The organism is Streptomyces sp. NPDC079141 (assembly GCF_040686775.1).
In the GTDB taxonomy this organism is placed as follows: Bacteria; Actinomycetota; Actinomycetes; order Streptomycetales; family Streptomycetaceae; genus Streptomyces.
On sequence record NZ_JBFBLP010000012.1, the window covers coordinates 55757 to 110525 of the forward strand.

General features: G+C 71.8%; 53 protein-coding genes (1 of these 53 only partly in view). 35 read left to right on the forward strand and 18 right to left on the reverse strand.

The window, feature by feature from the left end; all coding sequences use genetic code 11:
* From AB0Q90_RS28240 to AB0Q90_RS28260, 5 genes are all read left to right on the forward strand, one after another.
* Window positions 1–727, forward strand: the 3' portion of a protein-coding gene (locus AB0Q90_RS28240) for a tryptophan 2,3-dioxygenase family protein (RefSeq protein WP_363161111.1). It extends 113 nt beyond the left edge of the window; the window shows 727 of its 840 coding nt (coding positions 114–840); its start codon lies beyond the left edge, outside the window; its stop codon occupies window positions 725–727.
* Window positions 720–1904, forward strand: a complete 1185-nt coding sequence (gene kynU, locus AB0Q90_RS28245) for a kynureninase (protein ID WP_363161110.1) — start codon at window positions 720–722, stop codon at window positions 1902–1904. The genes AB0Q90_RS28240 and kynU overlap by 8 nt, the downstream gene beginning before the upstream one ends.
* Window positions 1905–2217: 313 nt before the next feature.
* Window positions 2218–3081, forward strand: a complete 864-nt coding sequence (locus AB0Q90_RS28250) for an alpha/beta hydrolase (RefSeq protein ID WP_363161109.1) — start codon at window positions 2218–2220, stop codon at window positions 3079–3081.
* Window positions 3082–3156: 75 nt separating this feature from the next.
* Entirely contained in the window at window positions 3157–4476 is a 1320-nt protein-coding gene (locus AB0Q90_RS28255) for a histidine kinase (protein WP_363161175.1), read from the forward strand.
* Entirely contained in the window at window positions 4473–5138 is a 666-nt protein-coding gene (locus AB0Q90_RS28260; protein ID WP_363161108.1) for a response regulator transcription factor, read from the forward strand. The genes AB0Q90_RS28255 and AB0Q90_RS28260 overlap by 4 nt, the downstream gene beginning before the upstream one ends.
* Before the next feature lie 24 nt (window positions 5139–5162).
* Here AB0Q90_RS28260 and AB0Q90_RS28265 read toward each other — a convergent pair whose 3' ends face one another.
* A complete protein-coding gene (locus AB0Q90_RS28265) occupies window positions 5163–5978 on the reverse strand; it encodes a hypothetical protein (RefSeq protein ID WP_363161106.1) in 816 nt (271 codons plus the stop codon).
* Window positions 5979–6055: 77 nt separating this feature from the next.
* On the opposite strand from AB0Q90_RS28265, the gene AB0Q90_RS28270 reads away from it, so the two are divergent.
* The gene (locus tag AB0Q90_RS28270) at window positions 6056–7258 is read left to right on the forward strand and encodes a cytochrome P450 (RefSeq protein ID WP_363161105.1); all 1203 of its coding nucleotides are present in this window, start codon (window positions 6056–6058) and stop codon (window positions 7256–7258) included.
* A 55-nt stretch (window positions 7259–7313) separates the two neighbouring features.
* On the opposite strand, the gene AB0Q90_RS28275 is transcribed toward AB0Q90_RS28270, so the two are convergent.
* Window positions 7314–8972 carry an ABC transporter permease gene (locus tag AB0Q90_RS28275; protein WP_363161104.1) on the reverse strand — a complete coding sequence of 553 codons (1659 nt, stop codon included), beginning with the start codon at window positions 8970–8972 and terminating at the stop codon, window positions 7314–7316.
* Window positions 8969–9883: an ABC transporter ATP-binding protein gene (locus AB0Q90_RS28280; protein WP_363161103.1), complete on the reverse strand. Its 915-nt coding sequence runs from the start codon at window positions 9881–9883 to the stop codon at window positions 8969–8971. Before AB0Q90_RS28280 ends, AB0Q90_RS28275 begins: the two co-directional genes overlap by 4 nt.
* Window positions 9884–9956: 73 nt before the next feature.
* Between AB0Q90_RS28280 and AB0Q90_RS28285 the strand changes: the two genes are divergently transcribed.
* Window positions 9957–10457, forward strand: a complete 501-nt coding sequence (locus AB0Q90_RS28285; RefSeq protein WP_363161102.1) for a MarR family transcriptional regulator — start codon at window positions 9957–9959, stop codon at window positions 10455–10457.
* An 86-nt stretch (window positions 10458–10543) separates the two neighbouring features.
* Window positions 10544–10822: a hypothetical protein gene (locus AB0Q90_RS28290; RefSeq protein ID WP_363161101.1), complete on the forward strand. Its 279-nt coding sequence runs from the start codon at window positions 10544–10546 to the stop codon at window positions 10820–10822.
* 27 nt (window positions 10823–10849) lie between these two features.
* Here the strand turns inward: AB0Q90_RS28290 and AB0Q90_RS28295 are convergent, their stop codons facing one another.
* Window positions 10850–11701: a diacylglycerol kinase gene (locus AB0Q90_RS28295; protein ID WP_363161100.1), complete on the reverse strand. Its 852-nt coding sequence runs from the start codon at window positions 11699–11701 to the stop codon at window positions 10850–10852.
* Between the two features lie 188 nt (window positions 11702–11889).
* Here AB0Q90_RS28295 and AB0Q90_RS28300 point away from each other — a divergent pair, with 188 nt between their 5' ends.
* A complete protein-coding gene (locus tag AB0Q90_RS28300) occupies window positions 11890–13173 on the forward strand; it encodes an adenylosuccinate synthase (RefSeq protein ID WP_363161099.1) in 1284 nt (427 codons plus the stop codon).
* Window positions 13174–13263: 90 nt separating this feature from the next.
* Here the strand turns inward: AB0Q90_RS28300 and AB0Q90_RS28305 are convergent, their stop codons facing one another.
* Entirely contained in the window at window positions 13264–15759 is a 2496-nt protein-coding gene (locus AB0Q90_RS28305) for an FtsX-like permease family protein (protein WP_363161098.1), read from the reverse strand.
* Window positions 15756–16454 carry an ABC transporter ATP-binding protein gene (locus AB0Q90_RS28310; RefSeq protein WP_363161097.1) on the reverse strand — a complete coding sequence of 233 codons (699 nt, stop codon included), beginning with the start codon at window positions 16452–16454 and terminating at the stop codon, window positions 15756–15758. Before AB0Q90_RS28310 ends, AB0Q90_RS28305 begins: the two co-directional genes overlap by 4 nt.
* Before the next feature lie 206 nt (window positions 16455–16660).
* Between AB0Q90_RS28310 and AB0Q90_RS28315 the strand changes: the two genes are divergently transcribed.
* Together AB0Q90_RS28315 and AB0Q90_RS28320 are read left to right on the forward strand one after the other, a co-directional pair.
* The gene (locus tag AB0Q90_RS28315; protein ID WP_363161096.1) at window positions 16661–17929 is read left to right on the forward strand and encodes a sensor histidine kinase; all 1269 of its coding nucleotides are present in this window, start codon (window positions 16661–16663) and stop codon (window positions 17927–17929) included.
* Window positions 17926–18618 (forward strand): response regulator transcription factor, encoded by a 693-nt coding sequence (locus AB0Q90_RS28320; RefSeq protein WP_363161095.1) that lies wholly within the window; start codon window positions 17926–17928, stop codon window positions 18616–18618. Before AB0Q90_RS28315 ends, AB0Q90_RS28320 begins: the two co-directional genes overlap by 4 nt.
* Here AB0Q90_RS28320 and AB0Q90_RS28325 read toward each other — a convergent pair.
* Window positions 18593–19378, reverse strand: coding sequence for an NAD(P)H-binding protein (locus AB0Q90_RS28325; protein ID WP_363161094.1), 786 nt, complete (start codon window positions 19376–19378; stop codon window positions 18593–18595). The genes AB0Q90_RS28320 and AB0Q90_RS28325 overlap by 26 nt on opposite strands.
* Window positions 19379–19448: 70 nt before the next feature.
* Here AB0Q90_RS28325 and AB0Q90_RS28330 point away from each other — a divergent pair, with 70 nt between their 5' ends.
* From AB0Q90_RS28330 to AB0Q90_RS28340, 3 genes are all read left to right on the forward strand, one after another.
* Window positions 19449–20318 carry a sigma-70 family RNA polymerase sigma factor gene (locus AB0Q90_RS28330; protein WP_363161093.1) on the forward strand — a complete coding sequence of 290 codons (870 nt, stop codon included), beginning with the start codon at window positions 19449–19451 and terminating at the stop codon, window positions 20316–20318.
* Window positions 20319–20396: 78 nt separating this feature from the next.
* On the forward strand, window positions 20397–20768 hold the full coding sequence (locus AB0Q90_RS28335) for a hypothetical protein (protein ID WP_363161092.1): 372 nt from the start codon (window positions 20397–20399) through the stop codon (window positions 20766–20768).
* Between the two features lie 20 nt (window positions 20769–20788).
* Window positions 20789–24175 carry an NACHT domain-containing protein gene (locus AB0Q90_RS28340; RefSeq protein WP_363161091.1) on the forward strand — a complete coding sequence of 1129 codons (3387 nt, stop codon included), beginning with the start codon at window positions 20789–20791 and terminating at the stop codon, window positions 24173–24175.
* Here AB0Q90_RS28340 and AB0Q90_RS28345 read toward each other — a convergent pair.
* A complete protein-coding gene (locus AB0Q90_RS28345) occupies window positions 24151–24414 on the reverse strand; it encodes a DUF397 domain-containing protein (RefSeq protein ID WP_363161090.1) in 264 nt (87 codons plus the stop codon). The two genes, AB0Q90_RS28340 and AB0Q90_RS28345, sit on opposite strands and share 25 nt — an antisense overlap.
* On the reverse strand, window positions 24411–25247 hold the full coding sequence (locus AB0Q90_RS28350; RefSeq protein WP_363161089.1) for a helix-turn-helix transcriptional regulator: 837 nt from the start codon (window positions 25245–25247) through the stop codon (window positions 24411–24413). The genes AB0Q90_RS28345 and AB0Q90_RS28350 overlap by 4 nt, the downstream gene beginning before the upstream one ends.
* A gap of 124 nt (window positions 25248–25371) precedes the next feature.
* Between AB0Q90_RS28350 and AB0Q90_RS28355 the strand changes: the two genes are divergently transcribed.
* From AB0Q90_RS28355 to AB0Q90_RS28370, 4 genes are all read left to right on the forward strand, one after another.
* Window positions 25372–25767 (forward strand): hypothetical protein, encoded by a 396-nt coding sequence (locus AB0Q90_RS28355; RefSeq protein ID WP_363161088.1) that lies wholly within the window; start codon window positions 25372–25374, stop codon window positions 25765–25767.
* Between the two features lie 258 nt (window positions 25768–26025).
* Window positions 26026–26709 carry a hypothetical protein gene (locus tag AB0Q90_RS28360; RefSeq protein WP_363161087.1) on the forward strand — a complete coding sequence of 228 codons (684 nt, stop codon included), beginning with the start codon at window positions 26026–26028 and terminating at the stop codon, window positions 26707–26709.
* Between the two features lie 117 nt (window positions 26710–26826).
* Complete coding sequence (locus AB0Q90_RS28365; protein ID WP_301982825.1) at window positions 26827–27093, forward strand: hypothetical protein; 267 nt, start codon at window positions 26827–26829, stop codon at window positions 27091–27093.
* Complete coding sequence (locus tag AB0Q90_RS28370; RefSeq protein ID WP_363161086.1) at window positions 27090–27542, forward strand: hypothetical protein; 453 nt, start codon at window positions 27090–27092, stop codon at window positions 27540–27542. The genes AB0Q90_RS28365 and AB0Q90_RS28370 overlap by 4 nt, the downstream gene beginning before the upstream one ends.
* A 42-nt stretch (window positions 27543–27584) precedes the next feature.
* Here the strand turns inward: AB0Q90_RS28370 and AB0Q90_RS28375 are convergent, their stop codons facing one another.
* From AB0Q90_RS28375 to AB0Q90_RS28385, 3 genes are all read right to left on the reverse strand, one after another.
* Window positions 27585–28235 carry a hypothetical protein gene (locus AB0Q90_RS28375; RefSeq protein ID WP_363161174.1) on the reverse strand — a complete coding sequence of 217 codons (651 nt, stop codon included), beginning with the start codon at window positions 28233–28235 and terminating at the stop codon, window positions 27585–27587.
* A 124-nt stretch (window positions 28236–28359) separates the two neighbouring features.
* On the reverse strand, window positions 28360–29058 hold the full coding sequence (locus tag AB0Q90_RS28380) for a GntR family transcriptional regulator (protein ID WP_363161085.1): 699 nt from the start codon (window positions 29056–29058) through the stop codon (window positions 28360–28362).
* 196 nt (window positions 29059–29254) lie between these two features.
* A complete protein-coding gene (locus AB0Q90_RS28385) occupies window positions 29255–30610 on the reverse strand; it encodes an aspartate aminotransferase family protein (RefSeq protein WP_363161084.1) in 1356 nt (451 codons plus the stop codon).
* A gap of 164 nt (window positions 30611–30774) precedes the next feature.
* Between AB0Q90_RS28385 and AB0Q90_RS28390 the strand changes: the two genes are divergently transcribed.
* From AB0Q90_RS28390 to AB0Q90_RS28405, 4 genes are all read left to right on the forward strand, one after another.
* Entirely contained in the window at window positions 30775–31383 is a 609-nt protein-coding gene (locus AB0Q90_RS28390; protein WP_363161083.1) for a type 1 glutamine amidotransferase family protein, read from the forward strand.
* Window positions 31380–31838, forward strand: coding sequence for a MarR family transcriptional regulator (locus AB0Q90_RS28395; RefSeq protein ID WP_363161082.1), 459 nt, complete (start codon window positions 31380–31382; stop codon window positions 31836–31838). Before AB0Q90_RS28390 ends, AB0Q90_RS28395 begins: the two co-directional genes overlap by 4 nt.
* A gap of 78 nt (window positions 31839–31916) precedes the next feature.
* Window positions 31917–33692 carry a serine/threonine-protein kinase gene (locus AB0Q90_RS28400; protein ID WP_363161081.1) on the forward strand — a complete coding sequence of 592 codons (1776 nt, stop codon included), beginning with the start codon at window positions 31917–31919 and terminating at the stop codon, window positions 33690–33692.
* 142 nt (window positions 33693–33834) lie between these two features.
* Window positions 33835–35373 (forward strand): substrate-binding domain-containing protein, encoded by a 1539-nt coding sequence (locus AB0Q90_RS28405; protein ID WP_363161080.1) that lies wholly within the window; start codon window positions 33835–33837, stop codon window positions 35371–35373.
* A gap of 126 nt (window positions 35374–35499) precedes the next feature.
* Here the strand turns inward: AB0Q90_RS28405 and AB0Q90_RS28410 are convergent, their stop codons facing one another.
* Window positions 35500–36261: an SLATT domain-containing protein gene (locus AB0Q90_RS28410; protein WP_363161079.1), complete on the reverse strand. Its 762-nt coding sequence runs from the start codon at window positions 36259–36261 to the stop codon at window positions 35500–35502.
* A 298-nt stretch (window positions 36262–36559) separates the two neighbouring features.
* Here AB0Q90_RS28410 and AB0Q90_RS28415 point away from each other — a divergent pair, with 298 nt between their 5' ends.
* Genes AB0Q90_RS28415 through AB0Q90_RS28425 form a run of 3 tightly spaced genes read left to right on the forward strand, consistent with a single transcriptional unit; the run spans window position 36560 to window position 38209 of the window.
* Window positions 36560–36898 carry a YbaB/EbfC family nucleoid-associated protein gene (locus tag AB0Q90_RS28415; RefSeq protein ID WP_150951737.1) on the forward strand — a complete coding sequence of 113 codons (339 nt, stop codon included), beginning with the start codon at window positions 36560–36562 and terminating at the stop codon, window positions 36896–36898.
* Window positions 36899–36957: 59 nt separating this feature from the next.
* Window positions 36958–37557 (forward strand): recombination mediator RecR, encoded by a 600-nt coding sequence (gene recR, locus AB0Q90_RS28420; RefSeq protein WP_360826316.1) that lies wholly within the window; start codon window positions 36958–36960, stop codon window positions 37555–37557.
* Window positions 37550–38209 carry a DUF5063 domain-containing protein gene (locus AB0Q90_RS28425; RefSeq protein ID WP_363161078.1) on the forward strand — a complete coding sequence of 220 codons (660 nt, stop codon included), beginning with the start codon at window positions 37550–37552 and terminating at the stop codon, window positions 38207–38209. The genes recR and AB0Q90_RS28425 overlap by 8 nt, the downstream gene beginning before the upstream one ends.
* Window positions 38210–38228: 19 nt before the next feature.
* Here AB0Q90_RS28425 and AB0Q90_RS28430 read toward each other — a convergent pair whose 3' ends face one another.
* Window positions 38229–38963 (reverse strand): sulfite exporter TauE/SafE family protein, encoded by a 735-nt coding sequence (locus AB0Q90_RS28430; protein ID WP_363161077.1) that lies wholly within the window; start codon window positions 38961–38963, stop codon window positions 38229–38231.
* A gap of 60 nt (window positions 38964–39023) precedes the next feature.
* Here AB0Q90_RS28430 and AB0Q90_RS28435 point away from each other — a divergent pair, with 60 nt between their 5' ends.
* The 3 genes from AB0Q90_RS28435 (at window position 39024) to AB0Q90_RS28445 (ending at window position 42164) form a co-directional block, all read left to right on the forward strand.
* Window positions 39024–39449: a hypothetical protein gene (locus tag AB0Q90_RS28435; protein ID WP_363161076.1), complete on the forward strand. Its 426-nt coding sequence runs from the start codon at window positions 39024–39026 to the stop codon at window positions 39447–39449.
* Window positions 39449–41527: a tetratricopeptide repeat protein gene (locus AB0Q90_RS28440; RefSeq protein ID WP_363161075.1), complete on the forward strand. Its 2079-nt coding sequence runs from the start codon at window positions 39449–39451 to the stop codon at window positions 41525–41527. The genes AB0Q90_RS28435 and AB0Q90_RS28440 overlap by 1 nt, the downstream gene beginning before the upstream one ends.
* A 127-nt stretch (window positions 41528–41654) precedes the next feature.
* On the forward strand, window positions 41655–42164 hold the full coding sequence (locus tag AB0Q90_RS28445; RefSeq protein ID WP_363161074.1) for an SgcJ/EcaC family oxidoreductase: 510 nt from the start codon (window positions 41655–41657) through the stop codon (window positions 42162–42164).
* Here AB0Q90_RS28445 and AB0Q90_RS28450 read toward each other — a convergent pair.
* Both AB0Q90_RS28450 and AB0Q90_RS28455 read right to left on the reverse strand, forming a co-directional pair.
* Complete coding sequence (locus tag AB0Q90_RS28450; protein WP_363161073.1) at window positions 42130–43428, reverse strand: HAMP domain-containing sensor histidine kinase; 1299 nt, start codon at window positions 43426–43428, stop codon at window positions 42130–42132. The genes AB0Q90_RS28445 and AB0Q90_RS28450 overlap by 35 nt on opposite strands.
* Window positions 43428–44096, reverse strand: a complete 669-nt coding sequence (locus AB0Q90_RS28455) for a response regulator transcription factor (RefSeq protein ID WP_363161072.1) — start codon at window positions 44094–44096, stop codon at window positions 43428–43430. Before AB0Q90_RS28455 ends, AB0Q90_RS28450 begins: the two co-directional genes overlap by 1 nt.
* A 186-nt stretch (window positions 44097–44282) precedes the next feature.
* Here AB0Q90_RS28455 and AB0Q90_RS28460 point away from each other — a divergent pair, with 186 nt between their 5' ends.
* The 4 genes from AB0Q90_RS28460 (at window position 44283) to AB0Q90_RS28475 (ending at window position 48776) form a co-directional block, all read left to right on the forward strand.
* The gene (locus tag AB0Q90_RS28460; RefSeq protein ID WP_363161071.1) at window positions 44283–45560 is read left to right on the forward strand and encodes an aspartate kinase; all 1278 of its coding nucleotides are present in this window, start codon (window positions 44283–44285) and stop codon (window positions 45558–45560) included.
* A complete protein-coding gene (locus AB0Q90_RS28465; RefSeq protein ID WP_363161070.1) occupies window positions 45557–46609 on the forward strand; it encodes an aspartate-semialdehyde dehydrogenase in 1053 nt (350 codons plus the stop codon). Before AB0Q90_RS28460 ends, AB0Q90_RS28465 begins: the two co-directional genes overlap by 4 nt.
* Before the next feature lie 452 nt (window positions 46610–47061).
* The gene (locus tag AB0Q90_RS28470; protein ID WP_363161173.1) at window positions 47062–47664 is read left to right on the forward strand and encodes a SigE family RNA polymerase sigma factor; all 603 of its coding nucleotides are present in this window, start codon (window positions 47062–47064) and stop codon (window positions 47662–47664) included.
* Window positions 47665–47750: 86 nt separating this feature from the next.
* Window positions 47751–48776, forward strand: coding sequence for a hypothetical protein (locus AB0Q90_RS28475; RefSeq protein ID WP_363161069.1), 1026 nt, complete (start codon window positions 47751–47753; stop codon window positions 48774–48776).
* Window positions 48777–48834: 58 nt separating this feature from the next.
* On the opposite strand, the gene AB0Q90_RS28480 is transcribed toward AB0Q90_RS28475, so the two are convergent.
* Window positions 48835–50637: a prolyl oligopeptidase family serine peptidase gene (locus AB0Q90_RS28480; protein ID WP_363161068.1), complete on the reverse strand. Its 1803-nt coding sequence runs from the start codon at window positions 50635–50637 to the stop codon at window positions 48835–48837.
* Window positions 50638–50707: 70 nt separating this feature from the next.
* Here AB0Q90_RS28480 and AB0Q90_RS28485 point away from each other — a divergent pair, with 70 nt between their 5' ends.
* From AB0Q90_RS28485 to AB0Q90_RS28495, 3 genes are all read left to right on the forward strand, one after another.
* Complete coding sequence (locus AB0Q90_RS28485) at window positions 50708–51532, forward strand: class I SAM-dependent methyltransferase (RefSeq protein ID WP_363161067.1); 825 nt, start codon at window positions 50708–50710, stop codon at window positions 51530–51532.
* Window positions 51533–51598: 66 nt separating this feature from the next.
* Window positions 51599–51973, forward strand: a complete 375-nt coding sequence (locus tag AB0Q90_RS28490) for a nuclear transport factor 2 family protein (protein WP_363161066.1) — start codon at window positions 51599–51601, stop codon at window positions 51971–51973.
* Between the two features lie 35 nt (window positions 51974–52008).
* A complete protein-coding gene (locus AB0Q90_RS28495) occupies window positions 52009–52800 on the forward strand; it encodes an SURF1 family protein (protein ID WP_363161065.1) in 792 nt (263 codons plus the stop codon).
* A 23-nt stretch (window positions 52801–52823) separates the two neighbouring features.
* Here the strand turns inward: AB0Q90_RS28495 and AB0Q90_RS28500 are convergent, their stop codons facing one another.
* Window positions 52824–54698, reverse strand: coding sequence for an NAD-binding protein (locus AB0Q90_RS28500; RefSeq protein WP_363161172.1), 1875 nt, complete (start codon window positions 54696–54698; stop codon window positions 52824–52826).
* Window positions 54699–54769 lie beyond the last annotated feature (71 nt).

Consider the following 54769-nt stretch of genomic DNA (forward strand, 5'->3'; position numbering starts at 1 on the left):
CACCCTCTCCGACGATCCCGGAGAGATGGTCTTCCTGGTCACGACCCAGGTGATGGAGCTGTGGTTCACCGTCATCGTCCACGAGTGGGAGACCGCGGCGCGCGCCCTGCGCGAGGACCGGCCCGGCGTGGCGATCGACGCCCTGAAGCGTTCGGTACGGGAGCTGGAGGCGCTCAACGCCTCCTGGAAGCCGCTCGGCCAGCTGACGCCGGCGCAGTTCAACGCGTACCGCTCCGCGCTCGGTGAGGGCTCCGGCTTCCAGTCGGCGATGTACCGGCGGATGGAGTTCCTGCTCGCCGAGAAGTCCGCGTCGATGCTGGTCCCGCACCGTGGCGCGCCGCGCGTGCACGCGGAGCTGGAGAAGGCGCTGCACGAGCCGAGCCTGTACGACGAGGTGCTGCGGTTCCTCGCCCGGCGCGGGTGTGCGATCCCCGCGTCCGTGCTGACGCGTGACGTGTCGCGGCGGTACGAGCCGTCGCAGCCGGTCGAGGCGGCCTGGACCGCGATCTACGCGGGCGACCAGAACTCCGAACTCGCCCGGCTGGGCGAGGCGTTGACGGACGTCGCGGAGCTGGTGTGGCGCTGGCGCAACGACCACCTGGTCGCCACGCGGCGCGCCATGGGCGCCAAGGCCGGTACGGGCGGTTCGGCGGGGGTTGCCTGGCTGGAGAAGCGGGCGCAGAAGAACGTCTTCCCCGAGCTGTGGACGGCGAGGTCCCATGTCTGAGCTTGCCGTGAAGGCCGAGAAGCTGGACGCGGCGGACGAACTGGCCGTCAAGCGTGCGGAGTTCGTGCTCGACGACGTTGTGTACCTCGACGGGAACTCGCTGGGCGCGCTGCCGGCGAACGTGCCGGGGCGGGTCGCGGACGTCGTGCAACGCCAGTGGGGCGAGCTGCGGATCCGGTCCTGGGACGAGAGCGGCTGGTGGACCGCGCCGGAGCGGATCGGCGACCGGATCGCTCCGCTGGTGGGGGCGGCGCCGGGGCAGGTCGTCGTGGGCGACTCGACAAGTGTCAACGTCTTCAAGGCACTTGTGGCCGCGGTCCGGATGGCCGGGGACGGCCGGGACGAGATCGTCGTGGACGCGACCACGTTCCCCACGGACGGGTACATCGCCGAGTCGGCGGCACGGATGACGGGGTGTGCCCTGCGTCCGGTGGCGCCTGCCGAGGTGCCGGGCGTGCTGAGTGAACGTACCGCGGCCGTGCTGCTGAACCATGTCGACTACCGGACGGGCCGCCTGCACGACCTGCCGTCTCTCACGGCCGCGGTGCACGCGGTGGGGGCGTACGCGGTGTGGGACCTGTGCCACAGCGCGGGGGCGCTGCCGGTGGGGCTGGACGCGCACGGGGTGGATCTGGCGGTCGGCTGCACGTACAAGTACCTGAACGGGGGGCCGGGTTCGCCCGCGTACCTGTACGTACGCCGTGATCTCCAGGCCCGGTTCGACTCTCCGCTGCCCGGCTGGAACTCGCACGCCGAGCCGTTCGGCATGCGCGCCGACTTCGAGCCCGCGGAGGGTGCGCTGCGGGGGCGGGTCGGGACGCCGGACATCCTGTCCATGCTCGCCCTTGAGGCGGCGCTGGACGTCTGGGACGGGGTGTCGGTCGAGCAGGTCCGGTCGAAGTCGCTGGCGCTGACGGACTTCTTCCTGGAGTGCGTGAGCGCGTACGTCCCCGAGGGCGCGGTGGAGTCCCTGACCCCGTCGGTCCATGCGGAACGCGGCAGCCAGGTCGCTCTGCGGTGCGAGGGGGCGGGCGAGGTGATGCGGCGCCTCATCGCGCGTGGCGTCGTCGGCGACTTCCGCGCCCCGGACGTCCTCCGCTTTGGCTTCACGCCGCTGTACGTGGGATTTGCGGATGTGGAGAGGGCGGCGAGGGTGCTGGGGGATTTGCTGGCCTAGTCCGCGGGCGCGTGGGGGCTGGTCGCGCAGTTCCCCGCGCCCCTTTGGGGGTGCCAGCGTTCGTGTCTGGCCTGCGGGCCCGTCGTGGTTGCTCGCGCAGTTCCCCGCGCCCCTTTGGGGCGCGGTCGGCTGTGCCGCTGAGCCTGCGGGCATAAAAGCGTGGTCCGCCGAACCGTTTAATCCTCACCGAGCGTGACATCCGCGTGTCCGCGCACGTCACGGGCCTGATACCGTCCCCGCCAACGGCCGAATTCTCACCTGGTCCGCCACCCCTGTTTCGTCCAAGTTCGTTCTGTCGTTGAGAGGTTGGAGCATGCCGGACGACGTCGTCGCTGCCCGGGCCGCCGCCGAGGAGGAGTCGGCCTTCTCGCACCCGCCCGTCGCGCCCGACGCCACCGCCGCGTACGGCGACCACCCCGACCAGGTCATCGACTTCTACGCCCCGCGCACCGAGGCCGGCCCCGGCGGTCCCGCCCCGCTCGTCGCGGTCCTGCACGGCGGTGCCTGGCGTGCCCCGTACGACCGCGCGCACATCACCCCGTTCGCCGACTATCTGGCCCGCCGCGGTTTCGCCGTGGCCAACATCGAGTACCGCCGCGGCGGCGAGGGCACCACGGCGGGCCGCTGGCCGGACACCTTCGACGACGTGGCCGCCGCGCTGGACGCCCTGCCCGGCCTCGTCCGCGAGGCGCTCCCGCAGGCCGACCCGCGCCGCACGGTGGTCACCGGCCACTCGGCCGGCGGCCACCTCGCGCTGTGGGCGGCCGCCCGCCACGTGCTGCCCGCCGACGCCCCCTGGCGCACCACCGGCCCCGCCCACCTGCGGGGCGTCGTCGCCCTCGCCCCCATCGCCGACTTCGCCATGGCCGACAAGCTCGACGTCTGCGGCGGCGCCGCCCGCCAACTCCTCGGCGGGGACGAGGGGTTCGCCGAGCGGCGGGCGTACACGGACCCCGCCCTGCTGCTTCCCACCGGTATCGCCACCACCCTCGTCCAGGGCCGCACGGACATCGACGTCCCGCAGGCGGTCGTCGAGTCCTACGCGGACGCGGCGGCGAAGGCGGGCGAGGTGGTCGGCCTGACCCTGCTGGAGGACGTCGGCCACTTCCCGCTGATCGACCCGGCGGCGGACGCCTGCGCGGTCGTCGCGGAGGAGATCGCACAGCTGGCGTGGTGACGCGTAGTACCTGAGACGGATCCCCGAGGACCCTTCTCACAGGTGACGACGCCGGACCCGGGGCCGCCTACCTTTCTGTACGTGACCGAGACGACCAGCAAAGCCCACAGCCCGGAGTTCCGGCTGGCCGTGGACGCCCTGCGCGGGCTGCGGCAGGACCTGTTCCACGACGCCTTCGCCTACCGCCCGCTGCCCCGGATGGGCGTCGACGGCCCGCTCACGCGTCGGCTGCCCGGCCGGCTGCGGGAGTACGCGGCGTGGACGCCGCACGCCGTGATCACGGTGGCGGCGCTGATCACGCTGCTCGCCACGAGCGCCGACACCAACGGCCAGGCGCTGCCGCTCGGCCTGTTCAGTGCGGCGCCGGTGCTGCTGACCATGGCGCGGCCGGTCGGCGCGTTCTGGCTGTCCATGGCCGCCACCCCGGTCGTCAGCGTGTTGAGCAGCAGCTGGTCGGAGTGGCCGTGGACGGCCGGCGCGGTCGTCTGCCATCTGACGGTGCTGACGATCGTGGCCATACGCACCAGGCCGCGTACGGCGGCGTGGATGTGGCTGCTGACGGGCGCGTACGCGCTGGTCGCGGAGGCCGGTTTCGGCCCCGACTACTACTACAACGGCTCGAACACCGGGCCCGTGATGGTCGTCTCCGCGTTCCTGCTGCTGCTCGTCTCGCTCTGGCACATTCGCCGCGAGGCCGCGCAGGAGGTGACCGCGCAGGCGACGGAGACCGCGCAGGAGCGTTCCAAGCGCACCCTCTTGGAGGAGCGCACGACGATCGCCCGCGAGCTGCACGACGTGGTCGCCCATCACATGTCCGTCGTCGCGATTCAGGCCGAGGCCGCCCCCTATCGGGTGGAGAATCCGCCGGAGGAGCTGGAGCGGGCCTTCGCCACCATCCGGGAGAACGCCGTGGCCGCCCTGACCGAGCTGCGCCGCGTCCTGGGCGTCGTACGGGCCGAGGATTACGAGGCTCCGGACGCCCCGCAGCCCACCCTCGCCGATCTGGACGCCCTGCTGGCCAATGTGCGGGACGCGGGTCTGGACGTGGAGAAGGCGGTCACCGGGGCGGTGCGCGAACTGCCGCAGGGCGTGGAGCTGTCGGCGTACCGGATCGTGCAGGAGGCGCTGAGCAACACGCTGCGGCACGCACCCGGGGCGACCGCCCGCGTGGAGGTCTCCTACGTCCTCGGCGGCCTGGGTCTGCGCGTGGTCAACGGCCCGCTGCCGCACCCCTCCTTGGTGAAGCCCTCGCCCGGCGCCGGGCACGGCATCACGGGCATGCGTGAGCGGGTGTCGATGCTGAACGGCGAGATGACTGCGGGGGCGGCGGACGACGGGGGCTACGAGGTGACCGTGTTCCTGCCGGTCCCGGCCATGAGCGAGGGTGACGCATGACCATCCGCGTGCTGATCGCGGACGACCAGATGATGGTGCGCGAGGGCTTCTCGGTCCTGCTGAACGCGATGCCGGACATCGAGGTCGTCGGCGAGGCCGTCAACGGCCGCGAGGCGGTCGCGAAGGTCCGTGAACTCGCCCCGGACGTCGTGCTGATGGACATCCGCATGCCCGAGCTGAACGGCATCGAGGCGACCCGGGAGATCGTGACCGCGGACGGCGCGGCGAAGGTGCTGGTGCTGACCACGTTCGACCTGGACGAGTACGTGTACCAGGCGCTGCGGGCGGGGGCGTCGGGGTTCCTGCTCAAGGACGCCTCGGCCCGTCAACTCGCGGAGGGCGTACGGGTGGTGGCCTCCGGCGAGGCCCTGCTCGCCCCCTCGGTCACCCGCCGGCTGATCACCGAGTTCTCCAAGCTGTCCGACGCCCCGCGGCTGATGTCCGCCGCGCACTCGTCCTACGGCGATCTCACCGAGCGCGAGACGGAGGTCCTGGTGCTCATCGCGCAGGGTCTGTCGAACGCGGAGATCGCCGGACGGCTGGTGGTCGCCGAGTCGACGATCAAGACCCATGTCAGCCGCATCCTGGTGAAGTTGGGGCTGCGCGACCGCACGCAGGCGGCCGTGTTCGCGTACGAGGCGCGGCTGGTGACGCCGGGCTGACCGGGGCGGGCTCCTCGGCTCCGGTCAGGCGAACAGGGCCGCGGGGATCATCAGGAAGTTGATGAGGATCAGGAGGCCGCCGAGGCCGCCGAAGAAGATCAGCGGGAGCAGCATGATCCCGCGTCCGACGAGCTGGTCCCGCGCATTGCCGTTGAAGGGGTCGCGGGGGTCGTAGACGACCTCGACCTGGTCGCCGCGGTAACGCTGGGACGCGTATCCGTACTTCTTGCCGTTGAGGTCGGTGAACGCGTACACGTGCATTCCGTCGTGGTAGCCGTCGTACAGGCCCAGCACCGTGATGCCGTGCTTGGACAGCCGCCAGGCCGGTGTGCCGAACGGAGTGAGACGCGCCCCCACGTGAACGGACACCGCGCCGACGAGGCCTCCCACCCACACGAGGATGATCATCTCGGGGTCCCCGGTGTAGGAGAGAAGCACGCTCTCTCCGGCGAACGCGAGGATCAGCGCGAGCCAGCCGATCCTGATCGCCCGCCGCAGCCGGAGCTCCCGGCTCTCGTCGTCCAGGGCCCGGACGGTGACGAGGGCGGAGCCGTCGGCGGCGGGTTCGGACACGGCGGGCAGGGCGGCGTTGACGGCCCCGGCGAAGGCGCCGGCGGCGACCTCGTTGACGTCGTCGAGCCGGTGGACGGTCGACCGGCTGCCGTGGGGCGCGGTCAGGACGACCTCGACCGCCCGCCGCTCGCAGCGGACCTGCGCGACGGCCGCGAGGGGTATGTGGTGCTCCTCGTCCCGCCGCTGGAGGATCAGCGCCGATCCGTCGAACCGGAGCGAGGTGTTCTTGCGGCCCCGCAGGACAGGAACCGACGGCATGATCGACATGAGCGTGATCGTAAAGGGGGAATCAGGCATTCCGGACCCCCTGGTCAGGGGAGGGGTCGCCGGGCTAGCGTCCGTTCATGGCAGCCTTCGATCCGTGGGACCCGGCGTTCCTCGCCGACCCGTACCCCGCCTACGCCGAGCTGCGTGCCCGGGGCCGCGTGCAGTACTACGAGCCCACGAACCAGTGGCTGGTTCCGCACCACGCCGACGTCTCGGCGCTGCTGCGCGACCGTCGCCTCGGGCGGGCGTACCAGCACCGGTTCACGCACGAGGACTTCGGGCGGACGACGCCCCCGGCGGAGCACGAGCCGTTCCACACGCTCAACGACCACGGCATGCTCGACCTGGAGCCGCCGGACCACACCCGGATCCGGCGCCTGGTGTCGAAGGCGTTCACCCCGCGCACGGTCGAGCAGCTCAGGCCGTACGTGGACCGGCTGGCCGGGGAGCTGGTGGACCGCCTGGTCGAGGCGGGCGGCGGGGATCTGCTCGCGGACGTCGCCGAGCCGCTGCCGGTCGCGGTGATCGCCGAGATGCTGGGCATCCCGGAGCCGGACCGGGCGCCGCTGCGGCCCTGGTCGGCGGACATCTGCGGAATGTACGAGCTGAACCCGCCGCAGGACGTGGCGGACCGGGCGGTGCGCGCCTCGGTCGAGTTCTCCGACTATCTGCGCGAGCTGATCGCCGAGCGCCGCAAGGAGCCCGGCGAGGACCTGATCTCGGGCCTGATCGCCGCCCATGACGAGGGCGACCGGCTCACCGAGCAGGAGATGATCTCGACCTGTGTGCTGCTGCTGAACGCGGGCCACGAGGCGACCGTGAACGCCACCGTCAACGGCTGGTACGCCCTGTTCCGCAACCCCGGTCAGCTGGCCGCGCTGCGCGCCGACCACTCCCTGGTCCCGGCCGCGATCGAGGAGCTGATGCGCTACGACACCCCGCTCCAGCTCTTCGAGCGGTGGGTGCTGGACGAGATCGAGATCGACGGGACCGTCGTTCCGCGGGGTGCGGAACTCGCCCTGCTCTTCGGGTCCGCCAACCACGACCCGGCGGTCTTCCGGGCCCCGGAGACGCTCGACCTCACCCGTGCCGAGAACCCGCACATCTCCTTCAGCGCCGGCATCCACTACTGCATCGGCGCCCCGCTGGCCCGTATCGAACTGGCGGCCTCGATGACGGCACTGCTGGAGAAGGCCCCGACGCTGGCGCTCGCGGAGGAGCCGAAGCGGAAGCCGAACTTCGTGATCCGGGGCCTTGAGGGGCTCAGCGTCTCGACGTGACCGCACCTGGGGCTCCGCCCCCTGAACCCGGGGGTTCAGGGGGCGGAGCCGCAACCTACTTCGTCTCCAGGTCCCGCCGCCGGAACCCCGCCAGGCCCAGCCACACCAGCCCCGCGGCGACGAGCGTCAGGAGGAGCAGTGGGGTCCAGTTCATGTCCGCTGCGGGGAGCTGCGGCACATGGCCGAAGGGGGAGAGGTTGTTCATCCAGTCGGGGAACTGGAGGATCTGGCCCAGGTAGCCGACGACGAAGGCGTACACCGGGACGACCCAGGCCGCCGCGCTCGCCCGCGGGAACCAGCCGAAGAGGACCACGGTGACCCCGACCGTCACCCACAGGGCCGGTGCGTAGGCGACCGCCGCCCCCACCAGCTTCAGGAACATCCCGCCGTCCCCGGTCGAGGCCGCGCCCGAGACGCCGAAGCCGATCCCGGCCAGCAGCAGGACGAGCGTGCCGCCGCCCATGGCCACCGCCAGATGGCTGCCGGTCCAGCGGCCGCGTGAGAGGCCGGTGGCGAGCAGCGGCTCGGCGCGGCCGGCGGTCTCCTCGGAGCGGGGCCGCTGCGCCGCCATGACGACGTACACGGCCGCTACGACCGTGATGACGACCATCACCATCGAGGCGAACGACTCGGCGACGCTGGAGCCGCCGATGCGGTCCAGGGCCTCCTGGATCTCGTCGATGTCCTTCAGCATGTCCTCGGCGTCCCCGAGGATCGAGCCGTACATCAGGCCCATCAGGAACAGACCCGCGCCGAAGCCGGTCAGCATGGAGCGGTGCAGCCGCAGCGCGAAGCCGAGCGGCGTGGTGAGTGCCTCGGAGCCGACCGGGCTGCCCAGCTTCTCCGGGCGCAGGCCCGCGCCCACGTCCCGCCGGGTGGAGAGCACGAAGCCGGTCGCCGCGCAGGCCACCGCGAGCGCGAGGCACAGCAGCAGCGGCCACCAGTCGTTGTCGACGTACGGGTAGGTGCGCTGCACCCAGCCGATCGGGGACAGCCAGGACAGCGCGCCGCTGGAGCCGCTGTCACCGGCGGCGCGCAGCACGTAGGCGGCGCCGATGACCGCGAGGGCCATCCCGCTCGCGCCGCGCGTGTGGGCGGTGATCTGCGCGGTGATCGCGGCGACGGCGGCGAAGACGATGCCGACGGCCGCGTGGTCGAGGCCGTAGAGCAGCGAGCCGGCGGTGTCGATGCCCTCGATGCCCGTGCCGGGCAGGCCGAGGGCCAGCAGCAGGGCCAGGGCGAGGTTGGCGAGGACCGCGACCGACAGGGCGGCGGCCAGGTGGGCGTGGCGGCCCACGACCGTGGAGCGCACCAGTTCGGCGCGGCCGGTCTCCTCCTCGGCGCGGGTGTGCCGGGTGATGATCAGCACGCTCATCAGGCCGACAAGGACGGCCGTGAAGCCGAGCATCTGGTGGCCCAGCATCGAGCCGAAGCTGTAGTCGTCGAGGTAGTGGCGCGGGCCGGACATGGCGAGCCCGGCGGGGCTGTCCATCGTTTCGACGACGTTCGCGCGGTCCTCGGGGTCGGCGTACAGCGTCTTGTAGTTGTTCGCCGTCATGACCGTGCCGAGGAACAGCGCCAGGATCCACACGGGGAGCCGTACGCGGTCCCGGCGCAGGGCGAAGCGGATCAGGGTGCGGGTGCCGGTCAGGGTGTTGCCGCCGGTGACGGGGGCGGCCTGGGCCGGGGCCTCGGCGGGGGCGGTGGCGGTCATGACTTGGCTCCGTGGCCGTTGGCGGCCAGCTCGTCGCCGTAGTGGCGGAGCATGAGTTCCTCCAGCGTCGGCGGGTGGCTGACCAGGCTGCGGATGCCGAACTCGGTGAGCTTGCGGACCGCGCCGTCGACCTGGGCGCCGTCTACGGCGAAGCGGACCCGGCCGTCGAGCGTCTGGAGGCCGTGGATGCCGGGCAGCGCGTCCAGGCCGGTGGCCGGGCGCTCGGTCTCGGCCTCGATCGTCGTACGGGTCAGGTGCCGCATCTCGCTGAGCGTGCCGGACTGCACGGTCTTCCCGAGCCGGACGATGCTCACCCGGTCGGCGAGCTTCTCCACCTGGGCCAGGATGTGGCTGGAGAGCAGCACGGTCTTGCCCGCGGCCTTGGCCTCGGCGATGACGTCCTGGAAGACGACCTCCATGAGCGGGTCCAGGCCCGCGGTCGGCTCGTCGAGCAGCAGCAGCTCGGCGTCCGAGGCGAGCGCGGCGACGATGGCGACCTTCTGCCGGTTGCCCTTGGAGTAGGCCCGGCCCTTCTTGGTCGGGTCCAGGTCGAAGCGCTCGATCAGGTCGGCCCGGCGCTGCTTGTTCAGGCCCCCGCGCAGCCGTGCGAGCAGGTCGATGGCCTCGCCGCCGGTGAGGTTGGGCCACAGCTCGACGTCGCCGGGGACGTAGGCGAGGTGCCGGTGCAGTTCCACGGCGTCCGCCCAGGGGTCGCGGCCGAGCACCTGCGCGGCGCCGGAGTCGGCGCGCAGCAGGCCGAGCAGGACCCGGATGGTGGTGGACTTTCCGGCGCCGTTGGGGCCGAGGAAGCCGTGGACCTCGCCGGTCCGGACGTCCAGGTCGAGGCCGTCGAGCGCCTGCGTCCTGCCGAACGACTTGTGGAGCCCGGAGACCGTGATTGCCTTCGTCATGATTCTGAACGTACGCTACTTTCAGAAATTTGTGAAGTTAAGGAAACGTCAAAACCGTCGTTAGGATGTGCGTATGACGGAATCAGCCGAGGTGGGGCGGGACACGGAAGCCGTGTCGAGGTTCGTCGAGTCCTTCTCGGCGCAGCTCGTCGAGGCCGGGATGCAGCGCATGGCCGCCAGGGTCTTCGTCGCGCTCCTCGCCTCCGACGAGGGCGTGCTCACCTCCGCCGAGCTGGGCGAGCAGTTGCAGATCAGTCCGGCGGCGGTCTCGGGCGCGGTGCGCTACCTCGCCCAGACGCACATGGTCTCGCGCGAGCGGGAGCCCGGTTCGCGGCGCGAGCGGTACCGGGTGCACGGCGATCAGTGGTACGAGGCGCTGACCAACCGTGAGGCCGTCATCAAGCGGTGGGAGGTTGCCCTGCGGGAGGGCGTGCACAGCCTCGGCCCCGACACACCGGCCGGGCGGCGCATGGCCGAGACGCTCGCCTTCTTCGAGTTCATCGAGGTCGAGGTCGCGGAGATGATGGAGCGCTGGCGGGTCCACCGGGACAGGACGTTCGGCAGCGCGGACTGAACACCTGGCGCTCCGCCGCGCGTGACTACGCACGGGGAAGATCGTTGACCGCCTCGGCACGAAACGATCTTCCGAAAGGGCACGACATGTCACGCACCACCCGCAAGCGCACCTACGCCCGCATGGCCGCGGTGCTCCCCGTCCTGGGCCTCGCGCTGGGCGGTTTCACGGTTCCGTCGGCCTCGGCGGCCGCGCCCACGCCCTGCGAGGCCAAGGACGGCGGCTACTACTGCGACATGAACGACATCGCGTCCACGCTCTCGGGCCTCCTCAGCCCGGTGTTCAAGATCACGTGCATCGATCCTCAGGTGCAGACGACGATCATCTGCCGCGTCAACGAGGACAACACGCCCTTCTCCGGGTAAGCCGAGGACGATCTGCCCGCCCGCTCCTCAGCCGGCGGGCAGCGTCAGGCCCAGCGCCCCCTCCCACACCGTCCAGGTCCGCCGCCGTACCGGCCCCGCCTCCGCCGCGTCCGCGCGGTAGCGGAAGTCGGCTCCTGAGACCGTGACGCGGCGGCCGCGGGCCAGCAGGGGGACCGCTTCCGCGCCGACCGAGGCCGGGTGGACCTCCACGGCCGCCGTGCCCGAGCCTCTCGGGGTCACCGAGATGTCCTGCACCGGCTGGTCCAGGTCCACCAGCGTCACCCCGTCGACCTCGACCCGCAGCCGGGAGGGGCCGGGGGCGGAGGTGACCGTCTCGCGGGCGGGGCGGGCCGGCACCAGGGTGCGGCGCAGGGACTTGTACGTTCGCAGCCAGGGCGTGCGCCCCGGCTCCCCGTCCGCCGTCGCCGCCGTGGGCACCGGCGGGATGTGCAGCGCGCCCAGCACGACCCCGTCGCTGTCGTCCACGAGCAGGTCCAGGCGCCGCTCGGCGCCCTCCAGGACGGCGCGCGCCGCCGCCACCGCGCCCGTGGGCACCCCGAGCGCCCCGGCCAGCGACAGCACGCCGCCCACCGGCACCATCGACAGCACGCATCCGGCCAGCTCCCGCTGCCGGTGCAGCAGGGACACCGCGCGCACCAGCGTCCGGTCGTCGCCGACCACCACCGGCCGCCGCGACCCCCGGCGCTGCAACGCACGGGCGAATTCCTCCGGCCCCTCCGGCAGACACACCTTGGTCGCGGCACCCGCGCTGAGCACGTCTTTTGCGATCCGTACGGACTCTCCGTCCGCCCGCCGCGCGATCGGATCGATGACGACCAGCAGCTGTTCGGACGTCGCGGAAGTCGCCACCTCGGCCATGCCTCGCTTCCTCGGGTAGCATCTTTGTGCAAGAGCCCCTTGCGCTATTGCGCCAGGGGCTTCGTCTATTCCGGGGCATCCGGTCCGACGGGTTGCGGCCAACGAAGGTCGCCGGTGTACGCACCCACGTCAAGTGCGGCGTACGCCCCTGACCTTGGACATGCCCCGCCCGGAAGGGGTGTACGCGCGTGCCCGCACTTGTGCTGCTCGGTGCTCAGTGGGGTGACGAAGGCAAGGGAAAGGCCACCGACCTGCTCGGTGGATCTGTGGACTATGTGGTGCGCTACCAGGGCGGCAACAACGCCGGCCACACGGTGGTCGTGGGCGATCAGAAGTACGCCCTGCATCTCCTCCCTTCCGGAATCCTGTCCCCGGGGTGCACCCCGGTCATCGGCAACGGTGTCGTCGTCGACCCCTCTGTCCTGCTCTCCGAGCTGAGCGGACTGAACGACCGCGGCGTCGACACGTCGAAACTTCTCATCAGCGGTAACGCGCACATCATTACGCCGTACAACGTCACCGTTGACAAGGTGACGGAGCGCTTCCTCGGTAAGCGGAAGATCGGCACGACCGGGCGCGGCATCGGACCGACCTACGCGGACAAGATCAACCGCGTCGGCATCCGGGTGCAGGACCTGTACGACGAGTCGATCCTCACCCAGAAGGTGGAGGCGGCCCTCGACGTCAAGAACCAGCTGCTCACCAAGCTCTACAACCGCCGCGCGATCGCCGTGGACCAGGTCGTGGAGGAGCTGCTGGGCTACGCCGACAAGCTCGCGCCGTTCGTCGCCGACACGGTGCTGATCCTCAACCAGGCGCTGGAGGACGACAAGGTCGTCCTGTTCGAGGGCGGCCAGGGCACGCTGCTGGACATCGACCACGGGACCTATCCCTTCGTCACGTCCTCCAACCCCACCGCGGGTGGCGCGTGCACCGGTGCGGGCGTCGGCCCGACGAAGATCAGCCGGGTCATCGGCATCCTCAAGGCGTACACGACCCGTGTCGGCGCGGGCCCGTTCCCGACGGAGCTCTTCGACGCGGACGGCGAGGCGCTGCGCCGGATCGGCGGCGAGCGGGGTGTCACCACCGGCCGTGACCGCCGCTGCGGCTGGTTCGACGCGGTCATCGCGCGGTACGCGACCCGGGTCAACGGCCTGACGGACTTCTTCCTGACGAAGCTCGACGTCCTCACCGGCTGGGAGCAGATCCCGGTCTGTGTGGCCTACGAGATCGACGGCAAGAGGGTCGAGGAGCTGCCGTACTCGCAGTCGGACTTCCACCACGCGAAGCCGGTCTACGAGACGCTCCCGGGCTGGTCCGAGGACATCACCAAGGCGAAGTCCTTCTCCGATCTGCCGAAGAACGCGCAGAACTACGTCAAGGCGCTGGAGGAGATGTCCGGCGCCCCGATCTCCGCGATCGGCGTGGGCCCGGGCCGGGACGAGACGATCGAGGTCAACTCGTTCCTGTAGGACGTGCGTGTGGCTCGTTCCTGTAGGACGTGCGCGTGGTCGAAGGGCGCCCCTTTCCGAGGGGCGCCCTTCTTCCGTTCGGTCTCGGTCTCACTCCGTCCGCAGCGACCTCGCGGTGTCCGTCCGGGCCGCCCAGCCGGCCGGGAGGAGGGCGCCCGCCAGGGCGATCGTCAGGCCGCCGAGGGCGAGCAGGGTCAGCGGGAGCGGGCCGTAGACGGTGAGGAAGGAGTCGGGGAGGTTCATGCCGACGGCGTCGCCCATGAGCGGGGTGACGAAGTGGTGCAGGGCCACGCCGAGCGGGACGCCGACGGCCGCGGCGAGCAGGCCGATGGCGGTGACCGAGGTGAGCACCATGGTGACCGTCTGCCGGGGTGTCATGCCGAGGGACTTGAAGACACCGAGGTCGTGGACGCGGTCCCGGGTGTCGAGGACGACCGTGTTGAGGACGCCCAGGCCCGCGACGCCGACCAGCATCAGGGTGAGCATGGCGATCAGTGCGTTCATGGCGGCGACCACCGAGGAGGAGTTGTCGCCACTGGTGTGCGCGAAGGCGCCGGTGCCGTCCAGGGCCTCGTTCAGCGCGGTCACGTACGCCGACGTGTCCGTGCCGGAGTCCGGCTGGGCGTAGTACCGGTTCGGCTCGGCGTCCAGGCCCAGGGCGGTGAGCGTGTCGGCCCCGGTGAGCAGGAGCATGCCGTCGTCCTCGGTGAAGAACGCCTCGCCGACGATGCGTACGGTCGTGCTGCGGCCCTTCTCGGAGAGGGGCAGGGAGTCGCCGACCCGGACCCCGGCGGCATCGAGGAACCGCTCCGTGACCACGGCCTCGCCGGGCCCGTCGAGCCAGCGGCCCGAGACCAGCGGCGGGGCGGCCCAGGCCGTGTCGCCGTCGTACCCGAGCACCGCGGTCCGGCCCGTGACCCCGGACGCCCGCGCCTCGCCCTGGGCGGTGCTGTAGTAGCGACGGGTGGTCTTCTCGGCCTTCAGCGCGGCGACGACGTCCGCCGGGTCGGCCTCCTGCGCGGGCTGCTGCCCGGGAACGGCGACCACATTGGCCCCGGCGGGCCCGTGCCCCCTGCCCGTCTCCACCGCGACCGGCGCGGCGGAGTCCAGCATCCGCTCCGTCTGCACCGCTGCCAGCGTCATCCCCAGCCCCACCGCGAACGTCACGGTCACGGTGGCGAGGACGACGGCGGCCCCCGTGGTCGCCGACCGCCCGGGCCGGGCGAGGACGCGGGCGAGGCCGAGCCCTACCGGGCGGGGCAGCCGGGGAGCGCCGATGAGGGTTCGGTGTGTCGCGGGGTGCGGGTCTCGTCGTGGTTGCTCGCGCAGTTCCCCGCGCCCCTGAGGCTTGCGGCTTCGCCGCGGCCTCATGAGATGTGCGGGAAGCCCCCGCCGGCCCGCAGCCACCGACGAACCCTCAGCCCGCTCCCTGCCCACCGTGATCGCCTCCACCGTCCGCAGCCGCCCCGCCCGCAGCGCGGGGATCAGCGCGGCCGCGGCGACCAGGGTCAGGGCCACCGCGGGGGCCGAGACGTCGACCCACCAGGGGACGGTTGCCGGAGCCCCGTTGTAGACGTCCTCGACGCTGCCGAGGACCGGCCCGGCGAGGACGTTGCCGAGGGCCACGCCGAGGACGCAGCCGATGGCGGCGGGGGCCAGGGCCTGGGCGACGTAGGCCCGGACGACCTGGGCCGGGGTGAAGCCGAGGGACTTGAGGATGCCGATGCGGCGGGTGGCGGAGCCGACCGTGCCGCTGACGACGATCCCGATGATCAGCACCGACAGTGCCAGGCCGAGCACCCCGAACGCGGCCACGAACGGCACGAAGGCCAGCGCGTTGGCGAGCTGCTCCTGGCGGACGGCCAGGTGGGAGCGGGTCGCGGTCAGCGCGCCCTGCGGGGCCGCCGCCTCGACCGCCGCCCGGCCGTCGGAGACCTCCGCGTCCGTTCCGGCGTCGCGGAAGCGGTAGAGCATCTCGTACCCGGGCGAGTTGGTCTTCGTGGTGAGCGCCTCGGCCTGCGCGGGCGTCACCCAGGCGTCCGCGGTGCCGGTCACGGACCGGGCCAGACCCACGACGGTCAGCGTCGGGGAGTCCGGCAGGTCGGGGAAGTCCAGCCGGGTGCCCACAGGAAGCGCGGACTCGCCCTCCGCCAGCACGATCTCGCCGGGGCGGTCGGCCCACTCCCCCTCGACGACGTCGAGCCGGTCGACCGGCCCGCCGGCCCGGTCCCGTCCCACGACGGTCAGCTCGGGCAGCTTCGCCCCCGCCGGCAGCTCGCCGGACGCCGAGGCCGTGCTCGGGCTCAGTGAAAGGGTGCGGTAGGGGCCGGCCGCCGCGGTGACGCCGGAGGCCCGCGCCGTGGCCGCCAGCTGCGACTCCGTGGCCTTGCCGCCGTCGAACCACGCCGTCAGATGGGCCCCGCGCCGCTCGGCCATGGCGTGGTCGAACGGCGCCCGGGACGCCGTGAGCACCCCGGCGGCCACCACCGACGCGGTGACCGCGATGAGCGTCGTCAGGATCATCACCGTCGTCTGGAGCCGGTGCCGCCCGACCCCGGCGCGCACCACCCCGCCCAGGGCGCTCACCGCAGCACCTCCGCCGTGTCCCGTACGACCCGCCCGTCCACCAGCTCGACGGTGCGCGTCGCGCAGGCCTCGGCCAGCCCCAGGTCATGGGTGACCAGCATGATCGTCTGCCCGTCCGCGTTGAGCGCGGCCAGCAGCTCCCGTACGTCCTCCCCGGAGGCGGAGTCCAGCGCGCCCGTCGGCTCGTCGGCCAGCAGCAGCGCGGGACGGTTCATCAGGGCGCGGGCCACCGCCACCCGCTGCCGCTCCCCGCCGGACAGCCGCCCCGGCCGGCCACCGGCGTGCCGGGCGATGCCGAGGTGGTCCAGCAGGTCCGCGGCACGGCGGCGGGCCTCGGCGCGGGGCACCCCGGCCAGCTGGGCGGGCAGCAGGACGTTCTCCTCGACCGTCAGGTCGTCCAGCAGGTTGAAGAACTGGAACACCATCCCGATCCGCGCCCGCCGGTACTTCGCCGACGCGGTCTCGCCCAGCGAGTCCACCCGCAGCCCGTCCACGGTGACACTGCCGCCGCTCGGCCGGTCGAGCCCCGCGATCAGATTGAGCAGCGTGGACTTGCCGCTGCCCGACGGCCCGAGCACGGCCACCGCCTCCCCGGCCCGCACACTCAGGCTGACCCCGTCGAGCGCCGGGGGCCCTTCCCCGTAGGCACGGCTCACGTCGTGGACATGGACAAGGGGCCCTGCGGTGGTGGTCATGATGCTGCCTCCCGGCGGACGACGGACGGTTCGGCGTGACGCTAGGCGCGGGCCGGGCCCCGGGGCGTCGCCCGCGGCGGCGAGCGGGACTGCCGTAGCGGGAGGACCCGCGCGGCACGTCATCCCTGAGATGTACGCGGCGGATGTACGGCCCGTCGGCGGCGGGAGGGATGTGACCGGCGCCGGTCGCTTGCCAGACTGGGCGCATGAACGGGGTGGCGGGCGTGCGGCGATGGCGGACCGGTGTCGCGGCGCTGCCGCGCCCGTCGTGGTGGATGTGGACGGCGGACGTGCTGCTCGCGCTGGTCCTGGCCGCCAGTACGGCGGACGGCGCCACGGTCCAGGACAAGGCCGCGCCCAATGTGATCCAGCCCGACGACCCTTTCGCCCCGCCGCTGCCGGTGCCGCCGCTGCCGCCCCCGGGACCGATGAGCCCGGACGCCGGCACGCTCCTCCTGGCCGTCCTGACGGCCCTGCCCCTGGCCCTGCGGCGGCGCTACCCGCTCGCCGTGTTCTGGTCCGTGCTCACCCTGACCCTGCTGTTCAACCAGCGCTCCGAAGCGGCCGAGCCGACCGTGTACACGTTCCTGACGTGCGTGGTCGCCGCGTACAGCGCCGCCATCCACAGCCCGCACCGGCTGCACACCCTGGCCTGCCTGGTGGTGGGCGCCGTCGTGATGGCGGTGTTCCACGAGGAGTACTTCCCCTACTTCACCCCCGGTTTCGTGCCGGTCGTGGTGCTGCTCGGGGTGGGGCTCGGGGCGAACGCCATCCACACCTGGCAGCAGCGCGTCCGCGACCTCCAGGAACAGCAGCAGGCCGCCACCCGCCTCGCCGTCGAGCTCGAACGGGCCCGGATCGCCCGTGAGTTGCACGACGTCGTCACCCACAATGTGAGCGTGATGGTGATCCAGGCGGGCGCGGCCCGCAAGGTGATGGACGCGGCGCCCGAGCGGGCCCGCGAGGCGCTGCTGGCCGTGGAGGCGGGCGGCCGTACGGCGATGGCGGAACTGCGCCATGTCATGGGCCTGTTGACCATGGACGACGAGGGCCGCGACCCGGACGTGGACCCGGATCTCGCCCCCCAGCCGGGCCTGGGCCGGCTCACCGCGCTCACCGACCGCGTCCGCGCGACCGGCGTCCCCGTCGACCTCACCGTCACCGGCACCCCGGCCCCGCTCGCCCCCGGCGTCGACCTGGCCGCGTACCGCGTGGTCCAGGAGGCGCTCACCAACGTCGTCCGGCATGCCGCGGGCGCGCGTGTGCGGGTCGCGGTCGAGCACACCCCGGACGCCGTGCACGTCGAGGTCTCCGACACCGGGGGCACCTCCGCAGCCCCGGCAGGACCCGGCAGCGGCCGCGGCCTCCTCGGCCTGCGCGAACGCCTCGCCCTCTACGGCGGCACCCTGGAGGCGGGCACCCGGCCCACGGGGGGCTTCCGGGTGCGTGCGGTGATCCCGGCGGAGGCGCCATGACGACGCCCACGGCCGCCGCACCACGCGTCGTCATCGCCGACGACCAGGCCCTCGTCCGCACCGGCTTCTCCCTGATCCTCACCGCGGACGGCATCGACGTCGTGGCGGAGGCGGCCGATGGCGAGGAGGCCCTGGAGGCGGTCCGGCGGACCCGTCCCGACCTGGTCCTGATGGACGTACGGATGCCGGGCCTGGACGGCCTGGAGGCCACGCGCCGCATCCTCTCCGGCACGGTCGTCCCCGACCCGCCGCGCGTCCTGATCCTCACCACGTACGACCTGGACCGTTACGTCTACGCGGCGCTCACCGCGGGCGCCAGCGGCTTCCTGCTCAAGGACGTCACCCCCGAACACCTCGTCGCCGCCGTCCGTCTCGCCCGCTCCGGCGACGCGCTGCTCTCCCCGGCCATCACCCGCCGCCTCGTCGAACGCTTCGTCTCCCAGGACACCCGCACCGCGGCCCTCCACCGCGACCTGGCCGTCCTCACCCCACGCGAGGTCGAGGTCCTCCAGGCCCTCGGCACGGGCCTGAGCAACGCCGAACTCGCCACCCGCTTCACCCTCAGCGAGGCCACCGTGAAGACCCACGTGGCCCGCATCCTGTCCAAACTCCGCCTGCGGGACCGCGCGCAGGCGGTGGTGGTGGCGTACGAGACGGGGCTGATCACGCCGGGAGCAGGCGGCCGTTGAGAAAGTCCGCCCAGCTCCGCCTGCCCGTGTCAGCTCCTACGAGGGTCAGGTTGGCGCCCGCCCGGTAGGCGCGGCCCGCCTTGCCGGGGATGCGGACCGGCAGCATCGGGCGGCGCCTGTCCTTCGCCGCCAGGTAGCCGCGGAGCAGGTCGCCGAGAGCGTGCACCTCCGGTCCCGCGAGGTCGGGAACGCGTCCGGCGGGCGCGCCGAGGGCCAGCTCCACCAGCCGGTCCGCCACCTCCCCGGCGTCCACCGGCTGCATCCGCAGCCCGCCCGGCACCGGCACGACCGGCAGCTTCGTCATCTTCTCGGCCATCATCAGCACCAGGTCGTGGAACTGGGCGGCCCGCAGCGTGCTGAACGGGATGCCCGACTCGGCGATGATCCGCTCCGACTCCAGCTTGGTGCGCAGCCAGGCCAGCGGGACGGTGTCCGCGCCGATCACCGAGATGTACACCAGGTGCCGTACGCCGGCAGCCTGCGCGGCCCGGACCAGGTTGGCGGTCGCGAGGTCGTCGCCCTTCTGCCCGCCCGCCAGGTGCAGCACGGTGGCAACCCCGGCCAGCGCCGCCTCGGGGCTCTCCTTCAGCAGGTCGCAGGCCACGTACTCGACGCCGTCCGCGCTCTCGCGCGCGGTCCGGCACAGGACCCGCACCTCGTGCCCGGCGGCGCGCAGCAGCGGGACGACGAGACGGCCGAGGGTGCCGGTGCCGCCGGTGACGAGGACGGGGGCGGGGGCGGGGGTGTTCTTCGCGGTCATGAGCTTCTCCCTCAGAGGCGTATCGAGTGATCTACTGAGGTGACCCGCCGGCCGGAAGGAATGTGACACGGTGCCCGAACCCGATTTTCTGACGCGGCAGTTCGAGGAGCATCGGCCCAGGCTGCGGGCGGTCGCGTACCGGATGCTCGGCTCGCCGATCGAGGCGGACGACGCCGTCCAGGACGCCTGGCTGCGGGTCGACCGCGCGGACACCTCCGACGTGGAGAACCCGGCCGCCTGGCTCACCACGGTCGTGGCCCGGGTCTGCCTGAACATGCTCCGGTCCCGCGATACGCGCCGCGAGGAGACGCTGGAAGCGGCGGAGCGCACCCCGGCCGCGGCCGTCGAACCCGAGGAGGAGGCGCTGCTCGCCGACTCGGTCGGTCTCGCGCTGCTGATCGTCCTCGACACGCTCTCGCCCGCCGAACGCCTCGCGTTCGTGCTGCACGACATGTTCCAGGTGCCGTTCGACGAGATCGGCCTGCTGCTGGAGAAGTCCCCGGCGGCCACCCGCCAGCTCGCCAGCCGGGCCCGCCGCCGGGTCAAGGGCGCGCCCGCCCCCGAGGCCGACCTGCCCCGCCGCCGCGAGGCGGTCGGCGCCTACCTCGCCGCCACCCGCGGCGGCGACTTCGACGCGCTGCTCGCCCTGCTCCACCCCGACGTCGTCCTGCACGCCGACCCGGCGGTCGTCCCCACCCCCGAGCCGATCTTCCTCGGCGGCGCCCGCACGGTCGCCCAGGCCGCGCTGGCCTCCACGGGCCGCGCCCGGTTCTCGGACCTCGTCCTGGTCGACGGCCGGCTGGGCGTCGCGTCCATGGAGGCGGGCCGCCTGCGCGTGGTCCTCCGGTTCACCTTCGACGACGGTCTGATCACCGCCGTCGAGGTCATCGGCGAGCCGCACCGGCTGGCGGAACTGGAGCTGGCCGTACCGGCCGCGTAGCTTCTCCGCCCAACTCCTCCCCGGACGCGCCCCTTTGCCCTACCCTCGACGCACAGTACGTACGGGGGAGGGGTGTACGTGGAGATCGCACCCGAACTTCTGATGGCGCTGGCCTCGGGCACGGTGGGTGCCGCGGGGCAGCAGATCTGGGAGTCCTTGCGGAGTCTGGTGAGGCGCGGCGAGGGCGGCGAGGGCGAGTTGACGGCCCTGGACGGTGCGGCGGACGACGCCGAGCGGGCCCGGGAGCTGGCGGGGGTGCTCGCGCTGCGGGCCTCGCAGGACCCGGCGTTCGCGCAGGCGCTGGAGGCGTGGCGGCGGGACGCGGAGGCGGCGTGGAGCGAGGCGCGGACCGGCGCCGGTGACACCCACAACGAGATCTCCGGGGGCACCTTCAACGGCCCGGTGGTCCAGGCGCGGGACATCAACGGCCCCATGAACTTCGGCCGTTAGCCAGGACACGGGCTACGGCGATGCCGGGGGAGCGCGACGAGGGCATCCGGACGGACAACAGGATCTCCGGGGGCACCTATCAGGCGGCGGTCGTCCAGGTGGGTTCGGTCGGCACGCTGCACATCAACAGCCCACGGCCCGAGGAGCATTCGGCCGAGGCGCGGTCGGCGCGGCGGTGGCTGGCGCTGGGTGTGGCGGTGGCGGGGGCGGTCGTCGCCTTCGTGATGCCGCCGGTGGGCGTCGTGGTGCTGGTTGTGGGGCTCGTGTGGTGGCTCGTCCTGCGGGTGCAAGAACGACGGGGCCCGCGGCGCAGGCCTACAGCGGCACAACTCGCGCGCATGGCCCAGGAGATGGCGGCGGTCCTCACCGAGGAGTATGCGCGCGAGGAGAACCAGCTGCATGTCCACGACCCCGCACCCATCCCCGTACGGTGGACGGCGGCCAGCCCGCTGCTGAGCGACCACGAGGCGAATGTCCGCCGGATGCCGGTCGGGGCGGAGCCCGCCGCCTCGGGCCAACCCATGGACCTGACCGGCGACTTCGACGCAATCGGCCCCTTCTTCGAGACCGTCCCCAGCCGTCGGCTGGTGGTTCTCGGCGCTCCAGGGGCCGGGAAATCGGCGTTGGTCCTTCACCTGGCCCGAGCCCTGCTGCGCGACCGCGCCCCCGAAGACCCCGTCCCCGCCCTCCTCCCGATCGCTTCCTGGAACCCGACGGAGGAGGACCTCTGGCACTGGGCGTGCCGACGCCTGTCCGCCCAGCACCCGGCCGCCCTGCGCACCCCGCAGGTGGCCCACGACCTCATCACCTCCGGCCGGATCCTCCCGATCCTCGACGGCTTCGACGAACTCCCCGAACCCACCCGCCCCAAGGCCCTAGCGAGCCTGCGCCGCAGCCTGAACGACCCCGCCCGGCTCGTCCTCACCTGCCGCATCGAGGAGTACGAGGAGGCAGTCGCCGAGGCCCACACGGTGCTGCCCGCCGCGGCGGTCGTCGAGCTACGCCCGCTCGACGTCGACGACCTGAAGGCATACCTGCCGCGCACGGCACCGCGCACGGACCCGCTGGAGGAGACCACCACCAAATGGAGCCCTGTACTGGCGAGGCTGGCGGACGAGGACGACCAGGCCCCCGAGGTCGTGGCCCTGCGCTCGGTGCTGGGTACTCCGCTGATGGTGAGCCTTGCCCGGGTGGCCTACAGCGAGACGCGGGAGGATCCCGGGGAGCTGCTGGAGGAGGAGCGGTTCCGTGAACCGGCCGCGGTGGAACGGCACTTGTACGAGGCGTTCCTGACCGCCACGTACGAGAACGGCAGCGGGTCGCGGTGGAGCGGGGAACAGGCTCGGCGGTGGGTGGGGTATCTCGCCGCCCAGTTGCGGAGCAAGGGAGAGCAGGACATCGCGTGGTGGCGGCTGGGGGACGCGGTGCCGTGGCCGGTGCGGTGGCTGGGGACGGGGCTGGCGGTGGTCGTCGCGGCCGTCGCCGTGGGGTTGACGAGTTTCGACTATCCCCGGTGGCGGGACTGGGTTCCGGTGCCGCCGTGGCTGGCAGTGCTGGTGCTGGGGTCGGTGGCGGCGCTGCTGGACTGGGCCGTCGCGCCGCCCGCGTATCCGCCGCAGCGGTTGTCCTGGCCGGGGCGGGAGGAGTGGCGGGGCCTTGGAGTGAGGGCGCGAGCCATGTGGGCCCCCGCGCTGGCCGGCCTGGGCATCGTGGCAGGCGTGGATTACCTGGTGGACGATGTGTCGCTGCTCTGGGGCATTCCCGTGGCGTGGACCGCAGGCGTGCTGGCAGTGGCGGCCTTCACCTACATGCTGGGGATGCTGAGCCGCCCGGCTGATCCGGCCGATGCCCGGGAGCCCGCCGCGCTGCTGCGCACGGACCACCTCACCCAGCTGGTGCTCGGCCTCTTCGCGATCCTGCGACCGACCAACCGGCGCTGGGCGACCGAGGCGGTGCTGCTGAGCGTCTTCCTCCTGGTGTGCCTGTGGCAGGTCACGGTGGAGCACCGGGCGATGAGCGGACCTGCCTGGCTGCGGACGTTCGCTCTCGTGCTCCTGGCGTGGCTGCTGTGCAGATGGTCGGTGTCCGCCGCGGGCCGACTGGCCGTCGCTCGGTTCTACTTCGCCCTCACCGGCGTGCTGCCCTGGCGCGTGATGGACTTCCTGGGCGACGCACACCGCCGTGGCGTGCTGCGCCAGTCCGGAGGGCTGTACCGCTTCCGCCACATCGAGCTGCGCAACCGGCTTGCCGAGGCGCACGGAGTCACCGCGGACGGCGACAGCGGCCAGGATCCGGCCCAGCGGGAGGCGGCTCCCGAAGGTTTCGGCGGTCAAGTGGTCGCCAATCAAATGCTGTTCGGGCTGGCCGCCGCCGGCTTGCTCCTGTATGCCGATCCTCACCTCACGTACCCGTACCAAGAGCTCGCGTCACCCTGCGCGCTCATTTCTCCCGCCCAGGTGAGGGAGGCGATCGTCGATCCTGTCAGGGACACCGACTCGGCATCGTCCGGCTGTGTCTACTACGAGAGATCGCGGTCCCGCCCGGCTCGCAGGATCGTCGTCAGCTCAACGGCCATGAGCGCGTCCTGGGGTGTCACCGGCCCCGAGGAGGCGGCGTGGGAGATGCGGTGGGACAGCAGGTTGCCGCTTCCGGGACTCGGGGACGAGTGGTTCGCGTCGGTGGATCCTGACGGACCGCGCAATGCGTTGCAGTCCACCTTCAACATACGGGTGGGCAACCTCATCATCACCGTGTCCTACGCCGAGGCAGGCGCCCCCCGCGACCGGGTGACCGCGGTGGCTCGCACCCTGGCCGAGGAGGCCCTGCGCCGGTTCGGGGTACCGCCGGAGAAGATCGGCTCCGCCGGCCGCACGCCGGCCGACGTGCCCTCGGTGAAGCCGTCGACCATCAACTACCGGGAGCCGGAGCGAGGCCTCCATGGCGCCGTCTGGGGCAAGGGCGAATCCACGGACTACCTGACCCTCAACCGGATGAGCATCGTCGTGCGCACACCAAAGGACCTGTACTGCGATCGCACCCGGGCCGTCCAGGAGGACAGGGAGTACGCCAGCGGGTGCGGGGTGAGAGATGCCGAGGGCGTGGAGTTGGACATCGCGGACCGCACCTGCCACAAGGACGGCTGCTCACCGTTGGAGATCCGCAACTTCATGCAAGGACGCCCGGGTGGGCCGACGGCGTCTTGGCGCATCGATCAGGAGACGGGCGTGGAGTACGCGGTGAGCCGACCGGGGGCCGGGCGCTACGAGATGTCCCTCTTCGCCCTGCACACCGCGGACGACGGCCGTCCCCACCTGGTGTGGCTCCGCGTGAACGGCGACGAGAAGAAGCACGCCACGCAGGTCCAGAAGATCGTGAACAGCGCCTATACGCAGGTGACGGCACCGTAGCCGTGGAGGAACGCGGCCCAGGCGTCGCCGGTGAGGGTGAGGATGGGGCCGTCGGGGGTTTTGGAGTCGCGGATGTGTATGGCGGGGAGGGCAGGGTCGGGGGCGACTTCGAGGCAGTTGCCGCCGCCGCCGTCGCTGTATGACGACTTGCGCCAGTCGTAGGCGACTTCGACGCAGTCGCCGCCACCACCGTCGCTGTAACTGGACTTGAACCACCGCAGGGCTTCGGTGCCGGTCATCGTTCCTCTCCTGCCAGCCGTTCGATGAGGTCCAGCGAGTCGTCGGGACTTAGGGCCTGTGCGCGGATCTTCGCATAGCGGTGGGCCAGTTGGGACACCTCCGCCGGATCGGCGACCAGCAATGCCTGGTCCTCGATCTCCATGTACACGACGTGCTGGTGCTCGCCGGTCTCCACGAGCTTCATCGGCCCGCGGTCGCCCGCGTACGTTCCGCGCATCCCGCGGTCCAGCGGGAGCACCTGCACACAGACATTGTCCCTCCGTGCGTCCTCGGCGAGCGAGCACAACTGCGCGCGCAGGATCTCCCCGCTGCCGAACGGCCGTCGCAGCACGCTCTCTTCCAGAACCAGCTCGATCATCGGGGCCGGGTTACGACCGAAGAGCCGCTTGCGGAGCATCCGCGCCTCGACCAGCTCCTCCCGCTTCCGCTCGGACACCGGCGGATAACTGCCACCGATCAGCGCCCGCGCGTACTCCTCCGTCTGAAACAGGCCATCGACGACCAGGGTCTGGTACGAGCAGAGCGTGACCGCCCCCGCCTCCATCTCCGCGAAGCCCCGGAACCGCTTCGGATACTTCTCCAGCAGCATCCACCTGCGGGCCTCCTCGAAGACCCCCAACCCGCCCCCGATCACCTCCTCCAGCTTCACCAGCATCTGATCGCTCGCGGGCTGGGCGCACGTCTCCATCGCGCTCACCGCGGACCCCGTGAAACCGAGCCGCTTGCCCAACTGCTCCTGCGAGAGCCCCGACTGCTCGCGCAGTGCTTTCGCCAGGGCGGCGACCATGTGGGCCGTACCGCCTGCCTCCGACTTGTTCTCGGTCCGCGCCATCGCGGTCACCCCCGGACTCAACCGAACTCAACCGGTCACAACTGGCCACCGCCCGTTCCCAACCGCCCTCGACCGGCGACGCAGAGTTATGGAAACGCTAGCCCCGCCTGCGGAAACTAACCCCGTGAGCACACAAAGTGACCTGAATTGGATCCCCCGTACCGGCATCGAACTCCGCAAGGCGGGAGTCCAGTTCGACGCCGTTCGTATCGACGGCGACGAGGGAAGGTCCGTCGCCGACCGCCTCGCCCGCATGACCGGCGGCGACCCCGGACCCGTGGTGGAGACGGCCACCGGCTGTCGAGGGGTCTACTTCCTGGTCCCGGTCGGCAGCGTCGCCCACCGGCCGTGGCCACCGGGCGTCACGCGGCTCACGGCGGGCCCGCGGCATGTGTCGTACATCCCCGTCCCAGCCCTCAACAACCAGACCTGGCCGCTGAGTTGGCGCTACCGCCCCACGGCACCCGACCACCTGGTCCACACGCTGCTCCTGCGCACCGCCCTTCACTCCGGAGAGTGAAAACCCCAAGTGCGGCTTGCGTTCGTTACTTTGCGTGCACATAGAGTCACGCCAGCACGACGACAAAGAAACGCCCCCGCGGTGCGGGAACACCCGGGGGCTCGACAACAGGAGCTAACCCTCCCGATGCGCATCCATCGTACGACGCCCACGCGCGCTTTTTCCGTCTTCTCCAACGCTCTTCTCCGCGACCGGAGCATCTCCTGGTGCGCGGTAGGCGTACTGACGTACCTATTGAGCCTCCCCGACGGGGCCCGCGTGGACATCCGCACCCTCGCCGAGCAGCGCAAGGAGGGGCGGTCCCGGATCGCGTCCGCCCTGCATGAGCTGGAGGATTCCCGGTATCTGCGGCGCGTGGTCCACAAGAGCCGCGACACGGGTCAACTCTCCACCGTCTACGAGGTGTTCGACACTCCGTACGAGGACGAGCCACCGAAGGGTGATTTCCCGGAACCCGAAAACCTGGCCTCCGGCGAGTCGGCCGACGAGCCGTCGGGCGCGCCCCCTTCGGGGGAAAAGACCGGGGAGAAAGAACCTCCCTCCCCGCCTCCGCCAGCGCCGAGCGCAGCGCCCGCGCCCAGCGAGCGCACCGCGCTCGCCGCGGGGCTGCTCGGCTCCCTCGGCCGCGTCGATCCCAGGCTCACCCTCGGCGCCGCCGAGGCGTTACGGCTCGCGCCGCTGGTGGAGGCGTGGTGGGACGCGGGGGCGAGCAGCGCGCAGGTGCGGGCGGCGCTGACGGACGGGCTGCCGAGGCGCGTGTACTCGGCTAGCGCACTGGTCGAGAACCGCTTGCGCCGCAAACGCCCGGTGGTAGCCGCCGTGCCGGTCACGACCGTCGGGGTCGAACTGCGCAGACCCGGCACGACCGCCTGCCGCGAGGCCGCCCAACGCGGCGGCGCACTGGCGCGGGCGCTGCTGCGAGGGCTGCCGGCGCCTGCGTAGGCGCACACAGACTCCCGGCCGCGCGTCCGTGCGGCCGGGTCCTTCGAGAGAAACGGAGTGTCGATGACCATCGCACTCGTACGCCCGGAGACGGTATACCGACGGTATACTTTGCTCATGGCTGACACCACCATCAAGGTCGACCCCGCTGTCCGTGACCGCCTCCAGGAGCTCGCCCGCGAGCGCGGCATGAGCATGCGGGACTTCGTGGCGGAGCTGGCCGGGGCCACGCCCACCAAGGAAGAGCTGCGCAAGCGGTACGAGGAGACCAAGGCGTACGTCGAGGAGCACTTCCTCGGCAGGCCTTACACCGAGGAGGACGAGAAGGCCGGCGAGAAGCTGTGGGCCGACCTGGAGGCCGGGCGCATCGGGGAGGTCCAGTGAGCGGGGAGCAGAGCGCGGAGCGGTATCCGCTGCCGCGTGCCGTGATCTTCGACGACACCGCCGCGCTCGCGCTGGGGGCCGGGAACAGCATGGCCTCCCGGCTCGTCGTCGAAGCCGAGAAGGATTCCGCCCTGCGGGTCTACATCCCCGCGGTCAGTCTCGCCGCGGCCGAGCGCGAGCGCGCGGGGGTCGCCGAGCACCTCGGCGCATTGCCGTCCGTCCATATCGAAGGGCTCGACTTCGCGGCGGCGGCAGCCGTGGGCAAGCGCCTGCGGACGGCGGCATCCGCGGACGAGGGCAAGGACGAGGCCGACTGGAGCGGCGCGCATGTGCTGCATCTCGCCCTGCCCACAGTCGAGTGGCCGCGCGGCCGTCCTGTCCTGACCAGGACACCGGCGCGCTACCGCGGCACCGGCATCCGCACCATCCGCATCGTCGAGCAGAACTGACGGCGACCGGCAGGGAAGGGCGCCCGTCCCCCCGGGTGCCCTTCAGCTGAAGATGATCATCGAACCCTGCGCCAGACTCCGCGTCGCCGCCGCGTGCAGGCCCAGCCAGACGTGGCGTTCGCGGGCGAAGGGGCTGGGGTCGTAGGGGGCGGGTACGGCCGGCTCTTCCAAGTCCGTGGGGGCCGCGGGGGGTTGCGGGGCCGCCGGGGGGTTGGCCGGGTCGATGCCGATCGTCGGGGCCACGAACTCCAGTTCCCGCAGCAGCGTCTGGGAGGAGCCCAACGGGCCGCCGCCGGCGAGGAGTTCGTCGCTGGAGAGGGGGTGCGGGAAGTCGACGGGGACGTAGGCGCCCGCGTGGTCGTAGTGCCAGACCAGGTGGGACTGCTGGGCCGTCGCCTCGAACATCTCCAGGAGTTGCTCGTAGTCGCCGCCGAGTTCGTCGACCGGGGTCACCGGCAGACCGCAGACCTGGAGCAGATACGCGCGGCGCAGGAAGTGCAGGGCGTCGTAGTCGAAGCCGGCCACCGGGGCGACCTCGCCGGACAGGCCCGGCATGTACTGGTACACCGGCACCGGCGGCAGCCCGGCCTCGGCGAGCACCTTGTTGTATTGCGCGAGTTCTTCGGCGAACGGGTTGTCGGGGGTGTGGCACAACACGTCGACGAGCGGTACCAGCCACAGGTCACAGGCCAAAGGGGGCTCCCTCACGTAGCGCGGTGTAGCGAAGTGGTCTGGGCAGAGTAGTCGGTGCGGGGGACGGGCGGACCCCCGTCGTGCGGGTCGCTTGCGGGTCCCGTGCCGGTCACATACCCATCCCTCAGGGGGCGAGTCGCTCGATCAGGGCGAGGGAGTGGGAGTTGTACGCGGCGATGATCGAGCGGGCGGACGCGGTGTCGCGGCGCGACAGGGCGTCGATGAGTTCGGTGTGGCCGGACCACAGCTCGCCGCGGAGGTCGGTGAGACGGCGGAGATGCTGGACGGCGCACACCCAGGACTGCACGCGCAGCCGGTGCAGGAAGTCGGAGAGGTAGGGGTTGCCGAACAGGGCGCCGAGCTCGCGCCAGAAGCGCAGGTCGTAGCCGATGAGGACGGTGAGGTCGCCGGCGAGGGCGGCGCGCTGTGCCTCTTCGCCGCGGCGGCGAACGGCGGCCAGGGCCACGGCGATACGAGGGTCGCCGGACTCCTGGTGTGCGCCGTGCCCGTCGTCCAGCGCCTGGAACATGCCGTCGATCACCAGGCTGCGGGCCTCGATGATCCCGCGGTAGTCCGCGGCGGAGTACTCGTGCACCCGGAAGCCGCGGTGCTGGTCGGCCTCCAGGAGCCCCTGCGCGGAAAGATCGACGAGTGCTTCGCGTACGGGGGTCGCGGAGACGCCGTACTGCTCGGCGATCTCCTTGACGGTGAACTCCTGCCCCGGCTGCAGCCGGCCGGCCAGCACCTCGTCCCGCAGCGCGTCCGCGATCTGCTGCCGCAGGGTGCTTCGGGTCACGGCACCGTTGCCGCTGGGGCCGGGCATGGTCGGGGCGTCTCCTCGATCGCGGGGGTGGCATGCACGCGTATTACTACGAGCACGCCACCTTACGCGTTCGACTTCGGAACCCGCTTGGCGCTCCGCTAGGGCGCCGGTCGAGCCTGCGGGCCAGTGGGGGCTGGTCGCGCAGTTCCCCGCGCCCCTTTGGGGCGCTGCCCGCACCCGCGGCCTGCCGGTACTGCTACTCCGTAAATTCGTCCGCCACAGCCAGCGCAGCGTCCAGCGCCGCGAGCCCCTCCTTCAGCTCCGCCTCGCTCACATTGCACGGCGGCACGACATGCGTCCGGTTCATGTTCACGAAGGGCCAGATACCGCCCTTCTTCGCGGCAGCCGCAAACGCGGCCATCGGCGCGTTCGCCTCGCCCGCCGCGTTGTACGGCACCAGAGGCTCCCGCGTCTCCCGGTTCTTCACCAGGTCCAGCGCCCAGAACATGCCGACACCGCGCACCTCGCCCACCGACGGGTGCCGCTCGGCAAGCTCGCGCAGCGCGGGCTCCACGACGGAGGCTCCGAGGTCGCGGGCGTTCTCGACGACCCCCTCCTCGGCCATGACGTTGATCGTCGCGACGGCGGCGGCGCAGGCCAGCGGATGCCCGGAGTACGTCAGACCGCCCGGGTACGCCCGCTTCCCGAACGTCTCCGCGATCGCCCCCGAGATGGCCACACCGCCCAGCGGCACGTACCCGGAGTTCACGCCCTTCGCGAAGGTCATCAGGTCCGGCACCACACCGGACAGATCCGCGGCGAACCACTCACCGGTGCGCCCGAACCCGGCCATGACCTCGTCCAGGATGAAGACGATCCCGTACTTGTCGCAGATCTCCCGCACGCCCGCGAGGTAGCCCGGCGGCGGAACCATGATCCCCGCGGTCCCCGGAATCGTCTCCAGGACGATCGCGGCGACGGTGCCCGGCCCCTCGAAGGCGATCGTCGTCTCCAGGTGCTCCAGCGCCCTGGCGCACTCCTGCTCCTCGGTCTCGGCGTAGAACCGCGACCGGTACAGGTACGGCGCCCAGAAGTGCACGACCCCGGCGGACGCGCTGTCCGACGGCCAGCGGCGCGGGTCACCGGTGATGTTCACCGCCTGCTGCGTACCACCGTGGTACGACCGGTACGCCGACAGCACCTTCGCCCGGCCCGTGTGCAGACGGGCCATGCGTACGGCGTGCTCGACGGCGTCCGCGCCACCGTTGGTGAAGAAGATCTTGTCCAGGTCGCCCGGCGTCCGCTCGGCGATCAGCCGGGCTGCTTCCGACCGCGCCTCGACGGCGAACGCGGGCGCGAAGGTCGTCATCCACGCGGCCTGCTCCTGGATCGCGGCGACGACCTTGGGGTGCTGGTAGCCGATGTTCGTGTAGACGAGCCCGCTGGTGAAGTCGAGGTACCGCTTGCCGTCGTAGTCCCAGAAGTACGACCCCTCCGCGCCGGCGACGGCGAGCGGGTCGATGAGCTCCTGCGCGGACCAGGAGTGGAACACATGCGCACGGTCCGCGGCCTTCACGGCGGCGCCGACCTCGGGATTTGGCTGAGGGGTCATGCGGCCGAGCGTAAATGTCCGCGATGCGGAAGCGGTATCGGCGTCCTGTCTGTGGGACGGGGCTTTCCGCGACAGGTTGTCGCATCGCCGCCCGGCACGTTCATTGACAGCATGCTGCCTAAATGACAGGATGCTGTCATAGATACCGGCCAGAGGAGGCAGTCATGAGCCGCAAGCCCGTACACCTCGCCGTCTACGACACCCTCGCCGACTGGGAGACGGGGCACGCCACCGCCCATCTCGCCCGCGCCGGGTACGAGATCCGCACGGTGGGCCCGTCCGCCGACCCCGTCCGCAGCATCGGCGGCCTGCGCGTCCAGCCCGACCTCGCCCTGGACGACGTACGCCCCGAGGACAGCTCGCTGCTGATCCTGCCGGGCGCCGATCTCTGGGACACGTCCGACGAGCTCGCGCCCTTCGCCCGCAAGGCCCGTGAGTTCCTCGACGCGGGCGTCCCGGTTGCCGCGATCTGCGGGGCCACCGCCGGGCTCGCGCGCGAGGGGCTGCTCGACGACCGGGACCACACCAGCGCGGTCTCCTTCTACCTCGCCGCCACGGGCTATCAGGGCGGCCCCCGCTATGCCGACACCGACGCCGTCACCGACGGAGGGCTCGTCACCGCCGGACCCACCGAACCCGTCGCCTTCGCGCGGGAGATCTTCGGGCTGCTCGGGGTGTACGAGGGGGAGGTGCTGGACGCCTGGTACCGGCTGTTCCACGACTCCGACGCCGAGGCCTACGCCGTACTGGAGAAGGCGGGGGCGCTCGGGTGAGCCGGGAGCGGCAGGATCTGTTGAGTCGCAGTGCGCTCGGGGTCTTCCGGCTCAACGGGCAATTCCTGGCCGTGGCCGAGGAGTTGGCCAAGCCGTCCGGGCTCACCGCCGCCTGGTGGCAGGTCCTCGGCGCGGTGCTGCGCGAGCCGCTGCCCGTGTCCGGGATCGCCCGGGCGATGGGCATCACCCGGCAGAGCGTGCAGCGCATCGCCGATCTGCTGGTCGAGCGGGGGCTCGCCGAGTACCGGCCCAACCCCGCCCACCGCCGCGCCAAGCTCGTCGCGCCGACGGAGGCGGGCCGCGCGGCCGTCTCCCGGATCGACCCCGGCCACGCCGCCTTCGCCGACCGGCTCGCGGACGCCTTCGGCGAGGCCGAACTCGCCGACGCCGTAAAGATCCTGGAACGCCTGTCCGCAGTCCTTGAGCAGACGTCCACCGCTGTTACGGAACCGTAGACGGCACCGCGCTCACCTCCCCGTATGCCCGCACTATCGTGGTCGTCGCACAGGGCGTTTCGGGGGGAGGGCCTGGGGATGGAAGAGCTGGGAGCCGGGGATCCGCAGCAGATCGGGGCGTACCGGCTGCTCGCGCGGCTCGGGGCCGGCGGGATGGGGCACGTGTATCTCGCCCGGTCGCAGCGCGGGCGCACGGTCGCGGTCAAACTCGTACGGGAGGAACTGGCCGCGCAGGAGGAGTTCCGCGCACGGTTCCGGCAGGAGGTGCAGGCCGCGCGGCGGGTCGGCGGCCACTGGACCGCGCCCGTGCTGGACGCGGACACCGAGGCCCCGGTCCCCTGGGTGGCCACCGGGTACGTCGCCGGGCCCAGCCTCCAGCAGGTCGTCGGGCACGACCACGGCGCGCTGCCCGAGCGGTCGGTACGGATCCTCGGCGCCGGACTCGCCCACGCGCTCCAGGACATCCACGCCGCCGGGATCATCCACCGCGACCTGAAACCCTCCAACGTGCTCGTCACCATCGACGGGCCCCGGGTCATCGACTTCGGGATCGCGCGGGCGCTGGAGACGGTGACCGACGGCGGACTCACGCACACTGGCGCGCTCGTCGGCTCGCCCGGCTTCATGGCGCCCGAGCAGGTGCGCGGGGACCGCATCACGCCCGCCTGCGACGTCTTCTGCCTCGGCTCGGTCCTGGCGTACGCCGCGACCGGCCGGCTGCCGTTCGGCACCGCGAGCAGCGGCGTCCACGCCCTGATGTTCCGTATCGCCCAGGAGGAGCCCGACCTGGAGGGGGTGCCCGAGGGCATCGCCGACCTCGTACGCGACTGTCTGCGCAAGGACCCGGCGGCCCGGCCGGGCCTGGACCGGATCCTGGAGCGCACCGGCGCCGGCGACACCGTCTCCGGCGGCCGCTCCCGGGACCCGTGGCTGCCGAGCGCCCTGGTCGCCCAACTCGGGCGGCACGCCGTGCAGTTGCTCGACACGGAGGGACCGGACGGGGCGGGTACGCCGGTGGGGACCCCGGAGCACGCTCCGGTCGGCGACGCGGCCCCCGCACCGGCCCAGGGGCCGCCGGCGCCGGGGCAGCCCGGGGCGGGCGGGCCGCTGGACCACCTGCCGACGATGGTCGCGGGGCAGGGGACGCCGTCCGCGCCGTCCGGCGGATTCGGGCCCGCGCCCACGCATCCGGCGTACGGCTATCCGCCGCCGCAGCAGCCCGGCCCGACCCCGCCGTACGGCCCGCCCACCATGCCGTACTACGGCCCCGTCGCCCCGCCGGACCAGCCGCCCCGCCGCAGCGGCCGTTCGACCGCGCTGCTCGTCGCGGTCGCCCTGGTCGTCGCCCTCGGGGCGGGCGGGTCGGTGTACGCCCTGATGAACGGCGACGAGGAGGAGCGGGGGACCGGCGGCAGTACGGCCTCCCCGACGGCGAGCGCGTCCGCGATGCCGACCCCGACCCCGACCTCGGCGTCGCCGACCCCCACCGACTCCGCCTCCGCCGCGGACGACGGCACCGTCCCGTCCGCCTTCCTGGGCACCTGGTCCAGCTCCCTCGACAACGACGCGGGCCACCACACCCGCGAACTGACCCTCCAGCAGGGCGAGGTGGGCGACACCGTCCTCTCTCTCGTCGCCGACGGACCCGACTACCACTGCGTCTTCCGGGCCGAGCTGACCGAAGCGCCCGCCGCCGACGGTCCGTTGGAGATCGGCCCGTCCACGGTCGCCGTCGGCGAACCGGCCTCCTCCTGCACCCCGGGCGAGGCCACCCGGCTCACGCTGCGCGGGGACGGCACCCTGGAGCGGGTGAACACCACCAGCGGGGAGAAGCTGACGTACACCCGGCAGTGAGTAACTCGCGGGTTCTGTGCGCCAGTTGAATGCTCGGCGAACTTCCGCGGACGGGACCGGAATGTCCCCTCCGTCGAACGTAAGGTGACCGCACACTTGTCCGGCACAGTTGTCCGGCTCCGGGGAGTGGCGGGGGCGCCCAATGGAGTTGCTGAGCGCAGAGAACGTCATAGCCGTGTCGACGGCGCTGGCCGGCATCGTGGCCTCGGCGGTCATGGTCTGGTACGAGCGCCGAGTACCGCGCCGTAAACGCATCGGCTACCGCGTCCAGATGGACAACCCGATCGGCGACGGCGTCAGCTCCGGCCGTGCCAACGTCCGCCTCGGCCTGTTCGACGAGGCGCCCGGCATGCACCGGGCCACCCTGGTGCTGCTGCGCATCGAGAACGACGGCTCGCAGGGCATCGGCCACGAGGACTACACCAGCCGTGAACTCCACGGGCTCACCGTGGAGTTCAGCGACCGCAACATCCACGGCGTCTCGGTCACCCAGCCGCCCGGCACCGACCACCTGATGAGCCACTTCACGCCGCACGCGGGCTTCGGCTACGACGTCGGCGGCAACACCCTGCGCATTCCGCGCGTCCCGCTCAACCGCGGCGAGCACTTCAAGCTGCTCGTGCTGCTGTCGGGCGGCGCGGTGGGCTGCGACATCCGGCTCATCGGCGGCATCCGCGACGGCGAGGTGCACCCCAACCGCAGTGCGACCCCGGACGACAAGCCGCCGCTGTTCAGCCGGGCGGCCCGGTGGATCACCATCATGCTCACGGCGTCCGTGCTCACCCTGTCGACCATCGTCGTCGTACGGGACGACAGTCCGCCCCCGCTCGGCTGCGAACAGGGCGCGCTGACGATCACCGGCTCCACCGCGTTCGCGCCCGTCGTGGAGGATCTGGCGGAGCAGTACGAGAAGGACTGCGAGGACTCCGACATCCAGGTGGAGGCACGCGGCAGTTCGGCGGGGGTGGGTGAACTCGCCGCCCTGAAGAGCGGGCGGTCGTCGATGATCGCCTTCCACGACGGCCCCGGCAAACGCGCCGACGGCGACCTGCGCCCGCTGCCCGTCGCCCTGTCCGTCTTCGCGCTCGTCGTCAACGACGGCCTCACCCTCCCGCGCGGCCTGTCCCTGACGAGCGTGCAGCGCATCTACGCCGGGGAGATCGCCTACTGGGACGAGCTGGACCCCTCGCTGCCGCACTGGCGGGTCGTCCTGGTCAGCCGCGACGCCGACTCCGGCACCCGCCAGGTCTTCCAGGACCAGGTGCTCGGCGGCGAGTGGGAGGGCGTACCCAGCACCTCACTGGACTGCGACACCGGCACCGACCGCTCGGCACCGGCGCGCTGCGAACTCGACTCCACGGAGGACGTGCTGCGCACGGTCGCGGAGACGCGCGGCGCGATCGGCTACAGCGAGCTGAACCAGGCGAGGGGCCAGAAGAACATCAAGCGGGTCCCCCTGAGCGGCCACCCCGCCTCGGTGCAGTCCATCGAGTACGAGGCCAACCCGTACCCGTACCGCGGAGTGGAGTACGCCTACACCCACGGCGACCCACCCGGCGGCTCCCTCGCCGCCAGCTTCCTCGACTACATCCGCAACAACGGCGAAAACATCATCCGCAACCACGACCACGTCCCGTGCTCAACACCGGAGGGCGAACGACTGTGCCGCGAGGAGTCGTAGAACTTCAGGGCGCTGAGCCTGCGGGCATGAGTGCCGCCTAGGGCGGCCCCGCTGCCAAAGAGAGGCGGCACCCCGATAGCGCCGGGCTGCGCGACCCACCCCCGGCCAGCACAGACCCCGGTCAGCTCACCTCGGCTCCGGCGGCCGCTGACGAGGCATGTTCGGCCGGGCGGAGCCGCCCCCGGGCGGCAGAGGGAACCGCCCCTGCACCACGTTCCCGTCCTGCCGCCCACCCCCGGCCACCGCCCCCTGAAGCCCCATCGGCGCCGACCCGGTCCGGAACTCCACCATCCAGTCCGCCGTCTCCGTCCGCACCAGCTCCGTGACGTCCTCCGAGAACCTCCGCAGCACACCGAGACACCGATCGGCCGCCTCACTCGCGGTCCCCTCCGTCGGCCCCAGCACCTCCCGCACACTCTCCGACGCCCAGTCGAACTGGAGCACCTGAAGCCGCCGCTGCACAGCCTGCGCCGTAGCCACGTCCCTTATCCACCCGGACGTCACCCCGAAGAACCGGTCGACCCCCACGCACGCCACCGCGAGCAGCAGCGCCAGATACCCCCACGGCGCCACCCCGCCCACCACCCCGGTCAGATCCAGCAGCGGCAGCGCGGCCCCGCACACGGCCCCCACCGCCGCCCCGCCCCGCAGCACCCGCGCCCCGCGCCGCTTCCACACCCGGTCCGCGAGATACCAGGCCGCCGTCTCCAGCGCCCCGCGCTCCACCCACCGGTACAGCTCGTCCAGCCGCTCCGCGGGCTCGCCCCAGTCGCCGTTCGGGAACGTCCGCCCCGTCAGATCGCCCGGCCGCAGCCCGGCGGCGCCCTCGCGGCCCTCGCCCCGCCCGTCCTGAGGCGGACCCTCGGGCTGCATCTCCGGCTGACCCACCCGGCACTCCCTACCTGACCTGACCTGACCCGATACCGACCGATCACGTTGCGTGACACCACTGGCGCCACTGACACCGTGACGCCTGGTGCTGATGCGCCGGACCCTTCCTACCGCCCAATGGGTGGCGAAGGGACTGCTTTCACCGCTTTTCCGCTCGGAAGTGGCCCTTGATCAGGTATAGGCCTGACATTCGACTCACTCGAAAGAGTGCCGGGGCGATGGCCGACCGGACCACGTAGGCTCGTGCCAGACGAGAAGATCCGTCCGTACTCCCCCGTAGACACAGGAGCTGATCGTGATCCCCGGTGGTGGCCAGCCCAATATGCAGCAGCTGCTCCAGCAGGCCCAGAAGATGCAGCAGGACCTGGCGAACGCCCAGGAAGAGCTGGCGCGGACGGAGGTCGACGGCCAGGCCGGCGGCGGTCTGGTGAAGGCGACCGTCACCGGCGCCGGCGAACTGCGCGCCCTCAAGATCGACCCGAAGGCGGTGGACCCGGAGGACACCGAGACCCTCGCCGACCTCATCGTCGCGGCCGTTCAGGCGGCGAACGAGAACGCGCAGACGCTCCAGCAGCAGAAGCTGGGCCCGCTGGCCCAGGGTCTCGGCGGCGGTATCCCCGGCCTGCCTTTCTAAGACAGGCGTCGGCCCTCTACCGTACGTAGTGAAGGAACCCCAGGAAGGACGGCAGTCCGTTGTACGAAGGCGTGGTCCAGGACCTGATCGACGAGCTGGGTCGGCTGCCCGGCGTCGGTCCCAAGAGCGCGCAGCGGATCGCCTTCCACATCCTCCAGGCGGAACCGACGGACGTACGGCGCCTCGCGCAGGCCCTCATGGAGGTCAAGGCGAAGGTCCGCTTCTGCGCGACCTGCGGAAACGTCGCGCAGGAAGAGCTCTGCAACATCTGCCGCGACGCCCGCCGCGACCCCACGGTGATCTGCGTGGTCGAGGAGCCCAAGGACGTGGTGGCCATTGAGCGCACCCGCGAGTTCCGCGGCCGCTACCACGTCCTGGGCGGCGCGATCAGCCCCATCGAGGGTGTCGGTCCGGACGACCTCCGTATACGAGAACTTCTCGCGCGGTTGGCCGACGGGACGGTCACCGAGCTGATCCTGGCCACGGACCCGAACCTGGAGGGCGAGGCCACGGCCACGTACCTCGCCCGCATGATCAAGCCCATGGGCCTCAAGGTCACCCGCCTGGCCAGCGGCCTCCCGGTGGGTGGCGACCTGGAATACGCGGACGAGGTCACCCTCGGCCGCGCCTTCGAGGGGAGACGACTCCTAGATGTCTGACGCCACGCTGCACGCGACCACTCAGGACCCGGACGACTTCGTGGTCCAGATCGCGGACCAGGTTGAGAGCTTCCTCGTAGCGGTCACCGAGGTGGCGAAGGGCGACGAGCCGGAATCGGCGATCCCCTTCCTGCTCCTGGAGGTCTCCCAGCTCCTGCTCGCGGGCGGCCGCCTGGGCGCCCACGAGGACATCGTCCCCGACGAGCGCTACGAGCCCGACCTGGGCCCGGAGCCGGACGTGGACGAGCTGCGCGAGAACCTCGCCCGCCTGCTGGACCCGGTGGACATCTACTCGGAGGTCTTCGACCCCTACGAGCCCCGCAAGGCCCCGGTCCCGGCCCGTATCTCCGACGACCTCGCCGACGTCATCACCGACCTGCGCCACGGCATGGCCCACTACCGGTCCGGCCGCACCACGGAGGCCCTGTGGTGGTGGCAGTTCTCCTACTTCTCCAACTGGGGCTCCACGGCCTCGGCGACCCTCCGCGCCCTCCAGTCCGTCCTGGCCCACGTCCGCCTGAACCAGCCCCTGGAGGAACTGGACGGCCTCGACACCGACCAGTCCATGGGCGACGAGACACTGGAGTTCGAGGCCGGCAAGGTCATGGCGGAGGAGATCGCGGGACCGCTGGGACTGCGGACGAGGAAGTAGCGGCGCAACGGCGACCGCGTCACAACCCCCACAGGCCCTTCCCCACGGCCATGACCCCGCCCGTCAGGGCCAGTGACAGTACGAGCAGCCGGGCCCGTTTCTCCGGTATCCGGGAGGCGAGCCCCCTGCCGATCAGCCCGCCCGCGCCCATCGCCGCGACGACCAGGGCCCACTGCGTCCCGCCCAGGTCCGGCGTCCCGTTCGAGGCCACGGAGAAGGCGTTGACGACGACGCCGTAGAACATCGCGTTCGGCACGAACTCCCGTACTGTCCAGCCCGCGTTGAGGGCGTACAGGGACATCGGCGGGCCGCCCACCCCGGCCGCCGAGTTCATGAACCCGCCCGCCGCGCCGGCGACCACGGCGCCGCGCCGTCCGCGCAGCGCCGGTACCCGGGCGCCGCGCATGACGAGCAGTACGGCCGCCGTGACCAGCCCGCCCATGGTCAACAGGAGCCAGGGCTCGGGGAGTTGGCGGGTCAGCCAAGTGCCCGCCGGTACCGTGCACGCCGCTGCCGCGCAGAGGGGGAGCATCGCGTACGGGCGTATGCGCCGCCAGCCGCCCGCCAGGCCCACGACGCAGATCGCCCCGGCCGCGCAGTTGGCCAGGATCACTCCCTGGGCCGGGCCCAGCAGCAGGATCAGCGCCGGTACGGCGACCAGGGCGAAGCCCATGCCGGTGAGCCACTGGACGGACGAGCCGAGCAGCACGATTGCCGTCAGGAGTGCGTCGCCCGTCCAGTTGTTCGTCGTCATGGCTCGGCATCCTCTCCGGAACCGGTGCCTCCCGGCCACCTGCGGCGCGATGATGGACGTATGGCAGCAGGGTCAAGGGCGTTGATGTGGACGGGGATCGGGCTCTGTGTCGCGGGAGCGGCGGGGCTCGTCGTCGGGGCTGCGCTGGATGTCGAGGGGGCCGACCCCTGGGCGAGCGTGGCCGGGGGAGTGGCGGGGCTGCTCGGGCTGGCGGTGACGGTGTACGCCCTGTTCAGACCGGCGCCGCCGCCGGTACCGGGTCCCGCCTCGACCGGCGGTGCCGTGAACGCGAGCGGACCGCGCTCGATCGCCGCGGGCGGCAGCATCGGCACCGCCGTGACGGGGGACGGGGCCACCGCCGGGCCGCCGCCCACCATGCCCGCGTCGCCGCCGCCGCGACCGGCGAACGGGCCGGTCACCGCGTCGGGCGATCGTTCCATCGCCGCCGGGGGTGACATCGGCTCGGCATCGACGGGCGACGCCTGATGAGCGCGTCGGCGGAGGCTTCGGGGGACCGGTCGATCGCCGCGGGGCAGGGCATCAACCAGGCGCTCAGCGGGGACGGCGCGGTCGCGATGTACACCGAGAAGTCGGTGGCGCTGCCCGCCGAGGCCTTCGTGATGCCCGAGCGTGCGCCGGAAGGGCTGGTCAACCTGCCCGACAAGGCTGCGTTGTTCGTCGGGCGCGATCGGGAACTGGGGCTGCTGGACGAGGCGTTCGCGGGCGTCGGCGGTGTTGTCGTGCAGGCCGTGCACGGGCTGGGAGGCATCGGCAAGTCGACGCTCGCGGCGCGGTGGGCGGCGGGGCGTACGGGGGCGTACAACCCGGTGTGGTGGATCACCGCCGAGACCCCGGCCGATCTCGACGCCGGGCTCGCCGACCTCGCGGTTGCGCTTCAGCCCGCGCTGCGGGACGTCATGTCCCGGGAGGCGTTGCGGGAGCGGGCCGTTCAGTGGCTGTCCGCGCGGGACGGGTGGCTGCTCGTCCTGGACAACGTGTCCGATCCGGCCGATGTGAAGCCGCTGCTGGCTCGGGCGTCGCGGGGGCGGGTTCTGATCACGTCCCGGCGGGCCACCGGGTGGCAGGGGGTTGCCGAGGCGCTCTCGCTCGACGTGCTCGAACTGCCGGAAGCCACAGAGCTGTTCGGGCGGATCTACGGCGGCTCCACCGACGGCGTCGAGGAGGTGTGCCGGGAACTGGGGTGTCTGCCGCTGGCCGTGGAGCAGGCGGCTGCCTACTGCTCGGAGGCCGGGATCACCGCACGGCGGTACGGGGAGTTGCTGGCCGCGTATCCGGCGGAGATGTTCGCGCAGGCCGCGGAGGGGGCGGACGCGGGCCGTACGGTCGCCCGGGTGTGGCGGGTGACGCTGGACCGGCTCGCGGACACGCCGCTCGCGGTGGAGATTCTGCGGGTGATCGCGTGGTGGGCGCCGGACGGGATTCCGCGGGCGTATCTGGAGTCGCTGGGCAGCCCGGTGGAGGTGACGGAGGCGGTCCGGCGGCTCGTGGCGTACAGCATGATCACCCTGCACGAGGACGACACGATCTCGGTGCACCGGCTGGTGCAGGCGGTGGCGCGGGCGGAAGGGGCGGATGCCGCCCACAGGTCTGCCGGTCTGCTCAGCCACGTAGGCCTTGAAGTGCGGGACATCGCTGCCGAGTTGCGGTGGCTGTCGCACCTCGAATCCCTCGCCTCGCACGTTGCCCCGCAGACCGACGGCGAGGACGAAGTCTGGTTGTTCAATGTGAGCGGGCTCAGGTACGTCCATCTCGACCTCACCCGCGCGCTCCAGCTGCACGAGAGAGCCCTGGCCGGGGCGGAACGGGCCTGCGGGCCTCGTCACGAGCTCACGCTCATGGTGCGTAACAGCCTGGCTCAGTCCTACGGCTACGCCGGTCAGTACGAGGACGCGATCAGGTTGCTCGAACGGAACCTCGCGCATCACGTGCGCACGTCAGGACGTCGGCGCCCGGAGACCTTCGAGGCGAGGACGGAGCTGGCCGGTGCGATGAGGCTGGCGGGACGCCTGACGGATGCCTTGAGGCTGGCAAGGAAGAACGCGAGGAAGGCCGAACGGGCGCTGGGCGCCGACGACGCCACATCGCTGGAAGCCTGGTCGGTCTGGGCCGAGACGCTGGCCGACCTGGCCCAGGAGGATGCCGACCGTTATGCGGTGCCCGCTCGGGATGCCATTGAGAAACTGCTGGTCAGGGCGTTGGCAGCGACGGGAACGGACAGCCGCGTCAGCCAGAGCCTGCGACAGATCCTGGCGTTTGCCAGAAGAAGAGTGGGCGACAACGCGGGAGCCGCGGCCATGTACGAGGAATACGTCGAGACCATGACGCGTGACAGCGGCGCCACGGACAGGTTCACCCTGGACGCTCGCGAGTTCCTCGTTGGTTTCCTCTGGAGGTCCATGCACAACCCGGCCCGAGCCCGCGAGGTCCTCCTCCCCCTCCTCGCCGACTGGGAGCACCTGCTCGGCCCCACCGCCCCCCAAGTCCAAAAGCTCCGCCACGACTTCGCACCCTTGCTGGACCCGCCCTCAGAAGACAGCGAGTAACCACCCAGGCGCCCTCCGCAAGTTGGCCACACCCTGGATCACCCCTGTACATCCCCTGCACCACCCCTAACCGCCACATCGCGACCCTGGAGTCACTCCAGTAACCCCGACCCGCAAGGGAGTTGCGATGACCCGTCGTTCCACAGGCACAGGCACAGGCAAGCGCATAGCCACCGTCACCGCTGCCGCCGTCGTCGCCGTAGGCACCTTCGCCGCCGGCGTCGGTGTCGCCGGGGCGGACGAGGAGAAGGCGGGCAAGAAGGAGATCGCCGCCCTCTTCGACGGCTGGAACGCCGCCCTGCGGACCGGCGACGCCGAGAAGGTCGCCGACCGGTACGCCAGGGACGCCGTACTCCTGCCCACCGTGTCCAACAAGGTCCGTACCGACCGCGCCGGAATCGTCGACTACTTCGAGCACTTCCTGGCCAACAAGCCGGTCGGCAAGAAGGTCGAGACGCACGTCAACGTGCTCGACGGCAACTCCGCCATCGACACCGGCGTATACGAGTTCGCGCTCACCGATCACGAGACCGGCGAGAAGCGCACCGTCGTCGCCCGCTACACCTACGAGTACGAGAAGCGGGGAGGCGAGTGGGTCATCGTCAACCACCACTCCTCTGCGATGCCCGAAGGCTGATCACCACCATCAGCCCGCCCCCGGGTGCGTCCTGGAGCGTCACCGTCCCGCCGTCGTCCGTCACCAGCTGCTTGACGACGGCGAGGCCGAGCCCGGAGCCGGAGCGGCCGGTCAGGCCCTGGCCGCGCCAGAAGCGGTCGAAGGCGCGGGACTTCTCCGGGTCCGACATGCCGGGGCCCTGGTCGAGGACCGACAGCAGCACCGAGTCCGGCCGGGACTCGGCCCGGACGGTGATCCGGCCGCCGTCGGGCGAGACCTCCAGGGCGTTCGAGAGGACGTTGTCCAGCACCTGGTCCAGATGGCCGGGGCTGGTCAGCACCGGCAGCCGGTCGTCGACACTCCCCCCGAACGCGATGGCGACTCCGCGCTCGTCGGCGGCCGGACGCCACACCGCCAGCCGCTCCGCCACGATGTCCCGCAGCGACAGCGGCTCCGCCACCGTCACCTTCGCCTCCGCGCGGGCGAGTACCAGCAGGCCGTTGACCAGGCGGCTCATCCGGACCACTTCCGCCGTCGCCTGCTCCACGTCCTCCTTCACGAACTCGTCGTCCACGCCGTCCGCGATGTTGTCCAGGGACAGCCGCAGTGCGGTCAGCGGCGTACGGAGCTGATGCGAGGCGTCCGCCACGAAGATCCGCTGCGAGGCGACCAGGGTGTCCAGGCGCTCGCCCGCCTGGTTCAGGGTGTGGGCCAGGGTCTGTGTCTCGTGCGGACCGGTGACGGGTGCGCGGGCGGTCAGGTCGCCGTCGCTGAGCTTGCTCGCCATGTCGTTGAGCTGTCGTAGTGGCGCGGTGAGCCGCCGGGCCACCACCGCGCCGATCAGCGCGGCCACCCCGAGCACGGTGACCGCGAGCCCGGCCCTGAATCCCCAGATCGTCCAGAGCCGGTCGGTGAGTTCCTTCGTCGGATACGTGATGCGTACGGCGCCCGCGACGGCGCCGTCGCTCGCCTTCGCCGGGACCGTGACCTCAAGCGCCCCGTCACCCCAGTGCTCCTCGGTGTCCGCGGGGGCCTGCGCGGCGGGGAGCACCTCGATGCGGCCGAGTCCCTGCTCGGCGTACGCGTCGACGTTCCGGTTCAGCAGATCCCGTGCCGAGGGGTCGCCGTCGGCCAGCAGCACCGCCATGGTCTGCGCCTCCCGCCGTACCGTCTGCTCCGTGTCCCCCCGCAGCTGCGCGGTCAGCGTGAACGCCACCGGCACGGTGAAGGCGGCCAGGGCCACCGCCACCAGCAGGACGTAACTGACGATGAGCCGGCGGATCATCAGGAGTCGATCTCCAGCCGGAAGCCGACCCCGCGCACCGCCTCGATGGTGACCGCGCCCTTCAGCTTCCGCCGCAGCGCCGCCACATGCACGTCCAGCGTCTTGGTCGGCCCGAACCAGTTCGCGTCCCAGACCGCCTCCATGATCTGCTCGCGCGACATCAGCGCGCCGGGCTCCTCGGTGAGGAAGGCCAGCAGGTCGTACTCCTTGGGGGCGAGGGCGACCTCCTCGCCGTCCAGGCGGACGCGGGCCGCCTTGCGGTCGACGGTGAGGCGGGGGCCGTAGCGGTCGGGGCCGCTCGCGGCGGCGCTGCGGGGCTGGACGCGGCGCATCACCGCCCGTATCCGCGCGATGACCTCGCGCACCCCGAACGGCTTGGAGACGTAGTCGTCGGCGCCCAGCTCCAGGCCGACCACCCGGTCCGTCTCGTCGCTGCGCGCGCTGATCACGATGATCGGCACCCCGCCGCGCTCCCGCAGCGCCCGGCAGACGTCCAGGCCGTCGGTGTCGGGCAGGCCCAGATCGAGGAGTACGACGTCGTAGGGGCCCTCGTGGTCGAGCGCCGCCCCGCCGGTGGTGACCCACTCGACCTCGAATCCGTAGCGGATCAGGCCGCGCCGGAGGGACTGGGCGACCGGCTCGTCGTCTTCCACCAGTAGTACGCGCACAACGGCACCCTAGTGCTTGAAACTTAATTCACAGCTGTCGCTTGTGACCCTTGGCACTTTTCGGAAGCGATGTGCTGGGCATGTGCTGACCTGGGCGCCGGAATCTCACCATGCGGTACCGCAGAGGCGAAATTCGGGCGCTCGTTAAACTGAGCCGACACACACGGGACTGAGCGAGGAGCGCACGTGGGCCTTGTCGTGCAGAAGTACGGAGGCTCCTCCGTAGCCGATGCCGAGGGCATCAAGCGCGTCGCCAAGCGAATCGTGGAAGCGAAGAAGAACGGCCACCAGGTGGTCGTCGTCGTTTCCGCGATGGGCGACACGACGGACGAGCTGATCGATCTCGCCGAGCAGGTATCTCCGATGCCTGCCGGGCGTGAGTTCGACATGCTGCTGACCGCCGGAGAGCGTATCTCCATGGCACTGCTGGCCATGGCGATCAAAAACCTGGGCCACGAGGCCCAGTCCTTCACCGGCAGCCAGGCAGGCGTCATCACCGACTCGGTCCACAACAAAGCCCGGATCATCGACGTCACGCCCGGCCGCATCCGGGAGTCCCTGGACAAGGGCAATATCGCCATCGTCGCCGGGTTCCAGGGCGTCAGCCAGGACAAGAAGGACATCACCACGCTCGGCCGCGGTGGTTCCGACACCACGGCCGTCGCGCTGGCCGCCGCGCTCGACGCCGAGGTCTGCGAGATCTACACCGACGTCGACGGTGTGTTCACCGCCGACCCGCGTGTGGTGAAGAAGGCGAAGAAGATCGACTGGATCTCCTTCGAGGACATGCTGGAGCTGGCCAGCTCCGGGTCGAAGGTACTGCTCCACCGCTGTGTGGAGTACGCCCGTCGCTACAACATCCCGATCCACGTCCGGTCCAGCTTCAGCGGACTTCAGGGCACGTGGGTCAGCAGCCAGCCGATTCAGCAAGGGGACAAGAAGGTGGAGCAGGCCATCATCTCCGGTGTCGCGCACGACACCTCCGAGGCCAAGATCACGGTCGTCGGCGTGCCGGACAAGCCGGGCGAGGCCGCCCTGATCTTCCGCACGATCTCCGACGCCGAGATCAACATCGACATGATCGTGCAGAACGTGTCCGCCGCCTCCACCGGCCTGACGGACATCTCCTTCACCCTCCCCAAGGCCGAGGGCCGCAAGGCCATCGACGCCCTGGAGAAGAACAAGGCCGGCATCGGCTTCGACTCCCTGCGCTACGACGACCAGATCGGCAAGATCTCCCTGGTCGGCGCGGGTATGAAGACCAACCCCGGGGTCACGGCCGACTTCTTCACCGCCCTGTCCGACGCGGGCGTGAACATCGAGCTGATCTCGACCTCCGAGATCCGCATCTCGGTCGTCACGCGCGCCGACGACGTCCAGGAGGCCGTCCGCGCCGTGCACACCGCGTTCGGGCTCGACTCCGACAGCGACGAGGCCGTCGTCTACGGAGGCACCGGGCGATGACCCGGCCACCGACGCTCGCGGTCGTGGGAGCGACCGGGGCCGTCGGCACGGTCATGCTCCAGATCCTGTCCCACCACGCGGACGTCTGGGGCGAGATCCGTCTGATCGCCTCACCGCGCTCGGCCGGCCGCAAGCTGGCCGTGCGCGGTGAGGAGGTCGAGGTGGTGGCCCTGTCGGAGGAGGCCTTCGACGGGGTCGACGTCGCCATGTTCGACGTACCCGACGAGGTCTCCGCGCAGTGGGCGCCGATCGCCGCCGCGCGCGGTGCGGTCGTCGTCGACAACTCCGGCGCCTTCCGGATGGACCCGGACGTGCCGCTGGTCGTCCCCGAGGTCAACGCGCACGCGGCCCGGATGCGGCCGCGGGGCATCATCGCCAACCCCAACTGCACGACCCTGTCCATGATCGTGGCGCTGGGCGCGCTGCACGCCGAGTTCGGGCTGCGCGAGCTGGTGGTGTCGAGCTACCAGGCCGTGAGCGGAGCCGGGCGGGCCGGCGTGGACACGCTGCGGCGTCAGCTGTCCCTGGTCGCCGGCACGGAGCTGGGGACCAGCCCCGGTGACGTACGGCGCGCGGTCGGGGACGACACCGGGCCGTTCCCGGAGCCGGTCGCCCTGAACGTGGTGCCCTGGGCCGGATCGCTGCGCGAGGACGGCTGGTCCTCGGAGGAGATGAAGGTGCGGGACGAGTCCCGCAAGATCCTCGGACTGCCCCAGCTGCCCGTTGCCGTGACCTGCGTCCGCGTTCCGGTGGTCACCACCCACTCGCTGACCGTCCACGCCCGCTTCGAGGACGAGGTCACGGTCGCGCGGGCGCGTGAGATTCTCGCCACAGCCCCCGGCGTCGTCCTGTTCGACAATCCCGAGGCGGGCGAGTTCCCTACACCGGCCGATGTGGTGGGCACCGATCCGACCTGGGTCGGGCGGGTGCGCCGGGCGCTGGACGACCCCACGGCTCTCGAACTCTTTGTGTGCGGAGACAATCTGCGCAAGGGAGCCGCCTTGAACACCGCACAGATCGCCGAGCTGGTGGCGGCGGAGTTTTCGTGACGGCCGCCGGCCGCAGGAAAAGCAGGGGCCGTGCCCTGATTCGTTTGTAGGATCTGTGTGAGAGATGTGAGCGGGGCGATGGTCCGGACCACTTGAACCGGACCTGCCCGGCATTCGAAGATTTCCTCCCCGCCCTCCGCAACCGCGCGGAGGGCGGGGAGCGTCTTTGCGGTCGCCCTTCGGCGGGTGTGAGGGCGCGCTTTTCTGGCGTGGGGACGCCATGAGCAGGGCGTGGGGACGCCCGTTCATATGGGACATAGGGGAAGAACGGGACGCATGAGTGCATGTGAGGCACCGTCAGTCGTGCTGCCTGACGCAAAAGTGACGTCCGGCACGTACAACCCTCTCGGGGGGAAGCGTGTCCAACTGGCGTGGCAGAGGTACTCGACTTCCGTGCGGCGACGCGCGGCACGGCCGCTCTCCGGCCGTCCCGCCCTACTCGCCCCTCCCGCATGCCCGGCGCGCCCGGTGGCATGCCGGTGATCGCGCCCATGCCCGCAGCGCGGCCCGCCCGCATACCCAGTCAGCGCGACGGCGAGTACGCCGAGGACATCGCGGCCGCCGGCACGACGGTCGACCACCTCACCGAGACCTATCGCACCCACTACCGGTCGCTGCTGGGTCTCGCCGCGCTCCTTCTCGACGACACCGCCTCCTGCGAGGACGTCGTCCAGGAGGCGTTCATCCGGGTCCACTCCGCGCGCAAGCGCGTCCGCGACCCGGAGAAGACGCTCGCCTACCTGCGCCAGACGGTCGTCAACCTCTCCCGCTCCGCCCTGCGCCGCCGCATCCTCGGCCTGAAGCTGCTGTCGAAGCCGATGCCCGACATGGCGAGCGCCGAGGAGGGTGCGTACGACCAGCTGGAGCGGGACTCGCTGATCAAGGCGATGAAGGGCCTCCAGCGCCGCCAGCGCGAGGTCCTCGTCCTGCGCTACTTTGCGGACATGACGGAGGCGCAGGTCGCCGAGACGCTCGGTATATCCCTGGGCTCGGTCAAGGCGTACGGCTCGCGCGGCATCGCGGCGCTGCGGGTCGCTATGGAGGCTCCGGCATGAGCGGGGACCACGAGGAACGGCGGCGTCACCTGAGCGTCCCTGAGGACGGTCAGACGCCGAAGCAATCGCACGCTGGGAACGGAACTGTGAACCACGGCCCCGACGGCAAGGGCCCCGAGGGTCTCGACTCGGACGAGCTGGATCTGCGGAGGCTGCTGCACGACGCGGTCCAGGAGATCGAGCCGCGCGACGGCACCCTGGAGCATCTGCGCCGGGCGGTGCCCGCACGGCGGGCCCGCAAGCGGCAGGCCCTCGTCGGCATGGCGGCAGCGGCGCTCTTCGTCGGCACCGCGGTCCCCGCCCTCGTGCACGTCTCCAACTCCACCGGCTCCAACGCAAACCCTTCCGTCGCGGGCCTCGGCACCGAGGCCCAGGGCGGCGCCAGCCAGGGCGTGGACCCCGAGAAGGACAAGGGCTCGTCCGGCGGCTCCTCCGAGAAGGGTGAGGACAAGGGCGACAGCGGGGAGAAGGAGGACGAGAAGGACAAGGGCACCGGCAGCGGTACCGGCGGCTCCGGCTCCACCGATCCCCAGGCGACCACCGACACGGGCGCCGCGGTGTGCACGGCCGAGCAGCTCGCCGTCGCCTCGGCGGCGGTCGGCGCCCCCGACGCCGTCGGCGCTTCCTACGGCACCTTCCGCTTCACCAACTCCTCGGGCACCGCCTGCACGGTGACCAGCCCCGGCTCGCTCGGCACGACCCCGCAGGGCGCGGCCGACGCCACCAAGATCACCACGGCCCGGCACATCTCCGGCGACCCGGCGACCGGCCTCCCGGACCCGTCCCTGGAACTCACCTCGCTGCTGCTCCAGCCGGGCGCCTCGTACGAGGTGAAGTTCGCCTGGGTCCCCTCGGAGACCTGTCCCACCACCGGCGACCCCAGCCCCACCCCCGACCCCGACCCCAGCCCCACCGGCGACGCGACCACCACCGGCGGCACCTCCACCGGCACCGAGGGCACCTCACCCCAGCTCCTCACGGACGAGGGCACGGCGGACGGCAGCGTCGCGGTCGCCAACACGGCGGAGCCGGGCGGGCCGACGGCGTCGACGGTCGTGTCCAACGCGTGCGCGGGGACGGTCTACTGGACCGGGGTGCTGGCGGCGTCGTAGCCGCCGTGCGGCCCTCGTGTCGACGCCGACCAGCCCCACCGGCCGGTACGGTCCCCCGTCAGCGCGCCAGATGCCGCTCCGCGAAGTCCAGTTCCAGGTTGACCTGCTTGATGCGTTCCTCGACCACCAGCGAGCCGTGGCCCGCGTCGTAGCGGTAGACCTCGTGGACGGCGCCCCGGGAATCCAGACGCTTGACGTAGTTGTCGATCTGGCGGATCGGGCAACGGGGGTCGTTGACACCCGCCGAGATGTAGACCGGGGCCTTGACCTGGTCGACATAGGTGAGGGGTGACGAGGCCTCGTAGCGCTCCGGGACCTCCTCCGGGGTGCCGCCCAGGAGGGTGCGGTCCATTGCCTTCAGGGCCTCCATCTCGTCGTGGTAGGCCGTGACGTAGTCGGCGACCGGGACCGCCGCGATGCCCAGCGCCCATGCGTCCGGCTCGGTGCCGAGGCCGAGGAGGGTGAGGTAGCCGCCCCAGGAGCCGCCGGTGAGGATCAGCCGGGCGGGGTCGGCCAGGCCGGAGTCGACCGCCCACTCCCGCACCGCCGCGATGTCCTCCAGCTCGATCAGACCGACCCGGTGCTTCAGCGCGTCCGTCCAGGCGCGGCCGTAGCCCGTCGAACCGCGGTAGTTGACCCGCACCACCGCGTACCCGTGGTCGACCCAGGCCGCCGGGCCCGCCGCGAAGGAGTCGCTGTCGTGCCAGGTCGGGCCGCCGTGGATGTCGAAGACCGTGGGCAGCGGGCCCGTGGCGCCCGCCGGCTTCTGGACCAGGGCGTGGATACGGCCGCCGGGGCCCTCCACCCACACGTCCTCCACCGGCACCGACCCCGGGGACTTCAGGCCGGGCGGATCCAGGACGACCCGGCCCGTCGTCGAGCGGACCGCCGACGGTTCGGCGGCCGAGGACCACAGGTACTCCACCGTGCCGTCCGGGCGGGCCGTCGCCCCCGACACCGTGCCCGGCGGGGTGGTGACCTTTGTCAGCTCGCGGGTCGTCAGGTCGTAGCGGAACAGCTCGCTGCGGGCCTCGTGGCTGTGCGCGATGAGCAGGCCGGAGCCGTCCGGATACCACTCGGCACTCACGTCGCCCGGCAGGTCCAGCGTCAGGTCCGTCTCCTCGCCCGTCGCCACCTCCCACACCAGCGGCTCCCAGCGGCCGCGGCGCTGGTGGCCGACGAGCAGCCGGGTGTCGCCGTCCACCGGAGCGAAGCCCAGCACCTCCAGGCCCAGCTCCACCGTGCCGCCCGCGGTGTCGTCCAGCTCGGCGACCGCCGAACCGTCGGGGCGCAGGACGCGCAGCGCCGAGTGCATCGCGTCGCCGTGCTCGGTGTGCTCGACGGCGATCAGCGAGCCGTCGTGGGAGAGATCGCCGACGCCCGCCGACTCGCGGTGCCGGTAGATCTCCGCCGGGGGCTCACCGGTGCGCGCGAGGTGGATCGTCGTACCCTCCTCGTCCGTCGAGCGGCCCACGACCGCCGTGCGTCCGTCCCTGCCCAGGGCCAGGCCCGCCGGATAGGAGGGGTCCAGGCCAGGGGCCGCCAGCTCGTCCTCGCCGCCGGCGAACGGCTGGCGCCGCCAGACGCCGAACTCGTCGCCGTCCTTGTCGTCGAACCACCAGATCCACGCGCCGTCCGGGGAGAGCACGCCGTCCGTGGTGCCGTTCGGCCGGTGTGTCACCTGCCGCTGCTCGTCCGTCGATCGGTCCCAGGCGTACAGCTCGTACGTCCCCGTCGCGTTCGACACGAACAGGGCGCGGTCCGGGGCGTCCTCCGCCCAGTCCGGCAGTGACACCCGGGGCGCCCGGAAGCGCTTCTCCCAGTCCGGCATCTCCCGGCTCGGCACGTTGCTCTCAGTCATGACCCCATAGTGCCCGCCCCGGCCGACAATTGGCTGGCGAGGTCCTCAGCCTGTGGATAACTTCGGGATCATGTACTCCCGCACCCCCGCCGACTGGCTGGACGCCAACCGCGCCCACTGGGACGAGAGGGTCCCCCTGCACGCCTCCGGCGACTACTACGACCTCGACGGCTTCCGCGCCGGCGCCGACCCCCTGCGCGACTTCGAGCTCGCCGAGATCGGGGACGTGACCGGCCGCAGCCTGCTGCACCTCCAGTGCCACCTGGGCCTGGACACCCTCTCCTGGGCCCGGCGCGGCGCCGCCCGAGTCGTCGGCCTCGACTTCTCCGAGCCTGCCGTCGACACCGCCCGCGGCCTCGCCGCCGACCTCGGCCTCGGCCAGGACCGGGCGGCCTTCGTCGCCGCCGACGTGTACGACGCGGCCGAGGCCGTGCCCGACTCCTCCTACGACATCGTCTACACCGGCACCGGCGCGCTGTGCTGGCTGCCGGACATCCGGCGCTGGGCGGAGACCGCCGCCTCGCTCGTGGCGCCCGGCGGCTTCCTCTATCTCGCCGAGTTCCACCCGCTCACCGACGTCCTGGACGACGAGACCGGCTCCCGTGTCGTGCACGACTACTTCGCCCGCGAGGCCTGGATCGACGAGACGCCCGGCACCTACGCCGACCAGGACGCCGAGACCGTCCACAACCGCAGCGTCGAGTGGCAGCACCCGATCGGCGAGGTCGTCACCGCGCTGGCCGCCGCCGGGCTGCGCATCGAGTTCCTGCACGAGCACGACGTGTCGCTGTTTCCGCGCTTCAGGTCCTTCGAGGTACGGGACGGCTACCACCGCTTCCCGGCGGACCGGCCGCGCATCCCGCTGATGTACTCGCTGAAGGCGAGCAAGGGCTGACGGGCCGTGAGCCGGGCCGGCCGTGAGCCAGGGCCGATTGTCAGTGGCGCGGTGCAGACTCGTGGCATGACCGATCTGCGCAAGACTGTCGAGAGCTTCTGGGCCGCCGCCGAGGCCCGCGACTGGCCCGCGTTCTCGGACACGCTGGCCGAGGACGTCGTCTACACCCTGCCGCAGACCCGCGAGCGCATACGCGGGCGGGAGCGGTACGTGCAGTTCAACCGGGAGTACCCGGGCGACTGGCACCTGCGCATCGAGCGGATCGTCGCCGAGGCGGAGCAGGTGGTCACCTGGATCCACTTCACGGTGGGGCTGGAGGAGATGTACGGCATCTCCTTCTTCACCGGGGACGGGAACGGCCGGATATCCGCCGTCACGGACTTCTGGCCGGAGCCGTACGAGCCGCCGGCGGGCCGGGAACATCTCGTCGAGAGGTACTGACCCCGCGGGTGGGCACTTTATGTCGGCCCCGTACCTTGGAAGGCGTGTACCGGTTTCTGCTGACGCCCCGCTGGTGGGGGATCAACGTCTTCGTGCTGCTCGCCATCCCCTTCTGCGTGTTCATGGGGTCATGGCAGCTGGGCCGGTTCGAGGAGCGGATGCAGGACCACGACCGGGCGACCGCGCGGGCCGAGTCGGACGAGCGGGAGGCCGCGCGTCCGCTCACGGAACTGCTGCCCGTGGACAAGGCCACCTCCGGCAAGCAGGTCACCGCGAGCGGACGGTACGGCGAGCAGCTGCTGGTCCCCGACCGTGAGCTGGACGGCAAGCGCGGGTACTACGTGCTCACCCTGCTGCGCACCGACGACGGCAAGGCGCTGCCGGTCGTGCGGGGCTGGCTGCCCGGCGACGCGGACCGGGCCGAGGCGCCTGCCGCGCCCACCGGCGAGGTCACCGTCACGGGAGCCCTGCAGGCCTCCGAGCAGCCGGGGGAGAACGGCGTGCCCGGGCAGGGCGGACTGCCGGACGGACAGACCGGGGCCATCAGCGCGGCGTCGCTGGTGAACCTCGTGCCGTACGACCTGTACGACGCGTGGGTCACCCTCAACGCGGGCGACTCCGGGCTGAAGACCGTCCCCCCGAGCGCCCCGCAGGACACCGGGCTGGACCTGAAGGCGTTCCAGAACCTCGGCTACACGGGCGAGTGGTTCGTCTTCGCGGGCTTCGTGGTCTTCATGTGGTTCCGGCTGCTGCGGCGCGAGGTGGAACTGGCGCGGGACGCGGAGCTGGGCCTGGTCGAGGAGGAGCAGGAGCGCGTCACCGTGTGACGCGGGTTCCCCCAGGACAGGCCCTACGCCCCCGCCCGCTCCCGCGGCCGTCGGCCCAGCAGCTCCGCCAGCCCCCTGCGGGTAGCCGCCAGTACGACCCGGTCCTCGGCGCGCAGGACGTACGTGTCGGGCAGGTCCCACACGAGCCCTGACGGCCGTACCTCTTCCTCGTCGTCCCCGGAACCGGATGCGTCACCCGCTTCGGACACCGCCGTGTCCAGCGCCAGCACCCGCCAGGCCCCCGCCCGGAACGCCTCGCCCACCGTCCGCCCCTCCAGCTGCGGATGCCCGGACACCTCCACGGACGCGAACAGCAGCACCCGCCGCTCGACCGGAATCGCCCCCAGGATCTGCCGCCCCATCATCGCCCCGGCGAACGCGGGCGCCGCCAGATGCGTCACGCTCCGGCTGCGCGTGGAGGCATGCGGATGCGCGGCCCGCAGCGTCCGGTACACGGCCGTCGCGAAGTCGTCGTCGTACAGCCGAAGGACGACACGCAGGTCGGGCCGTACGGAACGGGCCGCCAGCACCGCCTCCAGATTCGTCGTGTCGGCGCTGGTCACCGCGAGCAGCGCGTTCGCGCGGTGGATCTTGGCGGCCTCCAGGACGCCCTCCTGGGTGACGTCCCCGAGCACGACCGGCACCCGCAGCCGCCGCGCCGTCGCCATCCCGCGCGCCTCCGGATCGGCCTCGACGCACACCACCGGGATGTGCAGCTCCCGCAGCCGGGTCAGCACACGCGTGCCGATCTTGCCGAGCCCGAGCAGCACGACGTGACCGCCAAGACCGCGTGGCGGCTTGCGCAGGGCGGAGGAGCTGCGGAACGTCCCCAGCGCCTCCAGCACCGCGGCCAGCAGCACCGGCAGCAGCAGCAACCCGAGCAGCCCGGACAGGAGTTGCAGGACCTGTCGGCCGGTCGACTCGTTCAGCGCGGGTTCGTTGATCGCGAAGAGGTCGAGCAGGGTCTCGTACGTCGCGTGCAGCGGATGGTCCCCGGTCGCCACCGTCAGCGCGACGGCCAGCGCGACCACACACCCCACAAGACCGGCCAGCGACCACCGCAGCCGCCGCGAGAACAGCGAGGAGAACGCCGGTACGACCCCACGCCCGCCCGGCAGCGACGGCCCCGAGTACGACACCTGCTCCAGCACGACGGCCCCACGCCCCCGCGCCGCCCGTACCGCCGCCTCGTCCGGCAGCAGCTGCGGCTCCTGCTCCCCGCCCGGCGCCGACAGCAGCGCCAGGGTGGCCAGCCCCGGAGCGGTCACCTGCCCGGCCCCCGTCGGCTGCCGCTCCACCGCCCGCAGCAACAGCCCGTCCGTCTGTACGACCTTGCTGGTGCCGACGAGCGCGGTGGCGACCAGCGCGGGGGCGGCCGTGTCGGCGTCGGACAGCACGGTGGTGGAGGCGTCCACGGCATCCCGGTCCGCCTCCCCCTCCCCGGTCGCCAACGTCGCCGCCTGGTCGAGGAGTTCCTCGATGTGCTGCCCCAACCGCCGGTTGTAGAGCCGTAACACGAGCCGCAGGCGGGGGTTGAGGCGGCGGGCGGTCAGCGCGGCGCGGATGTTGGCCTCGTCATCGTCGTAGACCAGAGCCAGTGCGGCGGCCCGGTCCACGCCGGCGTCGGCCAGGACGGCCTCGCTGAGTTCGGCGGCCTCGACGACCCGATCGCCGTCGGCGGGGCCGGATACGGAAGCGCCGTTGCCCGCGGCCCGGTTGACGGCCGCGTTCACCACCCGGTCGAGCAGCGCCGCCGATGCCGCCCGCGCCCGCCCGACGACCGGCGTGCGCACACTGCGTTCGGAGGGCGGCACGACGAGCGTGACCTGTTCGCCGTAGACACCGCGCAGTTCGGCGGCGAGCCGGTGTGCGAGCCCGTCGTCGCCGCACACCACCATGTGCGCGGCGGGCGCACCACCCGGCTGACCCTGACTCGGAACGCTCCCCACGAGGGAGAAGACTGCCCCAC

What these genes read in the sequence shown, in the direction of transcription:
- kynU (WP_363161110.1), top strand. Translation starts at nt 720, where the DNA reads ATGTCTGAGCTTGCCGTGAAGGCCGAGAAGCTGGACGCGGCGGACGAA.
- AB0Q90_RS28250 (WP_363161109.1), top strand. Translation starts at nt 2,218, where the DNA reads ATGCCGGACGACGTCGTCGCTGCCCGGGCCGCCGCCGAGGAGGAGTCG.
- AB0Q90_RS28260 (WP_363161108.1), top strand. Translation starts at nt 4,473, where the DNA reads ATGACCATCCGCGTGCTGATCGCGGACGACCAGATGATGGTGCGCGAG.
- AB0Q90_RS28265 (WP_363161106.1), bottom strand. Translation starts at nt 5,978, where the DNA reads ATGTCGATCATGCCGTCGGTTCCTGTCCTGCGGGGCCGCAAGAACACC.
- AB0Q90_RS28270 (WP_363161105.1), top strand. Translation starts at nt 6,056, where the DNA reads ATGGCAGCCTTCGATCCGTGGGACCCGGCGTTCCTCGCCGACCCGTAC.
- AB0Q90_RS28275 (WP_363161104.1), bottom strand. Translation starts at nt 8,972, where the DNA reads ATGACCGCCACCGCCCCCGCCGAGGCCCCGGCCCAGGCCGCCCCCGTC.
- AB0Q90_RS28280 (WP_363161103.1), bottom strand. Translation starts at nt 9,883, where the DNA reads ATGACGAAGGCAATCACGGTCTCCGGGCTCCACAAGTCGTTCGGCAGG.
- AB0Q90_RS28285 (WP_363161102.1), top strand. Translation starts at nt 9,957, where the DNA reads ATGACGGAATCAGCCGAGGTGGGGCGGGACACGGAAGCCGTGTCGAGG.
- AB0Q90_RS28290 (WP_363161101.1), top strand. Translation starts at nt 10,544, where the DNA reads ATGTCACGCACCACCCGCAAGCGCACCTACGCCCGCATGGCCGCGGTG.
- AB0Q90_RS28295 (WP_363161100.1), bottom strand. Translation starts at nt 11,701, where the DNA reads ATGGCCGAGGTGGCGACTTCCGCGACGTCCGAACAGCTGCTGGTCGTC.
- AB0Q90_RS28310 (WP_363161097.1), bottom strand. Translation starts at nt 16,454, where the DNA reads ATGACCACCACCGCAGGGCCCCTTGTCCATGTCCACGACGTGAGCCGT.
- AB0Q90_RS28315 (WP_363161096.1), top strand. Translation starts at nt 16,661, where the DNA reads ATGAACGGGGTGGCGGGCGTGCGGCGATGGCGGACCGGTGTCGCGGCG.
- AB0Q90_RS28320 (WP_363161095.1), top strand. Translation starts at nt 17,926, where the DNA reads ATGACGACGCCCACGGCCGCCGCACCACGCGTCGTCATCGCCGACGAC.
- AB0Q90_RS28325 (WP_363161094.1), bottom strand. Translation starts at nt 19,378, where the DNA reads ATGACCGCGAAGAACACCCCCGCCCCCGCCCCCGTCCTCGTCACCGGC.
- AB0Q90_RS28340 (WP_363161091.1), top strand. Translation starts at nt 20,789, where the DNA reads ATGCCGGGGGAGCGCGACGAGGGCATCCGGACGGACAACAGGATCTCC.
- AB0Q90_RS28345 (WP_363161090.1), bottom strand. Translation starts at nt 24,414, where the DNA reads ATGACCGGCACCGAAGCCCTGCGGTGGTTCAAGTCCAGTTACAGCGAC.
- AB0Q90_RS28350 (WP_363161089.1), bottom strand. Translation starts at nt 25,247, where the DNA reads ATGGCGCGGACCGAGAACAAGTCGGAGGCAGGCGGTACGGCCCACATG.
- AB0Q90_RS28365 (WP_301982825.1), top strand. Translation starts at nt 26,827, where the DNA reads ATGGCTGACACCACCATCAAGGTCGACCCCGCTGTCCGTGACCGCCTC.
- AB0Q90_RS28380 (WP_363161085.1), bottom strand. Translation starts at nt 29,058, where the DNA reads ATGCCCGGCCCCAGCGGCAACGGTGCCGTGACCCGAAGCACCCTGCGG.
- AB0Q90_RS28385 (WP_363161084.1), bottom strand. Translation starts at nt 30,610, where the DNA reads ATGACCCCTCAGCCAAATCCCGAGGTCGGCGCCGCCGTGAAGGCCGCG.
- AB0Q90_RS28390 (WP_363161083.1), top strand. Translation starts at nt 30,775, where the DNA reads ATGAGCCGCAAGCCCGTACACCTCGCCGTCTACGACACCCTCGCCGAC.
- AB0Q90_RS28400 (WP_363161081.1), top strand. Translation starts at nt 31,917, where the DNA reads ATGGAAGAGCTGGGAGCCGGGGATCCGCAGCAGATCGGGGCGTACCGG.
- AB0Q90_RS28405 (WP_363161080.1), top strand. Translation starts at nt 33,835, where the DNA reads ATGGAGTTGCTGAGCGCAGAGAACGTCATAGCCGTGTCGACGGCGCTG.
- AB0Q90_RS28425 (WP_363161078.1), top strand. Translation starts at nt 37,550, where the DNA reads ATGTCTGACGCCACGCTGCACGCGACCACTCAGGACCCGGACGACTTC.
- AB0Q90_RS28430 (WP_363161077.1), bottom strand. Translation starts at nt 38,963, where the DNA reads ATGACGACGAACAACTGGACGGGCGACGCACTCCTGACGGCAATCGTG.
- AB0Q90_RS28435 (WP_363161076.1), top strand. Translation starts at nt 39,024, where the DNA reads ATGGCAGCAGGGTCAAGGGCGTTGATGTGGACGGGGATCGGGCTCTGT.
- AB0Q90_RS28440 (WP_363161075.1), top strand. Translation starts at nt 39,449, where the DNA reads ATGAGCGCGTCGGCGGAGGCTTCGGGGGACCGGTCGATCGCCGCGGGG.
- AB0Q90_RS28445 (WP_363161074.1), top strand. Translation starts at nt 41,655, where the DNA reads ATGACCCGTCGTTCCACAGGCACAGGCACAGGCAAGCGCATAGCCACC.
- AB0Q90_RS28450 (WP_363161073.1), bottom strand. Translation starts at nt 43,428, where the DNA reads ATGATCCGCCGGCTCATCGTCAGTTACGTCCTGCTGGTGGCGGTGGCC.
- AB0Q90_RS28465 (WP_363161070.1), top strand. Translation starts at nt 45,557, where the DNA reads ATGACCCGGCCACCGACGCTCGCGGTCGTGGGAGCGACCGGGGCCGTC.
- AB0Q90_RS28470 (WP_363161173.1), top strand. Translation starts at nt 47,062, where the DNA reads ATGCCCGGCGCGCCCGGTGGCATGCCGGTGATCGCGCCCATGCCCGCA.
- AB0Q90_RS28480 (WP_363161068.1), bottom strand. Translation starts at nt 50,637, where the DNA reads ATGACTGAGAGCAACGTGCCGAGCCGGGAGATGCCGGACTGGGAGAAG.
- AB0Q90_RS28485 (WP_363161067.1), top strand. Translation starts at nt 50,708, where the DNA reads ATGTACTCCCGCACCCCCGCCGACTGGCTGGACGCCAACCGCGCCCAC.
- AB0Q90_RS28490 (WP_363161066.1), top strand. Translation starts at nt 51,599, where the DNA reads ATGACCGATCTGCGCAAGACTGTCGAGAGCTTCTGGGCCGCCGCCGAG.
- AB0Q90_RS28500 (WP_363161172.1), bottom strand. Translation starts at nt 54,698, where the DNA reads ATGGTGGTGTGCGGCGACGACGGGCTCGCACACCGGCTCGCCGCCGAA.